Here is a 57,671-nt window from a genome sequence, read left to right on the forward strand (position 1 = left end):
GCCGTGGATTTTCTGGCCGCTGCTGGTGGGCGGCGGTGGGGTGCTGGCGGGTTATTTTCTGCGCTACGCTGTCGCAATCGAGCAGCAACAGACGGTTAAAACCGACTACCTTGAGGTGATAAATGCCCGTCTCGATGCCGTTCCGACCAAAACCTCGCTTTTTCGCGCTTTATCTTCCATTGCCAGTATCGGCAGCGGCGCGTCGATAGGGAAAGAAGGGCCGATGGTGCAGCTATCGGCACTGTGCGGCAGCGCGATTGGCCGGCTGTTACCGGCGTCGCTTAACCTGAAAAACAGTGACGTGGTGGCTATGGCAGCGGCGGCAGGTCTGTCGTCGGTCTATCACGCGCCGCTGGCGTCAGCGATTTTTGTGGCGGAGATTGCCTTTGGTATTTCAGCGCTGCAGCGGCTGATACCGCTGATTATCGCCTCGGCCGTGGCGGTGATGACCATGTGGTCGCTGGGTTTTCGCAATGCGCTTTATCCGCTGGCAGAAGCCAGTTTCCAGATGGATCTCAGCAGCCTGTTGATGACGGTGGTGATCGGTCTGGTTGCCGGTCTGGCCGGCTGGCTGCTGATTAAGCTGATTGCCCGCAGCAAGCTGCTGTTCAGCCGGGTGGCGTCGCTGCCGCTGCGGCTCGGCGCGGGCGGCGTCGCGGTCGGTTTACTGGCGCTGATTTCTACCGACATTCTCGGTAACGGCTACGAGGTGATCGTTAAGGTGATGGCGGGCCACTATCTGCTGCCAGGCCTGCTGCTGTTGCTGGTGCTGAAGACGCTCGCCACCAGCCTGTCGGTCGGATCGAATGCAGTCGGCGGTCTGTTTACCCCGTCGTTGCTGATTGGCGCGCTGCTGGGGGTGATTATCGCTAGCGTCGGGGCGGCGCTGCATTTGCCGCTCGGCAATGCGCTGCTTTATGCCGCGATTGGCATGGCGGCGGTGCTGGCTGCCGTCAGTCAGGCACCGTTAATGGCGATGCTGATGGTGCTGGAGATGACGCTCAACAGCAGCCTGCTGTTCCCGCTGATGATCGCCTCGGTGCTGTCGTCGATGGTGGTCTACCGGCTGCAATCGACCAGCACCTACCCGGTAGTGAGTCATCACTTCAACCGGTCCGAAGCCAAATACGACTTCGATAATATGCGCATCGCTGAGCTGATCATTGCCGGTGCGGCGTTGCAGCCCCACGAGTCGGTCGGCCAGGCGCTGGCGGTCAGTTCGCTGAAGCGGGAACGCTACGTCTATGTGATCAATGACGTCGGGGCGTTTCTGGGCGTGGTATCGATCCATGAGATTTCACGGCGGGTACTGGCGCAGGAGATCACGCTCGACTCACCGGTGCAGTGCGTGATGGATGACGAGTTTCCGGTGGTTTATCAGAACCAGAGTATGCGTGAGGGCTGGGAAGCGTTTGCGGCGGTGACGCTGGAGCGGTTGCCGGTGCTGAACAATCCGCAGGAACGGCGCTTTCTCGGGGCGCTGACCAAAACCAGCCTGATCCAGAAAGCGCAGGAGTTTCTTTAAGCCGCGTTGCCGCGCATCGCCTGATCGGTCATCCACAGGCGGGCATCAAACTCAAGCTGGTGGTAATCCGGCTCCATATGGCAGCAGAGCTGGTAGAACGCTTTGTCGTGATCCTTCTCTTTCAGGTGCGCCAGCTCATGCACCACGATCATCCGCAGAAAGGGTTCCGGCGCGAGGCGGAAAAAGGTCGAAATACGGATTTCGGCCTTGGCCTTCAGGTTGCCGCCCTGCACCCGCGAAATGGCGGTATGCAAACCCAGCGCGTGCTTCATTACCTTAATCTTGTTATCCCAGATCACTTTACTGATCGGCGGCGCGTTGCGCATGTAGCGGTTTTTTAGCGCCAGCGTGTAGTCGTACAGCGCTTTATCGCTCATCACGTCGTGCGTGTCGGGATAACGTTGCTGCAGAAACGCGCCTAAACGCTGATGGGTGATCAACGTCTGAACCTGCTCAAGAATGGGGGCAGGATAACCCTGCAGGTAGATCAGTGAGGACATTAGGGATTCCCGGCGAAAGACAGTATACTGCGCCCCCTTTTTGGGGCGAAAATCAATCAAAGTGTACCACGCCGGAGAATTCATGAGCCAACTTGAACTGAACGATCGCACACTGATCCTGCATCGTTTCCCGCAGATGCGTGACGAAAGTCCATTACAAGCCTGGGATGCGGCTGATGAATATCTGTTGCAGCAGACGCTGCCCGATGGCCCGGTGCTGGTGGTTAACGACAGCTTTGGTGCGTTAACCTGCGCGCTCAATCCGCGTACCGTCTGGCACGTCAGCGACTCCTGGCTGAGCCAGCAGGCGACACGTCAGAACCTGGCGTTAAACGCGCTGGATGACGGCGAAGTCCATTTCCTCGATAGCCTGGCTGCGCTGCCAGCCGCTCCGGCCGCGGTGCTGATCAAGGTGCCGAAAACGCTGGCGCTGCTGGAACATCAGCTGCGCGCGATCCGTCAGGTGGCGACGCCAGAGACGGTAATCTTGGCCGCGGCGCGTGCCAAAGAGATCCATAATTCGACGCTGCAGCTGTTTGAACAGATTATCGGTGAAACCCGCACTTCGCTGGCGTGGAAAAAAGCGCGGCTGATTTACAGCCAGTTCACCCAGCCCGCGCTGCGTGACGCTGAGCCAACGCTGGTCTGGCCGCTGGATGGCACGCCTTATCAGATTCACAACTACGCCAATGTGTTCTCACGTGCGTCGCTGGATATCGGTGCGCGACTGTTTGTGCAGCATCTGCCGGAAAATATTGAGGGCGAGATTGTCGATCTCGGCTGTGGCAACGGCGTGGTAGGGCTGGTGGCGCTGGAGCAGAACCCGCTGGCCGAGGTGCATTTCCTTGATGAGTCCTACATGGCGGTCGCCTCCAGCCAGCGTAACGTTGAAGTTAACCGGCCTGAGGATGTGAGCCGCTGCCAGTTTCGCGTCAATAACGTGCTGAGTGGTTATCCTTCCGATCGTCTGCACGCGGTGCTGTGCAACCCGCCATTCCATCAGCAGCATGCGGTTACCGATCACCTGGCGTGGCAGATGTTCCGTGATGCAAAACGCTGCCTGCAATATGGCGGCGAGTTGCGCATTGTCGGCAACCGCCATCTCGATTATCACCACAAACTGAAAAAGCTGTTTGGCAACTGCACGCTGGTCGCCTCGAACCAGAAGTTCGTGGTGCTGCGTGCGGTGAAGATGCGCTAATCAGATGCTGAGCGCCAGCTGCGTCGCCTGCGCGATAGCGCGGCGCGCATCCAGTTCCTGCGCCACATCCGCACCGCCAATCAGCGTGACCGTTTGACCTCTTTCCCGCAGCGCAGCTTCCAGTTCGCGCTGCGGTTCCTGCCCGGCGCAGATAATCACGTTATCGACCGCTAGCAACAGCGTTTCGCCGTCGCGTCTCAGATGCAGCCCGGCATCATCAATCGCCAGATACTCTACGCCGCCCCACATCTGCACGCCGCGCGCCTGCAGGCTGGTGCGATGGATCCAGCCGGTGGTTTTAGCCAGCGACGCGCCCGGTTTACCGGCCCGGCGCTGCAACAGCCAGATCTGTCGGGCAGCGGCAGGCGGCTGCGGCGTTATCAGGCCGCCACGCTGGCTCAGGCTGCGATCGATGCCCCATTCGCGATAGAACGCGGCCAGCTCATCCTGATGCGGCGGCTGTGACAGATATTCCGCGGTGTCAAAACCAATTCCACCCGCGCCAATAATGGCGACGCGCGCGCCAACCGGGCGCTTATCGCGTAATACCTCGAGGTAGCTCAGCACGCAGGGATGGTCGATGCCGGGGATCGCCGGGGTGCGCGGCTGAATGCCGGTCGCCAGGATCACTTCATCGGCCGCGCTGAGCTGGTCAGCCCCGACCTGACAGCCGGTGATCACCTTTACGCCTGCCGCCGCCAGCTGATGGCGGAAATAGCGCAGCGTTTCGCTGAACTCCGCTTTACCGGGGATCTGCCGGGCAATATTAAACTGGCCGCCAATGTCGGGCGCGGCATCGTAAAGCGTCACCTGATGGCCGCGCTGCGCCGCCTGCAGTGCAAACGCCATTCCGGCGGGACCGGCTCCGACCACCGCCAGACGGCGTGGCGCGGTGGTGGCGACCACCGGCATCAGTGACTCATGGCAGGCGCGAGGATTGACCAGGCATGAGGTGATCTTGCCGGCAAAAACCTGGTCGAGGCAGGCCTGATTACAGGCAATACAGGTATTGATGCTGTTATCGTCGCCGCGCTGCGCTTTACTGACAAAGGCGGCATCGGCCAGAAAAGGGCGCGCCATCGACACCATATCGGCGCAGCCTGACTGCAACAGCTGCTCGGCAACGGCGGGGTGATTAATACGGTTGGTGGCGATCACCGGCACCTTCACCTGCTCACGCAGGCGCTGCGTCACCCAGGCAAACGCCGCACGCGGCACGCAGGTGGCGATGGTCGGAATACGCGCCTCATGCCAGCCAATGCCGGTGTTGAACAGCGTCACGCCACACTGCTCCAGCTCGGCCGCCAGCTGCAACGTCTCTTCCAGCGTGCTGCCGTCTTTGATCAGATCCAGCATCGACAGGCGGAAAATAATGATAAAGGCCTCGCCCGTGGCGGCACGGACCGCGCGGGTGATCGCCAGGGCGAACTGCATACGCTGGCGGAAGTCACCGCCCCAGCGATCGGTGCGCTGATTGGTATGCTTAACCAGAAACTGGTTAATCAGATAGCCTTCCGAACCCATGATCTCCACGCCATCGTATCCTGCCTGCTGCGCCAGTCGGGCGCAGCGGGCAAAATCCGCAATGGTCTGTTCGATATCGGCATCGCTCATCGCCTGAGGCGTAAACGGATTAATCGGGGCCTGGCGAGCCGAGGGCGCGACCAGATCCGGTTGATAGCTGTAACGACCAGTATGCAGGATCTGCAACGCGATTTTCCCCTGATGCTGGTGCACGGCGGCGGTAATAGGCCGGTGCCAGTCACACTGTGACGCGTCGGTGAGCATTGCGCCGTGTGCGGTTGTCACGCCTTGTGGATTCGGAGCGATGCCGCCGGTGACGATCAGCGCCACTCCCTCACGCGCCCGTTCGCCATAGAACGCGGCCAGCCGCGCAGCACCCTGCGGATGTTCCTCCAGTCCGGTGTGCATCGACCCCATCAGAAAACGGTTTTTAAGTTGGGTAAAGCCAAGGTCCAGCGGCGTAAACAGCGCGGGATAGTGTGGATTGAGCTGGGTCATAATCACTCACTGCGAAGTGGTCGGATGAGTCAACTCTAGCGGCTTCCGGGTTAAAAAAAAGTGAAACAGTGTCAGGGTGTGAGTGAAATCAAAAACATCTGACCCGGCGACGGGCCGGGCCGGGCAACTTCGCCCGTGCCAGCCGTGCGATTAACGACACCGGATCCACGAGTAGCGGGAATGATAGCCGTTGCCGAAGTGGGTATTGTGGCGATAGCTCGAGCCGCTCTCCGCCATGCAGTAGGTACAGACGTTGACGTTTTCGATCTGCTGCGGCGGCACGCCGCTCTGGATCAGCATCTGCGTCGCCAGCGCCGGCAGATCAAACCAGACGCCCTGCTGCCGGGCGTTCGCCTGCGGACGCTGTGCCAGTGGGTTGATCGGCTGGTTGTGCTGCCAGCGAAGCCAGCCAGCAAGGGACGGGCGCTGCTGCATCTCAGCCAGCTGCGGTTCGGCCAGTTCGTAACAGCAGGGACCCATTGCCGGACCGATGGCCACCGTCAGGTTTCGTGGATCGCTACCCTGTTGCTGTAGCTTTTCTACCGCACGGGTCAGGACGCCCGCCAGCGTGCCCTTCAGCCCGGCATGCACCGCCGCCACGGTTTTACACTGCGAATCGGCGAACAGCACCGGTAAGCAATCAGCGGTGTAGACCGCAACCGGGCGGCTGCCGGTGCTGATGATGCCATCTGACTCGCAGCTTTTTGGCGGCGTATTTTCAATATCGGTCACCACGGTGGCGCTATGACGCTGATGGCCATAAGCTGCATCGGCAGGCGGGGGATCGCCAGCCGCCTGAAAGGCGTAATCCAGCCAGTCGAGCGAGTCGAGCAAGGTTGAGCGCGGGGTCACGGCCATAAGAATCTCCTGTCATAACGGCGTGCGTTGAGCTCCCCACAGCTTACGTTAACTGCTACATTTTTGAAGCTTTCCCACCCCGACCTTTCTCACCTTAAGGATGACATGATGAAAACCTCAGCAAAACTCGCCGCGTCCGGACTGGTTGCGCTGCTGTTAACCGGCTGCGCAACGTCGTCGCACCCGACGGCACAACAGCAGCTCGGCCAGCAATCGGTGCTGGCGGTGAACTGGTTCCAGCAGTCAGGCGAATATCAGGCCCTGACCTGGCAAGCCTTTAACAGCGCGCGCCTCGCGTTTGACCAGGCACCGTCACTGACCGGCAAACCTAAAGCGGTGATTGTCGATCTGGATGAAACCATGCTGGATAACAGCGCATACAGCGCCTGGCAGGCGAAGAACGGCCAGCCGTTCAGCAGTAAAAGCTGGTCGGCCTGGACTCAGGCGCGGCAGGCCAAAGCGGTGCCGGGCGCGCTGGAGTTTGCGCGTTATGTCACTCAGCACGGTGGCACGCTGTTCTATGTGTCGAATCGCGATCAGCAGGACTACGCCGCAACGGTTGCCAATATGCAGCAGCTGGGCTTTCCCAACGTCAGCGACAAAACGGTCCGCCTGAACACCGACAGCTCGAACAAACAGGCGCGTTTCGATGCCATCAAAAATGAAGGCTACAACGTGGTGCTGTACGTCGGCGATAACCTTAACGACTTTGGCGGTGCGACCTGGCATCAGGGCAATCAGCAGCGTCGTGATTTTGTGAACCTGAACCATCAGCAGTTCGGCACGCAGTTTATCGTGCTGCCTAATCCTCTGTATGGCGACTGGGAGAGCGGAATGGCGGAAAATTACAATAAACTGACGCCGGAACAGCAACTGTCGGTGCGGGAATCACGGCTGCAAAGCTGGAACGGTAAATAATTCGTCAAGAAAAAGAGCCTGACCTGTTCAGGCTCTGTTAACAAACGGTCCTGATTTACTTTCATGTGTCACTATTTTGCTGCAAATTAAATAAATCATCTCTTGCTCCATTCTTATATTAAACCCGGCACGTTTCACTGCCTGTCAGGCTTAAAGGCGGTGAATTATGCTAATGGTTAATTTTCATAATTAAGAGTATTCCTGGTAAATAGCCAGCCGTCTGGTATGGCAGTATTTACCCCCGCTAAAAGTAATTGTATTTATTTGTCATGGGTAACTTTAGTTATTTAACGTTTTAATTTTAGTTAATTGATTTTAAGAGATTAAATATCTTAATCGCTATTTTATTCAGTCCCGTCGCGCTTAATTAAATTTACTGGTCATTGACCGTAACTGACATATTGTTGACAAAAAGTCACGCCTGATGGCACGCCAGAATATGGGTCGTGCATTAGTAATGATTAGCGTCTATAACCTTTTTCTGTGACTGGCTTCTTATTTCACTGACGGCTCGCGCTTTATTTGTGAGTCGATACACTTCGTGGTTGGCCGGGATGCGACCTCCCGGTAGTAGAGAGAAGATGATTGTGACGACACTTAAACCCTTATTAGCGAAAAATCGCAGTTGGGCATTACAGCGCCGCCAGCGTAACCCGAATTATTTTGAAAAATTCCTGCATCAACAAAAGCCTCACTCATTATGGATTGGCTGCTCGGACAGTCGCGTACCGGCAGAGGTGTTAACCGGCTCCCATCCTGGCGAACTTTTTGTGCATCGCAATATCGCCAATATGGTGGTTGAGGATGACGACAATTTGCTCAGCGTATTGCAATACGCGCTCTTCTTTCTCGGTGTGAAAAGGATTGTATTAAGCGGCCACTATGGCTGCGGTGGCGTAGAGGCCGCGCTGAATCTGCCCGGCAGCGTGCTGGAACATCAGGACTCGGCGCTGGCGCGCCGTATCAGCACACTGCGGCAGGCGATTGTGGCTGGCCTGGCGGAAACTCCCGCAGCCGAAGAGAGCCAGAGCGATCTGCTTGACCGCCTGGTTGAGGCCAACGTGAAGGCACAATTCGCCCGACTGGTGAAAACCGAACCGGTCCGGCAAATCTGGCAATCGGGCCAGCCACTGGAGGTGTTTGGTTGTGTTTATGACCTGCGCACCGGCCATCTCAAAGAGTTGATTCAGCAATCTGCAGAGGAACCTTCACCATGAATCTCGATACCCTACGCCGTGATATCCCAGCGGGTCTGGTGGTTTTCCTGGTCGCTTTGCCGCTCTGTCTTGGCATTGCGCAAGCCAGCGGATTACCGCCGTTTGCCGGCCTGCTGACCGGGGTGATTGGCGGTCTGGTCGTCACCTCCCTGAGTCCGTCACGGTTTGCCGTCAGCGGCCCGGCGGCCGGTCTGGTCACAATTGTGGTGGCCTCGATGGCCTCGCTCGGCAGCTTTTCCGCCTTTCTCACCGCGCTGATTATCGCCGGTGCCTTGCAATGCCTGTTTGGCCTGATGCGCGCCGGGCGGTTTATCTCGCTGGTGCCGGGTAGCGTGATTAAAGGCATGCTGGCAGCGATTGGCCTGTTACTGATCATGCAGCAGATTCCGGTCGCGCTGGGCGCGGCAGGCGATGCCGAACTGATTTCGCTGGTCACAGGCGAGATGACTTTCTCGCTGCCGGCGATGCTGGTGGCGGGCATCGGATTGGCTATCCTGTGTTTGTGGACCACCGCGCCGGTGAAACGCATCAAGGCGCTGGCGTGGATCCCGGGGCCGCTGATTGCCGTGCTGATTGGCTGTCTGGCGACGGTAGTGGGCGGGCGCCTCTATCCTGAGATGGCGGGTGGGCTGGCGCGCATCTCACTGCCGGCGTTTGACAGCGTCTCTGCGCTGGTGGCGGAACTGGAGACGCCAGACTGGATGGCGTGGCAAAACCCGCAGGTATGGGTGGTGGCGCTGACCTTAGCGCTGGTGGCCAGCCTGGAGACCTTGCTGAGTCAGGAAGCGCTGAAAAAGCTTCGTCCACAGACGCCGGCACCTTCGCCAAATAGAGAGATGTTTGCCCAGGGGATCGGTAACCTGGCCGCCGGCTTTCTGGGCGCAATGCCGATTACCGCGGTGATCGTCCGTAGTTCAGTGAACGTCAGCGCGGGCGCACAAACCAAACTGTCGATTTTCATTCACGGCGTACTGCTGCTGATTTGCGGGATGTGGTTTAGCGAGATGCTGAACGCCATTCCACTGGCCAGCCTGGCGGCAGTGCTGCTCTATACCGGCTACAAGCTGGCAACGCCGCGTCTGTTTGTGGAACAGTTCCGCATGGGCGCTCAGCAGTACGTGCCGTTCCTCGCCACCATCGTGGGTATTATTACCCTGGGAATGCTGGTCGGTATTGGTATCGGTATCGCCACGCAGATCCTCTATAGCATCTACAAAAGTCATCGCAACGCGCTGCAGCTCACCCGTTACGACGACCACTACGTGCTGCGCTTTCAGCAGAACCTGACCTTTATGCATAACCCGAAGCTGCAGGGGCTGCTGGATGAGATCCCCGAGAACAGCGTGGTGATCGTTGATAACGACAACGCCGAATATATCGATCCGGATGTCAAAGCGGTGCTGAAGGATTTTGGCGATAATGCAGATAAACGCGGAATTCGCCTCAGTCAGTGGCCGGTTGCGGTAAAATAGCCTTAAGCGCAACGGTTAACACGTCAGAGCAGCAAAAATCGGATATCTCGGATATCCGGTTTTTTTATTTACGGGGCATAATTGGCCCCATTCCCGCTGCCGCCTGACGTGTTTCACCTGTAAGGGGGCAATTTGCCCGCTGATTTCAAAGTTAGCCCATGAATAGTGGTTTTATCGCAGGATGACTTTGGTGGCGCCCAGGATTAAATCATTCTGACGCCACGCCCATTTCAGGTTGGCGTGGACAGCCCGTCTCTCTGCGACAAGGTCCGGATGTATGCACGTTAAGCTGTTTGAAGAACACAATGTTAAAAAAAATGCACTCTCGCTGTTTTTGATTACCTTGCTGTTCTGCTTTATCGGTGGGCATCTGCGCATTCCACAGGAGCTGTCGCTGTTCTGGCCGGTCAATGCGATCGTTGCCGGAGTGATTGTCCGCAACCCTTTCCTGCATCAGGCTCGCTATTATTTCACCTGCTTTAGCGCAATGGTGTTTAACGATGCGGTTTTTTCCGGCTGGACGCTGGCAGCCTTTACTCTCAACGTTGCCAACCTGCTGTTTATTCTGGTCGCCGTATCGTTGCTGGTGAAGCATCTCCAGCATGACTCCGGCAGCGAACGCATCACCAGCGTGTTACGCATTTTCCCGGCCTGCCTGCTGGCGGCGCTGGTCTGTGCGGCCTGGGGGGCACTGGCGCAGCAGGCCAATTTTGATGCGGCGCTGGCGACCGCCTGGGGCGACTGGTTCAGTGAACAGTTCTCAACCGGGCTGATGCTGTTGCCGTTCTTACTGACGCGCGACTGGCGAACCCTGTCGCCACGTCAGCTGTTGCAGGTCCGTAAGCTTTCACCGGTGATCGCGGTGGTCTTTTCGCTGGTGGTCGGTGCGATGATGGGCGGCGCGGGCAGCCTGACGTTCCCGGTACCGGCGCTGGTCTGGTGCGCTATCGTATTGCCGATGACCCTCACCAGCCTGGTGATTTTACTGACCGGCATCACCGAGATCATTCTGGTTTCTCACGGCGTGATGAACATTCAGGGCAATGATAATCTGCTGCCGATCAGCCATCTGACCTCGGCGCGGCTGGGCGTAGCGACAATTGCCATCAGCCCGCTGATTGTGGCCGCGAGCATGGATGCGATCCGTCAGCTCAATCAGCGACTCGCGCTGCGGGCCAATTACGATTTCCTGACCCAGCTGCTATCGCGATCCGGTCTGTATGAGAGTCTTCGAACCGAACCGTTCAGCCCGTCGCGTAAAGCCGGTGTGATCCTGCTGGATGTCGACTATTTCAAAACCATTAATGACAATTTTGGTCATGATGCTGGCGACAGCGTACTGGAAGAGATCGCCCGCCGTATGCAGCGGGTGGTGGGCAAAAAAGGGCGTATCTGCCGGTTTGGCGGGGAAGAGTTTGTGGTGGTGCTGTTTGATCAGGATCCGGAAGCGCTCTATTTTCTCGCCGAGTCGATTCGTCAGACAATCGCGAAAGAGAAATTCTGGCTGCAGGGCAGTACGGTCACGGTGACGGTCAGTTCAGGGCTGGCTCATGGCAGCGCTGGCGATGCGAGTGACTGGCCACGGATGATTAACCGGTTGATTTCGGCAGCCGATAAAAACCTCTATCTGTCGAAACGCAATGGCCGTAATCAGACCTCGCCGGTTAATCATCGCGCCATTACCAGCGACGTGGCCTGAAACCACGTCGCTGAGAGCGATTAGCTGACGCTGCTTTTCAGGCTGCTGGCTTGCTGGTGACGTTCCATTGCCAGCTCGATCAGGCGGGTAATCAGATCCTGATAGCTGAGTCCGGCTGCCTGCCACAGTTTGGGATACATGCTGATATTGGTGAAGCCGGGCAGGGTATTGACTTCGTTGACGATAATCTCGCCTTCATCGGTCAGGAACACATCGACCCGTGCCATACCGAAACACTCCAGCGCACTAAACGCCCTGATGGCAACCTCACGAATCGCCTCGCTGACCGCCGCAGGAATCGCCGCTGGTACCACCGTCTGCGCGCCAGTTTCAGAGATGTATTTGGTGTCATAAGAGTAGAACGCATCATGCACCACGATCTCGCCGCAGGGGCTGGCCTGCGGGGCATCATTTCCCAGCACGGCACACTCGATCTCGCGACCTTTTATCCCGGTTTCAATCAGCACTTTACGGTCAAAGGTAAAGGCCAGTTCCAGCGCCGCCTCAAAGGCGTCCGCACTGTCGACTTTGCTGACGCCAACCGAGGAGCCCTGATTGGCAGGTTTGATAAACAGCGGCAGGCCAAGGCGGGCGATCACCGCGTCGGCATCCAGTGTGGCGCGCTGAGACTGGGTGACGCTCAGCCACGGGGCGACTTTCAGGCCGGCATCGCGTAACAGGCGCTTGGTAAAGTCTTTATCCATGCTGACCGCAGAGCCCAGCACGTCAGAACCGACAAACGGCAGCGAGGCCATGCGCAGTAAACCCTGCAGAGAACCATCCTCGCCCAGCGTGCCGTGTACAATCGGGAAAATCACATCGATCTGCGACAGCGGATGCGCATCGCGACGGGTAATCAGCGGTTGCTGCTGGTTGCCGGGCACCAGCGCGACATCTTCAGCCGCGCGATTCAGGGCAATCAGAGCCGGATTTTCAGCATGCAGTAAGAAGTCCGAAGCATCATTAAGACGCCAGTGCCCCTGCTTATCGATACCCAGCAACACTACCTCAAACCTGGTTTTGTCGATCGCATCGAGAATATTTTTGGCCGACTGCAACGACACTTCATGCTCAGCCGATTTGCCGCCAAACACGATCCCTACCCGCAACTTTGTCATCAATTTCTGCCTGCTGAAAAATCAAAACCACAAGATAGCACGCAGTTCTCCGATGAAAACAGGGCAGCGCGGCAGAATGTTGGCTGGGAAGGGGCAGGAACAAAAAATAACAGGATGGATGGCGGACTAGCCAACCCGAAGAGGCGCTAAGGCGGGAATTTATGCGGCGCTGCTGCTTAAGACAGTGAAACCTCAGGCTGCTGAAGCCTGTCCGGCGTCAGACACAGAATGGGCGGTTTTCCGGCATGTCGGGTTTTATCTTAGTGGCGGAAACGGACTGACTGCCGATCCCAGCGATCGCCGTTGGTAAGAAATGCCTCATCATCCGCTTGAGATAAGGGGTTACCGTAACACTCTGCCTGGCCGCAAGATCTCACTGCTGACCATCAGGTAGGAAGAAGCTAACGTCTTATGAATTTTTCACTCTGATGGCCTGACTGTCATATTTTAACGGTGGTTGAGAAGCCATCTGATATAGCCAATCGGCCAGACGACAACATCATTAAATAACCCCAGCGGTAGAGCGATGTTGCAATTTTCAACCGTGTGAGCACCGTCAAATTCATATCATAAAAATTTAAATATACTAGAATGGTAGTGCGGTTTTTTGTGAACAGAAACCACCACCTTGCGAAAATACATCCCGGGCTTAGATAACCACTTTTACCTTGTCCGCGGCTTTGTTGAATAAATCGAACTTTTGCTGAGTTGAAGGATCAGATCACGCATCCTCCCGACAACACAGACCATTCCGTGGCAAAGCAAAAGTTCAGAATCACCAACTGGTCCACCTACAACAAAGCTCTCATCAACCGTGGCTCCCTCACTTTCTGGCTGGATGATGAGGCGATTCAGGCCTGGTATGAGTCGGCAACGCCTTCATCACGAGGAAGGCCCCAGCGCTATTCTGATCTCGCCATCACCACCGTTCTGGTGATTAAACGCGTATTCCGGCTGACCCTGCGGGCTGCGCAGGGTTTTATTGATTCCATTTTTGCCCTGATGAACGTTCCGTTGCGCTGCCCGGATTACACCAGTGTCAGTAAGCGGGCAAAGTCGGTTAATGTCAGTTTCAAAACGTCCACCCGGGGTGAAATCGCACACCTGGTGATTGATTCCACCGGGCTGAAGGTCTTTGGTGAAGGCGAATGGAAAGTCAGAAAGCACGGCAAAGAGCGCCGTCGTATCTGGCGAAAGTTGCATCTTGCTGTTGACAGCAACACACATGAAGTTGTCTGTGCAGACCTGTCGCTGAATAACGTCACGGACTCAGAAGCCTTCCCGGGCCTTATCCGGCAGACTCACAGAAAAATCAGGGCAGCCGCGGCAGACGGGGCTTACGATACCCGGCTCTGTCACGATGAACTGCGCCGCAAAAAAATCAGCGCGCTTATTCCTCCCCGAAAAGGAGCAGGTTACTGGCCCGGTGAGTACGCAGACCGCAACCGTGCCGTTGCTAATCAGCGGCTGAGCGGAAGCAATGCACGGTGGAAATGGACAACGGAATATAACCGTCGCTCGATAGCGGAAACGGCAATGTACAGAATGAAGCAGTTGTTGGGAGATTCACTGACGCTGCGTGACTACGATGGTCAGGTAGCGGAAGCTATGGCCATGGTGCGTGCGTTGAACAGGATGACAAAGGCTGGGATGCCAGAAAGCGTGCGTATTGCCTGAAAATCCAGCCAGCTACAGGGTCGTTCGCAAGAAATCTTATTTATTCAACAAAGCCCTTGTCCGCTTTACGCGATTGATGATGAGGAACAGTCACTATTCATAATTCAGACCTTAATTTCATTGGGTTATTGTTTGTGATGGTGATGATTACAGTGAGCGAGTAATTAAACGGACGGATAGAGGTTATCGCAAAGGTAATAGATAAATGAAGTAATTTTCAGCGATGTTCTGTTCAAAATTTCAGTTTAAAAATATTCTCATCCTGTCACTATCTTGAGGCTCTATATGCTACCTTTTTTATCACTTTTTTGGGTGCTGGCAGGAATTGTTATCCTGGTTGTGCTTAACCTGAAATATAAAGTCCATAATATATTTTCTTTACTGATTGCCGGAATATTTGTCGCCATTATGGTCGGCATTCCGTTAGAAAAAGTGGTTACGGTTATTCAGCAGGGGATTGGTAGCATTATGGGCCACCTCGCGCTGATTATTATATTCGGCGCGATCATTGGAAAATTCATGACGGAATCAGGGGCCAGCCAGCAAATTGCCGATACCGTTATACGCCATTGTGGCACCCGCTATCTCTCCATCGGCCTGATGTTTATAGGAGTGATATTCGGCATCGCAATGTTTTATGAAGTCGCATTCCTGATTGCCATGCCATTAGTGATGAACATCGCGGTAAAAGCCAACATTCCTTACATGAAACTGGTGATCCCGACGGTAGTGGGGGCCACGATGGGACACAGCCTGTTCCCCCCTCAGCCTGGCCCGATTGCCTTAATCAGTGCGTTCAATGCCGATATCGTCCAGGTTTATCTTTATGGCGTAGCGGTAATTTTGCCCGCCTTATACTGTGCCGGTATTTTATTACCGAAGTTTCTGCCAGGGATAAATCGCATCCCGCTAAACTCAGTTATTAAGCCGATTGAGGAAATCGATTCGCAGCAGCTTCCCTCGTTTAAAATCAGTATCCTGATCCCGTTGATTCCGGCCATCCTGATGATTCTGGCTTCGGTGGTCAGGCCGCTGGCGGGTGAAGCGTCGATCCTCACCCAGGTGTGCAAATTACTTGGCAGCGCAGAAATCAGCATGCTACTGGCGACTTTTACCGCGATTTGGTTTCTCGGTGTTAAACGCGGCATGACGGCAGATGGCATTACGCAGCATGTCTCAAAGTCGATTTCTCAGATTGCCAATGTGCTTTTTGTCATCAGCGCCGGCGGCATTCTGAAGCAGGTGATTATCGATTCTGATGTTGGCGACAGCATTGTTCAGCTGATGAGCCACGTTCCGTTCTCGCCCTTTATTATCGCCTGGTTAATCACTGCCGTTATCCGCATTCTTACCGGGCAAGGCGCAGTTGCCGCAATCACCTCCGCCGGCATTGTCGCGCCGATGATTGGCGCCTTCGATCTCAATCCCGCCTTAATGGTGCTTGCTGTCGCCTGTGGCAGTAACACAATTACCTTGATGTATGACGGCGGCTTTTTGCTGTTTAAAGAGACGTTTGGCATCTCTATGAAGGACACCTTTAAAACCTGGGGATTACTGGAGTTGATTAACTCGGTAGTCGGGCTGGGGATGGTGATGCTGATTAGTCAGTTTATCTGATGCTGGGTTGCAAATCCCAGCCGGATTGTTGTGAGTTAATATTCACTTCCCGGCCAGCAGGTGACTTCTCAACCAGCCGGCCGGGAAAGGTGTCGGCGGCCGCTGTGACGCCTGTTATGCATGACCAGAACAGTACGGAAAAGTCATCACATTGTGCATTTTGAACGCCGACACGAAAAACTTATCTGGAAATAATTTGCTGGAAGCACCCGGTTTAAACAGGCTGGGAGACCTTTTCTGGCGGCATAATATAAAAGACCTTTTTGCCTAACTTTTTGAAATGTCGGGTAATCTATGCTGACTTTTAACCTTCACTGAAGATAGATTGTTGCGTTCTATACAATTCTGTTGGCCGATATTAAACGGTTCGCATGAGATTTCATTATGCTTTTTATTCTGATAATTGTGAAATGTAATGTGAGGTTATGTCGCTTTAGGAAATCACCGATGTCATGATATTTTCTATTTTTTATATAATGACAAATTCGCTATGCAACTTCATAAAATCATCATACCCGCTTTCTTCAACAGGTTTCAGTGTGTAGGGCCAGAGTGCTTAATATTGTGCTGTAGGGGTTGGGCCGTAATTATTGATGAAAAAACGCATCAAAAATATATCTCATCTTCACATTCCAAAATTTCAAAGATAGCGAAGGAAAACCTTATTCTCAGGAATAAAGGGGAGAATGATTACTCAATTATTAAGATGAATGAAAAGGGGGAGTGTCCGTTCCTTAATGAAAATAAGCTGTGTATGGTACACCAGGATCTAGGCGAGAGTGCGCTATCGTATACCTGCAGTTCTTACCCACGGCTTAGAAAATGTTTTTATGAACAGACTCGCCATATTATGTCGCTCTCATGCCCGGAAGTCGTTCGGCTTGTACTTTTTGATCCGGATGCGATGGTGGTACAGCAGGAGGAAAGACAACTGACAGAGTATGAAACTCACCTTGTTGAACAATGCCCATCGGTCACGCAGGCCGAAAAGGTGGTCCATCTTTTTGCCTGGAATTTAATAAAGGCGCCTGCTGTTAAAATTGAAGAGAATTTAATGGCGCTGACACAATTTATTTTATATCTGCAAAGTATCAACTTCGATTTGCAGAATCATTTAACCGATGTTGAAAACGTCTATGAAGCATTGCTGGCAGAGTTACAAGGCGGTATATCTTTGCTGGGACCAGGCAATCTGACCCGTGCAAACGCAATACGGTATCTGGCGCTATCCGCAATGGGCAAGTTCTTCGCTAAAAAAACTGTACGAGACAGGTTCATTATTAATGAACATCAAGCCGTTATGGAATATTTGGGATACGCAAACCAAAATGATCCCAGTATACTTGATGCCAAATGCGAAAAAATCAACCAGCAGTGGCAAATGTTATGCAGGGAATCATGTCTGTCAGAGCCCTATGTATTACAAAACTACCTGCTGTATAAACTTTATAGCACTTATTTTCCCGCTAACAGTATGGCGACCATCATGCATCAGTTGTATCGCATTGTTCTGGATTTTTTCTATATGAAAACCGTACTTAGCGTAAAATCGATGCAGGAAGATATCGACCAGAAGGCCGTGATGAAAACCCTCGCGAGCCTTTCAGCTTATACGATGCACGATGAAAACATTAATGATCGCATGGACACTGCGATTGATATAATTAACAGCGATGACAAATTCTCTTGTCTGCTACTGATTGGATAAACCCGTCTGCAGAGAGTCAGTCATCGTTCGTTATTGCTGGCAGAGCATGTTTCAGGGGTGAGTTTCCGTCAGCAAGCCTTTTCCCTGCGGTCATTGCCCCGCCTGAAACAGTCAATGTCATTGACTGTATTGACGCCGGCAGACGGTTGAAATCAACACACTCAAGCTGGTTCATTTGATATTGCCAGATCTAATTTGAGGTGTGCAACTGAAAGGCCAGTGATTCGGTTTCTGGAGCAGAAAGCCTGCTCCTTGAGGCTGAAGCCGGGATTACGATCAGGCGTAATCCGACACGCGCAACCGGCTAAAGCTGGCGCCTGAAAAAACACAATTTAAGCGTCTGAAGGTTCACCATAAAGTTTGCTAGCAATCCTGAAGACATTAACTTCACCCGGTATTGCAATCTCTCCTGGTAGAGTTCTTACTGAGCGTCTTATTTCAGCAGCAAAATAAATAGCTGGGTGACATTCAGGATTTATTTTGCGAACCCAAATCCGACCTCAGACTGGCGCTTTGCTTGATACCAGCTTAAACAGCGCCGCCACTTTATCGCCACATCCACAGTCAGAAAGCAAAAAAGCCACCTCAAAGGTGGCTCTAATACGCTGATTTAACAACTAAAATTTGGTGGCCCCTGCTGGGTTTGAACCAGCGACCAAGCGATTATGAGTCGCCTGCTCTAACCACTGAGCTAAGGGGCCAGCGGAGCGGGGATTATAAAGTATCTCTTCTGAGCGATCCAGCACTCAGCCACCGGTTGCTGAAATAAGCAGCAAGCTTTTAATTGCTGATTTCTATAACAAATATCCTGATAAACCGTAACAGGGTCTCAAACTGGTACGGCAGGATGCCGCCGTACCCTCATCAAAAACGCCCTGACGGGTAGCGGAATCAGCTCTGGTGGTAGCGCGTAGCGGATTTATTACGCGACAGGTGAGGCACCATAGTGCCGCGTGCGCGATCGTAATCCTGCCACATCTGCAGATCTTCCAGCGGTGGAATCGTTACCGCTTCCTTGTTGTCGAGGCCCGCCAGCGCCGCATCGACCATTTCATCGACTTCCATCAGCATTTCGGCAGGGATGGTGTTGATCGGCTGGCCGGCACGGTCAAAAATCTCGGTACGGGTTGCGCCAGGCAGCACTGCCTGCACCTGCACACCGCTGTCAGCAAGCTCACGCTGCATCGCACGCGTTAGCGTCAGTACGTAAGATTTAGTGGCATTGTAGGCACCGTTGAACATCTCATGCACCAATGCCAGCACTGAGGCAATATTAATAATGATGCCGTTGCCACGCGCTTTGAAGACCCGGGCAGCGGCCTGCGCCAGCCGGGTGGGCGTCACGATATTTAACGTCAGCATGGTATTGATGCGGTTGATGTCCGCCTCAAGGAACTCTCCCTCCACGCTCATACCCGCGTTGTTCAGCAGCAGTGTAATGCTGGCATTAGTGACCAGTTCAGACTCTACCCGCTGCACATCCTGTTCACTGGTTAAATCAGCAGCCAACACCTTAACCTGAATAGCGTGCTGCTCACTCAGTAACGCCGCCAGCTGGTTCAGACGCGATTCGTCGCGTGCCACCAGAATCAGATCGTAACCGCGTGCAGCCAGTCGTTTTGCATAAGTTGCGCCGATGCCGCTGGACGCACCGGTTATTAACGCCGTACCTGATGTTGACATAATTTACTCCTCGTATGATGGTCGTCATAATTCACACTAATATGACGACCATCATATGCGCCGTCAAGCTGGAATATGATGAGCGTAATAATTACTATAATAGCCAGAAGCAACGCATCTGAAACCGCAGGAGAGGATATGGAGAAGCAGACCAGCAAAGCGCATACGCGGCAGCGTATCCTGAGTGAGGCTGCGCGAGTTATGCGTGAGACCGGCACCGAGGGCATTGGTGTGGCGGCTCTGATGAGGCGGGTTGGCCTGACGCACGGCGGCTTTTATGCGCATTTTGCCTCACGCGAGGAACTGGTGCAGGAGGTGCTTAAGCATATGTTTGCCGAGGCGGGCAGTTTTGCGCCAGCGGATCAGGTGACCCAGCCAGGCCAACGGTTAGCCGGATTTATTGATACCTACCTTTCCGAGGCGCATCGCAATACCCCAGCGGAAGGATGCCCAATCGCTGCGCTGGTGAGCGAAGTCGCGCATCTGCCTGAACAGACCCGCTCTATTTTTACGCAGGGTATCGATGCGCTGCATGACGGCCTGGCGCAGATACTGCGCGAGCTGGATCGTGAAGATGCGGATGCGCTGGCATCCAGTATGCAGGCCGAGATGGTCGGGGCGCTGGCGCTGGCGCGTGCCTGTCCGGACGCGAAGCATGCCGGCCAGCTGTTACAGCGCAGCCGTGACGCCCTGAAGCAGCGCGCCGGACTGGTGGCAGCATGATTGAGCACAGTATCCGCGACATCATCAGCGCCAATCTGAATGTCCTGTTCTGTGGCATTAATCCGGGTCAGTCAACTGCACATCAGGGCTATCACTTTGCCCATCCCGGCAATCGCTTCTGGAAAGTGATCCATCTGGCCGGTTTTACTCAACAGCTGCTTAAACCGGAAGAGGAGCAGCGGTTAACCGAGACGGGATGTGGCATCACCATGCTGGTTGAGCGTCCAACCGTGCAGGCGAATGAGTTAGCACCGGATGAATTACGCGATGGCGGCAAGCGCCTGATTGAAAAGGTGCTGCATTACCAGCCCGCGGCCCTGGCGATTCTGGGTAAAGATGCCTTCCGGCGCGCCTTTCAGCAGAGCAAAGTCGAATGGGGTAAACAGCCGATAGCGATCGGTAAAACGGCGGTGTGGGTACTGCCGAATCCCAGTGGACTGAATCGCGCTTCACTGGATGAGATGGTTGAAGCCTATCGACAGCTCCATAACGCATTGCAGGCGGGTTAAAACCGACGGTAACAGCAGGGCAGGGCGGTTATTGCTAAACGACAGGCATAAAAAACCCCGGCGTGCCGGGGTTTTTGTCTGACTTAATCGTCGAGGAAGCTGCGCAGCACTTCCGAACGGCTCGGATGGCGCAGTTTACGCAGTGCTTTGGCTTCAATCTGACGAATACGCTCACGCGTCACGTCGAACTGTTTGCCCACTTCTTCCAGCGTATGGTCAGTGTTCATGTCGATGCCGAAACGCATGCGCAGCACTTTCGCTTCACGTGCGGTCAGGCCAGCCAGCACGTCGTGGGTCGCAGAACGCAGACTTTCTGAGGTAGCAGAGTCCAGCGGCAGTTCCAGCGTGGTGTCTTCGATAAAATCGCCCAGATGCGAATCTTCATCATCACCAATCGGCGTCTCCATTGAGATCGGCTCTTTAGCGATTTTCAGCACTTTGCGAATCTTATCTTCTGGCATCAGCATACGCTCAGCCAGTTCTTCCGGCGTCGGTTCACGGCCCATTTCCTGCAGCATCTGGCGCGAAATACGGTTGAGCTTGTTGATGGTCTCAATCATATGCACCGGAATACGGATGGTACGTGCCTGGTCAGCGATAGAGCGGGTGATTGCCTGACGGATCCACCAGGTCGCATAGGTCGAGAATTTGTAACCACGGCGATATTCAAACTTATCAACCGCTTTCATCAGGCCGATATTACCTTCCTGAATCAGGTCGAGGAACTGCAGACCACGGTTGGTATATTTCTTCGCAATCGAAATAACCAGACGCAGGTTTGCTTCCACCATCTCTTTCTTCGCGCGACGCGCTTTCGCTTCACCGATCGACATGCGACGGTTGATATCTTTTACCTGCTCAATGGTCAGGCCGGTCTCTTCTTCGATCTGCGCCAGTTTCTGCAGGGAACGCATAACGTCATCCTGCACTTCCAGCAGCTTTTCAGACCACGGCTTGTTCATCGCCAGCGCCGCTTTGAACCAGCTTTCGTTGGTTTCGTTGCCGGTGAACAGGGTGATGAAGTTTTTCTTCGGCATTTTGCACAGTTCGATACACAGCTTCATGATCAAACGTTCCTGAGTACGGACACGTTCCATCATTTCGCGCATGTTGTTCACCAGGTAATCGAACTGCTTCGGTACCAGGCGGAACTGTTTGAAGACGTCAGAGAGGTTCTGGATTTCGGCAACGGCATCAGCGTGGCTGCGGCCTTTGCTCTTAATCACATTGCGGGTGGTTTCATACTGCTTACGCAGGTCAGAAAACTTCTCGCGCGCCAGTTCCGGGTCGATAGAGTTATCGTCGTCGGAGCTGTCATCGTCGCTCTCTTCATCTTCTTCTTCATCGTCAACACGATCGGCTTCAGAAAGCTCAGAGCCCACGTGCGTTGCCGTAGGGGCCAGATCTTCTTCCGCGTTAGGATCGACGAAACCGGTGATCAGATCGGACAGGCGTGATTCGCCTGCTTCAACTTTGTCGTACTGATCCAGCAGGTAAGTAATCGCCTCAGGGTATTCAGCAACGGAACATTGAACCTGATTGATACCGTCTTCAATACGCTTCGCGATGTCGATTTCGCCTTCGCGCGTCAGCAGTTCGACGGTACCCATTTCACGCATATACATGCGGACCGGGTCGGTAGTACGCCCAATTTCAGATTCAACGCTGGATAACACCTGAGCTGCAGCTTCCGCGGCATCTTCGTCAGTATCGGAGCTGTTTTCGTTCAGCATCAGATCGTCGGCATCCGGGGCTTCTTCAACCACCTGAATACCCATGTCGTTAATCATCTGGATGATGTCTTCGATCTGATCTGAGTCGACGATATCTTCCGGCAGATGGTCATTGACCTCAGCATAGGTCAGATAGCCTTGCTCCTTACCACGGGTGACAAGAAGCTTAAGCTGTGACTGCGGGTTTTGCTCCATAAGACGGTATCCACACTTCTGTTAATTAGATTGGTGTCGGTCGGCAGCGAGCCAACAATAGCAGTGAAGGCGTTTAGTTCTTGCCGCTGCCCTCGTCGCGGCGTGGGCTTTGCCCATCAGTATTCGGCACTTAAGCCGCTTGTATAAACTCGGTGCTAATGGCCTGGCTTACTCGCCATTCTGGTCCCCGGCAGTGCTCGCCTTCCTCACGTACTTCAGTACGCTGCGGAGGCTGTGCGCTGGCGATAACCAGACTGGCGTCGATGCCGACGGCCTTTAAAATTTGTGCTGCTGGCCTGGCTTACTCGCCATTCTGGTCCCCGGCAGTGCTCGCCTTCCTCACGTACTTCAGTACGCTGCGGAGGCTGTGCGCTGGCGATAACCAGACTGGCGCCGATGCCGACGGCCTTTAAAATTTGTGCTGCTGGCCTGGCTTACTCGCCATTCCGGCCATAAAACGCTTAATCTGTCCTTTCATACATCAGAACGGACAAATCATTAAAAAAGGTTATTTTCTGGCAAAAGCCTGGCTCAGTGTCCAGAGCTCGCGGCGCTCATCGGCGCTCAATCCCTGGGTGCGCTCGCGCGCAATCAAAAACTCCAGGCGCTCTTCAAGAGCAGAATCGTAGATGCTGGCCAGCGAGTCCTGAAACACCGCTTCGGCTTCCTCATCTACTATCATGTGGTTCCAGATCGCCAGAGTTTCAAGCGTCTGACTAAAATTTGTCCCGCGATATAACTCTAGTAGCTGTCCGGTGGTCAATCCAGGATTCTCATTACAACGGCCCACTAATTCGATAAATAGCGGTAATCCCGGCATTTTTGACTCAGACAACCCATCAAGCGACGGCACCAGGGTGGCCAGCTGCGGGTTCTGAATCAGCAGCGCGACCAGCACCCGCATGGTGGTTCGCTTAAGCGGTGGTGCAATTGGCGCCGTTCCGCTTGCGGCCAGCTTCGGCATCAGCTTTTCAAGCTGATTGTCATCCAGGATACCCAGCTTATTGCCCAGCTCCTGACGCATATAAATACGCAGGGTTTCGCCAGGAATCTGCGAAATCAACGGCAAAGCCAGCGTACTCAGGCGGGCTTTACCGTCGCGTGAACTCAGATCAACCTGCGGCAGCAAACTGTCGAATAAAAACGAAGAGAGCGGCATTGCCTGCTCCATCCTCGCTTCGAAAGCCGCTTTGCCCTCTTTGCGCACCAGCGTATCCGGGTCTTCGCCATCCGGTAAAAACATAAAGCGTAGCTGACGACCATCATTCATGTAAGGTAATGCGGTCTCAAGCGCACGCCAGGCGGCTTCACGGCCAGCGCGATCGCCGTCGTAACAGCAAATCACGTTGTCGGTACTGCGAAACAGTAGCTGAATATGCTCAGCCGTGGTTGAGGTGCCCAGCGAGGCGACGGCGTAATCAATGCCGTACTGCGCCAGTGCCACCACATCCATGTATCCCTCGACCACCAGTAAACGGGCGGGTTCCGGATGATTTTTTAGTGCTTCATACAGGCCGTAAAGCTGACGACCTTTATGAAAAATAGGTGTTTCCGGCGAGTTCAGATACTTAGGCGTATCGTTGCCTAATACCCGTCCGCCAAAACCAATGACGCGGCCACGCTTATCGCGAATCGGAAACATGACGCGGTCGCGAAACCGGTCATAGGTGCGACCCTTATCATTGCTGACCAGCATGCCAGCTTCCATCAACGACTCACGGTCTTCCGACTGCTTACCAAACCGTTTGAGAACGTTATCCCAGCCGGCAGGCGCGTAACCAATGGCGAAATGATTGATGATATCGGCGCTCAGACCACGACGATCAAGATAGTCGCGTGCTGGCTGCGCACTGGATTGCTGCAGGCCCTGCTGATAAAAACCGTTCAGGTTCTCCATCAGCTGATACAGGCTCTGGCGCTGATGGCGTTCCATCTGGCTGGGCCCGCTGCCTGCTTCATAAGGCACGTCTAAACCGTGGGAAGTGGCAAGCTCTTCGATACTTTCAACAAACTCGAGACGATCGTAGTTCATTAAAAAGTCGATAGCGTTGCCGTGTGCGCCACAGCCGAAACAGTGATAGAACTGTTTTTCGCCGTTTACGGTGAAAGAGGGCGTTTTTTCATTATGGAAAGGACAGCACGCGTGGAAATTCTTACCCTGCTTTTTCAGCTTAACGCGGGCATCGATCAGATCCACGATATCCGTGCGGGCAAGTAAATCATTAATAAATACGCGTGGAATTCGTCCAGCCATACGCCCCAGATTTTCAGCTCATAAACGGCAACAAGCCGCGCTTCCTTTCGGAAAGCACGGCCTTTTACTTGACTCTGTCTGCGTTTAACACGCGGTGGAGGCGGACCTCCAGAAGAAATTAGTACAGACGAGTGCGGCGTGCGTTTTCGCGAGCCAGTTTCTTGGCGTGACGCTTAACTGCAGACGCTTTAGCGCGCTTACGTTCGGTAGTAGGTTTTTCATAGAACTCACGACGACGAACTTCAGCCAGAACGCCTGCTTTTTCGCAGGAACGCTTGAAGCGACGCAATGCTACGTCAAATGGCTCGTTTTCACGTACTTTAATTACCGGCATGTAACTCTCACCTCGATAAAATTCGGTTTTTGCTGCTGACTGCGGCGCCAGCACATTTCAAAATGGTGCAGCATTTTACTCCAACTCGCGTTGGTTTGTAAAGCACCATGGATAATTTGAAACCAACAGGAGCGTTTGCCTGTGCGGCTGCCGGTTTTTCCAGGGGCGGGAGTATAGCGTACTCTTTAGCCGACAGAAAATGACTTTTTGCGGGGATTGCCCGCTCTGCCCGCACAATTGCTGTGCTAAACTGCGCGCCGCGAGAAAGAGGTGATGCAATGCGAATTCTGGGTATTGAAACGTCCTGCGATGAAACCGGCATCGCAATTTATGACGATGAGGCCGGGTTACTGGCGAATCAGCTGTACAGCCAGGTAAAACTGCACGCCGATTATGGCGGTGTGGTGCCGGAACTGGCATCACGCGACCACGTGCGTAAAACGGTGCCGTTAATTCAGGCGGCGCTGAAACAGGCTGGGTTAGCGCCGAATCAGATCGATGCGGTGGCGTATACGGCCGGTCCGGGCCTGGTCGGCGCGCTGCTGGTCGGTGCCACTATTGGCCGCGCGCTGGCCTTCGCCTGGAAAGTGCCCGCGGTGCCGGTTCATCATATGGAAGGCCACCTGCTGGCACCGATGCTGGAAGACAATCCGCCTGCATTTCCGTTTGTGGCGCTGCTGGTATCGGGCGGGCATACCCAGCTGATTAGCGTCACCGGTATCGGTGAATATGCATTGCTGGGCGAATCAATCGATGATGCGGCCGGTGAGGCGTTCGACAAAACTGCCAAGCTGCTCGGGCTGGATTATCCTGGCGGACCGATGCTGTCGAAGATGGCGCAGCAGGGAACGGCAGGACGCTTTACCTTCCCGCGTCCGATGACCGATCGTCCGGGGCTGGACTTTAGCTTCTCGGGCCTGAAAACCTTTGCCGCCAACACCATCCGCGCCAATGATGATGACGCGCAGACCCGCGCTGATATCGCCCGGGCCTTTGAAGATGCGGTGGTCGACACGCTGGCGATCAAATGCAAGCGCGCGCTGGATCAAACCGGTTTTAAACGTCTGGTGATTGCCGGCGGCGTCAGCGCCAACCGGACGCTGCGTGAGCAGATGGCGGTGATGATGCAGAAGCGTGGCGGAGAAGTATTTTACGCGCGCCCTGAGTTCTGTACCGATAACGGTGCGATGATCGCGTATGCGGGCATGGTGCGGTTGAAAGGCGGAACGCGCGGGGGATTAGGCGTCAGCGTACGACCACGCTGGCCGCTGGCGGAACTCCCCGCCATCTGAAGGTAAAAAAGCCGGCTTAGCCGGCTTTTTTTATTCCTGCGATTTCTTCTTACGCTTCCAGATCTTTCCTTCCTGACCGCGCCACAAACGCTGAATATTGTCGTGATGGCGTAACAGGATCAGGCAGGAGAGCATCGAAACCGGAAAGGTGAACTGGGGCTTAAACCACCAGACGTAGAACGGAGCAATCAGCGCGCTGACAATCGCGCCGAGCGATGAGTAGCCGCTGAGCAGCACGGTGAGCAGCCAGGTGCCGGTCACCAGTCCGGTTAAGTCCCAGCCAATCGGCGCAATCGCCCCGAAAGCCGTCGCGACACCTTTGCCACCGCGGAACTGGAAGAACACCGGATAGATATGACCGAGGCAGGCCGCGATCGCCGTCAGGCCCAGAAACAGTGGCGTCACATGCAGCAGATACGCCAGCCAGACCGGCACCATCCCTTTCAGCACATCAAACACCAGCACGCAGGCTGCTGCCGCTTTACCACCAAGGCGTAACACGTTGGTAGCGCCAGGGTTGCCTGAACCGTGGGTACGGGGATCGGGCAGGCCAGCGAGTTTGCAGACCAGAATCGCACTGGAAATCGAACCGCAGAGATACGCGAAAATAATCATACCAGGCGCGAAAGCACTCATAACACCGTACCGTTACCTTTTGGGTCGTTTTGATCTCATCAACCGTGGATAATACGCATAATCCGCCGGAAGTGGTATCCGGCTTAGCCAAAAACAGAGACCATCATCATGGATATCGTATTTATAGAACAACTCACGGTGTTCACCACCATTGGCGTTTACGACTGGGAACAGGGTATGCAGCAGAAGCTGGTGCTCGATGTCGAAATGGCGTGGGATAACCGTCTGGCGGCGCGCAGCGACAATGTGAACGATTGCCTCAGCTATGCCGACGTCTCTGAAGCGATTCTGACGCACCTGACCGGCAGTCGTTTTGCGCTGGTTGAGCGGGTTGCTGAAGAAATCGCGGATCTGTTGATGAACCGTTTCAATTCGCCTGGCGTACGCGTAAAGGTAAGCAAACCGGGCGCTATCGCCCAGGCAGCGCAGGTTGGCGTGCGAATTGAGCGCGGGACTATTCCTAAATAAATGCGATGTGATTGCCATCACAATGAAACCAAACCAAATTACTGTCTGTCATAGCGAGTGCCGTTTCGTTGGAGCAAGCGAAATGGCCTAAGACCTTAAGGTTTTACTCAGGCTGATGCAGGCATGATTTCAGGCGATAGCCTTTGCGCTAGCGCCTTTTTAATGGTTTTAAAACGGATAGAGGAAAAATTTGATGGCAGATATTCATCAGCTTTGGGTAGCTGCAATCCTGGGCGTTGTGGAAGGGCTGACCGAATTTTTACCGGTCTCATCCACAGGGCACATGATTATAGTGGGTCACCTGCTGGGCTTTGAGGGCGAGAAAGCAGAGACCTTTGAGGTGGTTATCCAGTTAGGCTCGATTCTGGCCGTTGTCGTGATGTTCTGGCGGCGTCTGTTTGGCCTGATCGGTATCCACTTCGGTGAAGTAAAACATGAAGGTGTCGGTAGCGGACGTTTATCACTGATCCACATTCTGCTGGGCATGGTGCCAGCGGTGGTCGTGGGGCTGGTACTGCACGATCAGATCAAAACGCTGTTTAATCCGATCAACGTGATGTATGCGCTGGTGGTGGGAGGCGTGCTGCTGCTGGCGGCAGAGTATCTCAAACCGAAGCAGCCGAAAGCGGTCGGCGTCGACGATATTACCTATCGTCAGGCGTTTATGATTGGCTGCTTTCAGTGCTTAGCGTTGTGGCCGGGCTTCTCTCGTTCAGGCGCGACCATTTCCGGCGGGATGCTGATGGGCGTGAGCCGCTATGCGGCCTCTGAGTTCTCCTTCATCCTGGCGGTGCCAATGATGATGGGCGCGACGGTGCTGGATATGTACAAGAGCATCGGCTTCCTGACCATGGCTGACTTTCCGATGTTCGCCGTGGGCTTCGTAACCGCCTTCGTGGTGGCGCTGATCGCGATTAAAGCCTTCCTGGAGCTGATTAAGCGTATCTCGTTCGTCTCATTCGCCATCTACCGCTTTATCGTGGCGGCAGCGGTTTACATGGTCTTCATGTAAACCGAGCGCAGCCTGCTAGTCAGGCTGCGGTATAGCCAGACCCTGCGCGACGGCGTCAATCCGTCGTCGCGTTAACTCCTCCCGCACCTCTGCACCTTTAAAGCCCGCCTCAATCACCGCTTTGGTCGGCACCGCCTGCGCCAGCGCAAACGCTCGTCGCAGATAGTCACCCTGCGGATACGCCATACTTTCCAGACCGGCACGCCCGCGCGCATCGGCTTCGCTGGTCAGCGCCATCTGCTCGACGCGTTGCGGTTTGCGCCAGGCATCGATCCGATCAAACAGCGCCACCAGCGAGGCGGCCGACTGGCGCTCAATGGTATGCACGATGTCGTGAAATTCGGTGACGATTAGCGCCAGATCGCGAATCGCATTAGGCACCCGCAGACGCTGGCAAATCGCCTCAACCAGCGGCACGCCCGCCAGGCCATGGCCATGATGGCTGGGCCATTTTTCAGGCGGCGTCAGCGCCTTGCCGACGTCGTGGAACAACGTGGCGAAGCGCACATCGACTGATTCAGAAAGCGCGGCCGCCATGGTCAGCGTCATCAGGGTATGCACGCCGGTGTCGATCTCCGGATGCCACTTCGCCGGCGCCGGAATGCCAAACAGATTATCGAGTTCCGGGAACAGCACCTGCAACGCGCCACAGTCGCGCAGCACCTGAAAATAGACCTGCGGATTGCGGCTGGTCAGCGCTTTTTCCGTCTCTTTCCATACCCGCTCAGCGGTCAGATGGGCCAGTTCGCCGCTGCTGACCATTTGCTGCATCAACTGCTGCGTCTCGGCGGCAATACGGAAGTTGAGATGGGCGAAACGCGCCGCGAAGCGCGCCACGCGTAACACCCGCAGCGGATCTTCATTGAAGGCGTCAGAAACATGCCGCAACTGGCGCTGGGCGATATCACGCTGGCCGTGGTAAGGGTCAATCAGCCGGCCGTTTTCATCCTGCGCAATCGCATTGATGGTCAGATCGCGGCGTTGTAAGTCCTGCTCCAGCGTCACATCGGGCGCGGACCAGGTCACGAATCCGGTATAGCCTTTCCCGTTTTTCCGCTCGGTACGCGCCAGCGCATACTCTTCGCGGCTGTCAGGATGCAGGAAAACGGGAAAGTCGCGACCGACCTGTTGATAGCCCTGCTCAAGCATGGCCTCGGGCGTGGCACCGACCACCACCCAATCTTTGTCTTTAACCGGCAGCTTCAGCAGTGCATCACGCACTGCGCCGCCCACAAGAAACGTCTTCACGCAAAACTCCAGAGAAAAAGAAATGACCTGCACGCCGGGCGCATCCCGCGCGACACTTCAGCAGTGCATGTTGCTCTATTGTTGCACAGATTCAGCAGATTGCAGGCATGCCAAAAGGGGGATCTGGCGATCCCCTGATGAAAAACGGCAGAGACGGGTCAGTTCATCCAGCGATCGTTTTTCTTGCGGCGCGGCAGCATGTGCGGCAACAGTAAACCTAACAGCAGACCGACACCCAGCACGCCGCCGCCATACATGAACCACTGCATGATGATAGTGCGCTGCTTGTCATCGAGCTGGACGTTTGCCGCACTGACTTTCTTCTGCGCAACGATCAGCTCGTTTTTCAGCTTCTGGTTTTCGCCCTTCAGCCCGTTGATCACGCCGTCGCTACTGGCGACTTTATTCTGCATTTCAGCGGTGCGCTGATTCCAGCTGTTGTCGATATTATCCAGCTTGGCGGTAAGATCTTTAACCTGTTGTTCCAGCTGCGGCACCCGGGTACGCAGGCTGGGACTGGCGCTCAGCTGCGACAGGGGGATCCAGGTGGTGCGGCCTTCCGAGTCACGGATCTGGCCATAATGGGTATCATTATTGGTCTGAAGCAGCTGCACCTCTTCCCCGGCATTCAGCTTACCGAGCAGGCGAAACTGATCGCCCGGTCCGCTGCGAACCCAGGTCGATAATTCATCAGACACGTAGCGTTTTTCGTCGGCGTGGGCAGGTGCAAGGGTGCTGAGGGCCAGCAAAGTGAGTCCAGCGAGTGTGATTTTTTTCATTCGATTTCGTTTTGCTTAGTCTGACTAAAAATTTACCGGCACAGTCTGGAGAGGCCTCACATAAATCACTATGAGAACTATCCTGGTCTCATGAGAGTGCGAAAAGGTCTGCGAAAGCACAAAGAAAGCAGAGACAGCGCGGCTTCTGTGCATTAATCTTCGCCTGATAACCCCTTGCCCTCCAGGCGACAGCATGAGTAACCTGCTGATTATCGCCTGAAATATGCAGGAAACATCCTCTTAAGTGCCAGCGGCGTAGTGAATAAAAAATTATGACCATCGAAATCGAACTAAAGTTCATTGCAACTCCTCAGGCGGCCGGGAAACTGGCTGACCTTGTCGCGGCGTGGCCGCATCAGCATCAGCCTGCGCGCGAGCTGACCAACATCTATTTTGAAACCGACGATAACCAGCTGCGACGCTGGGATATGGGATTGCGCATCCGTGGCGTCGATAAGCGTTATGAAATGACGCTGAAAGCGGCCGGTAAAACGCTTGGCGGGCTGCATCAGCGCCCGGAATATAATGTCGACCTGAGCGAGCCCACGCTGGATATTGCGCAGCTGCCCGCTGACATCTGGCCGCAGGGCACCGACATTGCGGCGTTGCAGTCACGGTTACAGCCGCTGTTTACCACGCATTTCCAGCGTGAAACCTGGCTGATCACCATCGGCGACAGCGAGATTGAGCTGGCGTTTGATCAGGGCGACGTCACGGCGGGCGACCTGAGCGAACCGCTGTGCGAAATCGAACTGGAATTAAAGCGCGGTGAACGAAAAGATATGCTGGCCATTGCCCGACAGCTGGTGGCGCAAGGCGGCCTGCGCATGGGCAGCCTGAGCAAAGCCGCACGCGGTTATCAGCTGGCGCAGGGCAATCCGCCGCGTCAGCTGCGTCCTTTCCCGCTGCTGAAAGCCGGTACCAAAGCCACGGTAGAAGAGGGCATGGTGGCAGCTATGTCGGCCGGTCTCAGTCACTGGCAGTATCACGAAGAAGTCTGGCTGCGCGGCAACGCAGCGGCACAGGATGCGGTGCGTGAAGCGCTGGATGTGCTGCGTCAGGCGTTTTCCCTGTTTGGTGCATTGGTGCCGCGCAAGGCCAGCAGCGCCTTGCGTCAGCAGCTGACCACGCTGGAAGAGACGCTGGTCAACGACGAGGTGGATGCAACCAGCTTCTGCCTCTCATCGCTGGCGGTGGAAACCCAGCTGGCGCTGACGCACTGGCTGGTGGAATCGCAATGGCAGCAGTGGGTGGATGTCAAAGGCCAGGCCAAATTACAAGGTTCGTTTAAACGCTTTGGCGACATCATGCTGAGCCGCATTAATGCCGATCTCAGAGAGACCTTCAGCACGGTTAAGCAGCCTAATGAGTATCGGGATAAAGCGACCCGCCTGTCGCGCCAGTTGCTGGCGGTGCATTTACTGGCCGGCGCTTATCCGCAGGAAGATGTGGCGGTCTGGCTGGCACCATGGCAACAGCTGCTGTCAGCGATTCATGAGCAACAGGAAGCCGGATTAGCCTGGCTGACGACGCAGGCGCTGAAACAGCCACCGTTCTGGCTCACCAGCGGGTCTGCCCGCTAACCTGACCTGTGCCACGCCATCATGGAGGGATTTATGTTGTCAGCACTTCCCGCGTTGTTACGCGAACAGGCGGCACGCGCCGCGCAGCAGCTTGAGGTTCCCCTTGCTTCGCTGAGCACGGAGCAGGCGGCCGGGTTGGCTTTCAGTGATTTTGTGCTGGAAAACCTGCAACAGCATCCCGACTGGTGGCAGGCGATCTGTCATGCGCCGCCGCAGGCTGACGAGTGGCAGCACTACGCTGACTGGCTGAATCAGGTGATGACGACGGTTGATAGCGAAGCCAGCCTGATGCGCGAACTGCGACTGTTTCGCCGCCGGATGCTGGTGCGTATCGCCTGGATGCAGTGCCTGCAACACGCCAGCACGGAACAGAGCCTGCAGCAGTTAAGCGTACTGGCGGAAGTGTTAATCAGCCGGGCGCGCGACTGGGTCTATCAGGATTGCTGTCGTGATTTTGGTACTCCCTGCAACGCCGATGGCGAAGCGCAACCGATGCTGATCCTCGGTATGGGTAAGCTGGGCGGCGGCGAGCTGAACTTCTCATCCGATATCGACCTGATTTTTGCCTGGCCGGAAAACGGCAGCACCCGCGGCGGACGGCGGGAACTGGATAATGCCCAGTTTTTTACCCGCATGGGACAGCGGCTGATTAAGGTGCTTGATCAGCCGACCATGGATGGTTTTGTCTACCGGGTTGATATGCGTCTGCGTCCGTTTGGCGACAGCGGCCCGCTGGTCATGAGCTTTGCCGCTCTGGAAGATTATTACCAGGAGCAGGGACGCGACTGGGAACGTTACGCGATGGTCAAAGCGCGACTGATGGGAGACGAGCACGATCGCTGGAGCCAGGAGTTACAACAGATGCTGCGGCCGTTCGTCTACCGGCGTTATATCGACTTCAGCGTGATTCAGTCGCTGCGTAACATGAAAGGTATGATCAGCCGGGAAGTGCGGCGGCGCGGCCTGAAAAACAACATCAAACTGGGCGCAGGCGGCATTCGCGAAACCGAATTTATCGTCCAGGTGTTTCAGCTGATTCGCGGCGGACGTGAGCGCTCACTTCAACTGCGCGCCTTACTGCCGACGCTGGAAGCGATAAAAGCGCTGGCGTTATTACCCACAGAGCAGGTCGATGCGCTGCGTGGAGCCTATCTGTTCCTGCGGCGGCTGGAGAATCTGCTGCAAAGCCTGGGTGATGAGCAGACCCAGACTTTACCTGAAGATGAGCTGCATCGCGCCCGCCTGGCATGGGCGATGGGCAGCGCGGACTGGCCCGCCCTGATGGCGGCACTCGAAAGCCAGATGGCGGCGGTTCGCGCTATTTTTGATGAGCTGATTGGCGAAGATACGCCAGAGATTGGCGATCAGCGCGAGCTGGCGGAATACCAGATGCTGTGGCAGGACCCGCTGGAAGAGAGCGAACTGGCACCGCTGGTGCCACAACTCAGCGATGAACAGTGCCGCACGCTGCACCAGACGCTGGAGGCGTTTCGCCAGGATATCAGCCGGCGCACCATCGGCCCGCGCGGTCGTCAGGCGCTGGACCAGCTGATGCCGCGTCTGTTAAGCGAAGTCTGTCCGCGCGACGATGCTGCCGTCACGCTCAGCCGCCTGACGCCGTTACTGCTTGGCGTGTTGACCCGCAGCACCTACCTCGAATTATTAACCGAATATCACGGTGCGCTGCGGCATTTGATCCGTCTGTGCGCCGCTTCGCCGATGGTGGCCAGCCAGCTGGCCCGGCACCCGCTGTTGCTGGACGAACTGCTCGATCCGGCCACGCTCTACCAGCCCACCGCCACTGATGCCTACCGTGATGAGTTGCGTCAGTATCTGATGCGAATTCCCACCGATGATGAGGAGCAGCAGCTTGAGGCGGTGCGTCAGTTTAAGCAGGCGCAGCATCTGCGTATTGCCGCTGCCGACATCGCCGGCACGCTACCGGTGATGAAAGTGAGCGATCACCTCACCTGGCTGGCCGAGGCGATTATCGAATCGGTGGTACGCCAGGCCTGGCATATGATGGTGCAGCGCTACGGCCGGCCATCGCACCTGAGTAATGAGCACGAACGCGGCTTTGCGGTGCTGGGCTACGGCAAACTGGGCGGCTGGGAGCTGGGATACAGTTCCGATCTCGATTTAGTCTTTCTGCACGATTGCCCGGCAGATGCGGTGACCGAAGGAGAGCGCAGCATTGATGGCCGCCAGTTCTATCTGCGCCTCGCCCAGCGCATTATGCACTTGTTCAGTACCCGCACCTCATCCGGCATTCTGTATGAAGTAGACGCGCGGCTACGTCCTTCCGGCGCGGCGGGCATGCTGGTCAGCACCTTTGAAGCGTATGACGAGTATCAGCGCAATGAGGCCTGGACCTGGGAGCATCAGGCGCTGGTGCGGGCGCGCGTGGTGTTTGGCGAACCTGCGCTGGGCGAACGTTTTAATGCCATCCGCCAGGCGATCCTCTGTCTGCCGCGTCCCGCTGAGGCGTTACAGACTGAAGTGCGAGAAATGCGAGAAAAGATGCGCGCTCACCTCAGTAACAAGCATAAAGGACGCTGGGAGATTAAAACCGATCAGGGTGGAATCACCGACATTGAATTCATCGCCCAATATCTTGTCTTACGCTACGCCGCTGAACAACCTGAGTTGACGCGCTGGTCCGACAATGTGCGTATTTTTGAACTGATGGCGAAATACCATAAAATGCCCGCCGATGAAGCGCAGGCGCTGACGCAGGCGTACGTTACGCTGCGCGATGCGTTGCACCATCGGGCATTGCAGGAGCTGCCCGGCCATGTGGAGCCGGATGCTTTCGCCGCCGAACGGCAAACGGTTGTTGCCAGCTGGCAGCGCTGGCTTAACTCGCCCGCGTCTCTCCCGGCGTGATGCTGATAGCACAAATCGCAACTGTGCTATCATCCGCGCACTATTTTTAATGCAGTCTGGAGTGTCTGGAATGAAAGTTACTCTGCCCGCGTTCGGCCAAGCCTCAGTGCTGGTCGTTGGCGATGTGATGTTGGATCGTTACTGGTATGGCCCTACCAGCCGTATCTCGCCTGAAGCACCGGTTCCGGTGGTGAAAGTGGACACCGTTGAGGAGCGTCCTGGCGGCGCAGCAAACGTGGCGATGAACATTGCAGCACTCGGTGCCGCCTCACGGCTGATTGGCCTGACCGGTGAAGATGATGCGGCGCGCGTGTTGAGTAACACGCTGAAAGACGTCAATGTACATTGCGATTTCGTGGCGGTGAAAAGCCATCCGACCATCACCAAACTGCGCGTGCTGTCACGTAACCAGCAGCTGATCCGCCTCGACTTTGAAGAGGGTTTTGATCAGGTCGATCCCGAACCGATCCACCAAAAAATGCGTGCTTCGCTGGCGGCTGCGGGCGCACTGGTGCTGTCTGACTACGCCAAAGGCGCGCTCTGCAGCGTGCAGACCATGATCGCCCTGGCGCGCGAAGCAAACGTCCCGGTGCTGATCGATCCGAAAGGCACCGACTTTGCCCGCTACCGTGGCGCAACGTTGCTGACACCTAATCTGTCTGAATTCGAAGCGGTGGTCGGTAAGTGTAAAAACGAAGAGGAGATCGTGGCGCGCGGTATGCAGCTGATCGCTGATTTCGATCTCTCCGCGCTGCTGGTGACCCGTTCAGAAAATGGCATGACGCTGCTACAACCCGGCAAAGCGCCGTTGCATCTGCCGACTCAGGCCCAGGAAGTTTATGACGTGACGGGTGCGGGCGACACGGTTATCGGCGTGCTGGCTGCGGCGTTAGCGGCTGGTGACTCGCTGGAAGAGGCCTGTTTCCTCGCCAATGCCGCCGCTGGCGTAGTGGTGGGTAAACTCGGGACCTCCACCGTCAGCACCGTTGAGCTGGAAAATGCGATTCATGCCCGTCCGGAGCAGGGCTTCGGCATCATGACCGAAGCGGAGCTGAAAGCGGCAGTCGAAATGGCGCGTCGGCGTGGCGAAAAAGTGGTGATGACCAACGGTGTTTTCGACATCCTGCATGCCGGTCACGTCTCTTATCTGGCCAATGCGCGTAAGCTGGGCGATCGCCTGATCGTGGCGGTGAATAGCGATGCGTCAACCAAACGGCTGAAAGGCGCGAGCCGCCCGGTTAACCCGCAGGAAAACCGCATGATCGTACTCGGTGCGCTGGAAGCGGTAGATTGGGTGGTGGTATTTGAAGAGGATACGCCGCAGCGGCTGATCGCCAGTATCCTGCCGGATCTGCTGGTGAAAGGCGGTGATTACAAACCGGAAGATATCGCCGGCAGTAAAGAGGTGTGGGCCAACGGCGGAGACGTGCAGGTGCTGAATTTTGAAGATGGCATCTCAACCACCAATATCATTAAAACCATTCGCGGCGACAGCTAACACCCGCAGTCAGCGGGAGACCTGCTCCCGCTAAACCGGTGATTAGTTGTTGCTGTCAGTATCAGGTTTGACTACATCTGGAGTAGTGATCACTGACGGTGCGGGTGACGCGGCAGGAGAGGTCGCTGCGCCCGCCGCTGCGGTGTTTGCCGTAGCAACGGGTGCGCTGGTGGCTGGTGCTGTCGGCGTTGCGCCGCTCTGGCTTTCCAGCTGTGCCAGACGCTGTTCCAGCGCCGCCAGTTTTTCACGCGTACGCAGCAACACCTGCGTCTGCACATCAAACTCTTCACGGTTGACCAGATCCATACGCGTCAGCTGCGCCTGAAGAACCTGACGAATTTTCTTTTCGACATCATCACCAAACTCACGTACCCCTTTCGGCATCGCTTCGTGAACCTGACGTGCAAGTTGTTCAATTTTTTTCGTGTCGATCATGATGATTTCCTGGTTTCGGGGAGCTGTGTCAGCATTTTACTAACCTGATAACGGTTAAGTGTAATGCCAGAAATGAAAAGGATAAACCTCAAATCGGCAACGCAGGAAATGCAAAAGCAATTGCACTATTGATGATTGCCGCTCCAGATAATCGGCGCTATAGTAAAAACGCTTATTCTCAGGGCGGGGCGCAATTCCCCACCGGCGGTAAATCAGCTTAGGCTGAAAGCCCGCGAGCGCTTCATGATGATGAAAATTCGCCATGAAGGTCAGCAGATCCGGTGTAATTCCGGGGCCGACGGTTACAGTCCGGATGGGAGAGGGTAACGACATCTGTCGGACAATTGTGTCTGCTTCACGTTATTGCCACGTCTTTTTGACGTCACTCCTAAGCACGCCCTGATTCTGGTAACCCATACATTTAAAGGTTTTTATTACCATGAATCAGACGCTACTTTCTGAATTTGGCACGCCTGAACAGCGTGTAGAACGTGCTATCGCCGCCCTTCGTGAGGGACGCGGTGTGATGGTGCTCGACGATGAAAATCGTGAAAACGAAGGCGATATGATCTTCGCCGCGGAAACCATGACCGTTGAACAGATGGCGCTGACCATTCGCCACGGCAGCGGCATCGTCTGCCTTTGCCTGACTGAAGAGCGTCGCCAGCAGTTAGATCTGCCGATGATGGTGGAGAACAACACCAGCTCCTACGGCACCGGTTTTACCGTGACGATTGAAGCGGCCGAAGGTGTGACCACCGGGGTTTCTGCCCAGGATCGTATCACCACCATTCGTGCCGCGATTGCCGATAACGCTAAACCCAGCGATCTCAATCGCCCTGGTCATGTCTTCCCGCTGCGCGCGCGCGAAGGCGGTGTGCTGACCCGTGGCGGTCACACCGAAGCAACCATCGACCTGGTTACTCTGGCGGGCTTCAAGCCGGCAGGCGTACTGTGCGAACTGACCAACGATGACGGCACCATGGCGCATGCGCCGGAAGCCATTACCTTTGCCAGACAACACAATATGCCAGTGGTAACGATTGAGGATTTAGTGGCCTGGCGTCGTAGCCACGAAACGCGTCACGCCAGCTAATCAGCGTGATGACGCGGTAAAACAGGCCAGCCCGGCCTGTTTTACCGGCGCTTAATCCGCACGTCCGCTTTTGTGGCGGCAATCTGAGCCGTCAGCCAGCCTTCGTCTGCTGTTATCCCCGATCGGTCATCTCCTTTATCATCAATCTTATTCAGATTTTCTGAGCATCATCATCAGGCTTATCCGCGTGATATAGCGGGTAAAGCGCGTATCGTAGTGGCTATCAAACATTCAATTCTGAGAACCCGTTATGAGCCAGTCACGTATGCCAGCGCTGTTTTTGGGCCATGGCAGCCCGATGAACGCCCTGGAAGAGAACCGCTATACCACCGCGTGGCGTCACGCGGGCGATACCCTGCCGCGACCCCGCGCCATTATTGCGGTCTCGGCCCACTGGTATACGCGTGGCACCGCAGTAACGGCGATGGCACATCCTCGCACCCTGCATGATTTTGGCGGTTTTCCGCAGGCGTTGTTTGATACCCGCTATCCGGCGCCGGGATCGCCGGAACTGGCTGAACAACTTGTCAGTCTGTTAGCGCCAATTCCGGTACAGCTGGATCACAGCTGGGGATTCGATCATGGCTCGTGGGGGGTGCTGATCAAGATGTACCCGCAGGCGGATATTCCGGTGGTGCAGTTAAGTATCGACAGTACCCAATCGCCGGCCTGGCATTTTGAACTGGGCCAGAAGCTGGCGGCGCTGCGTGACGAGGGCGTGATGATTGTTGCCAGTGGTAACGTGGTGCATAACCTGAGAAAGGTGCGCTGGGACGGTGGCGATGAGGTCTATCCGTGGGCCAGCAGTTTTGAGCAGTTTGTGCGTGACAACCTGACGTCAGAGAGTGACGCGGCTTCGCATCCGCTGGTCAACTTTATGCAGCATCCTGGTGCTGCGCTCTCAAACCCGACGCCAGAACACTATCTGCCACTGTTATATGTGCTGGGCGCACGCCAGAAAGGGGAAGCGATCAGCATTCCGGTGGATGGAATGGAGATGGGCGCGATCAGTATGTTGTCGGTGCAGGTCGGCTGAATGCAAACAGACCCAGGGCGGGTCTGTTTGTCAGGGTATTACTCGATGAAGGCGTGCGGATAGAAACGGGAAAGATCCTGAGTGATCAGATCGCGATCTTCACGCAGGCCAATACCGGCCGGCTGATCGTCAATCAGCCAGCTACCGATCAGCGTGTAGCTGTCGCCAAATTTCGGCAGCGGATGGAACTGCTGGACGATCATACCTTCTTCGCCATACGGACCGTCGACGCGGGCAATCTCCTGACCGTTTTCAACAATGCGGATATTGGCGCCTTCGCGAGAGAACAGCGGCTTCACCACATATTTGTCCATCGGCGGCACCTCATCTTCGGCAAAGAAGGCGGGCAGCAGGTTAGGGTGATTCGGGAACATCTGCCACAGCATTGGCAGCAGCGCTTTGTTCGACAGAATGCTTTTCCAGGCCGGCTCCAGCCAGCGTACGCCGGCGTCGCCCAGCTTGGTGGAGAACATCTCGCGGAGCATGAATTCCCACGGATAGAGCTTAAACAGGTTGCTGATGACCTGGTCGTGGACGTCGGTAAACTCACCTTTTTCACCCAGACCAATTTCATCTATGTAGAGAAATTCGCTCGGCAGGCCCGCTTCGGTGGCGCAATCCTGCAGATACTGCACCGTGCCGCGATCTTCGTCAGTGTCGCGGCAGCAGGCGAAATGCAGCCAGTTAAAACCGTGCTGCTGATGCAATGCGGCAAAGCGTGCGATCAGCTTTTCCTGCAGGCTGTTGAACTGGTCACTGCCTGTCGGCAACTGCCCGGCGCTGAGCTGGTCTTCCAGCCACAGCCACTGGAAAAATGCCGCTTCATACAGTGAGGTCGGCGTATCGGCGTTGTTCTCAAGTAATTTGGCGTCGCCTTTGCCATCCCAGGCGAGATCAAGACGGGAATAGAGCGAAGGCTGACGCTGATGCCAGGAATCACGCACAAAATCCCAGGTATGTTTGGGGATGCGGAATTTGGTCAGCAACGCTTCATCGTTAACGACTTTGTCGACCACCTGCAGGCACATCTGATGCAGCTCAGCGGTGACGTCCTCAAGCTGTTCAATTTGTGCCAGCGTAAACTGGTAGTAAGCATCTTCACACCAGTACGGCTCGCCGTGCATGGTATGAAAACGAAAACCGAACTCGGTGGCTTTTTCCCGCCAGCCTGGGCGTTCTGAAATGGCAATGCGTTGCATCGGGGCGTTAGCCTCCCATCGTCCGGCTGGAGGTGCCGGTAGCGCTGCTGCGCTGCATGCTGTTCTGTTTGGCTACCGTCTCGCCAAAGCCACCACGGGTGATGGTCGAGGTGGTGGCAGGCTTCGGTGCCAGCGCCGTCTTCGGCACATTCATGGTTTTGCCTGAGGTGGCAGCACCATAGTTACGACCGGACGCATCAACAAACTGACCGTTTGCCGGGCTGTTAGGGGTTTTGGGTGAAAACAGCGGTTGCTGAGCGAAGCCTGCGCCGCCGCCCATCATCCGGCCCATCATGTAACCGGCCATCAGTGGCATCCAGAAGCTGCCGCCGCTCTGTTGCGCTTCCGCATTGTTGGTGCTGCCGACGCCAGCCTGAGCCGGAGCCTGCTGACACTGATTCTCGCCGAATTCGGCGACGCAATCTTCACGGGTCGCATATTTAGGCGCGGTGCGTTCTGCCTCTTTTTTGGCTTCATTGAAGGCGGTGGTGCACTGCGCGCTCTGGCCTGGATTGGCTTTCGAACAGTCATCCGCATTCTGATACATCGAGACGGATTCATCGTTTTGTTCACAACCTGCCAGCATAAATACCGCCGAAACGGCGATCGCGACGGGCGTTAAATGGCGTGCCTGCCAGCTCTTTCGAAAAGCGGCATAGCGAATAGATTTTGTGCGTTTCATTATGATTATCCTGTGCCCAAAGGTAGCGCATAGAATAGGGGATGAGGGGTCAAAATTGAAGCTGAGGGCCTGATACTGTAGGGATCTTTACTTAGCTATACGTTCGATAGAGAGACGGGCCGCAAAGCGACCCGTCATCGTCATCAGTTACCGAAAGGATTGCTGCTGCTGTTACGAGCTGCAGGGCGTGCTGCGGCGGCAGAGCCGTTGGCAGACGGGCCATTATCCACGCGCGCGGTCTGCTGCGCGTTTTCCGGTGCCACCGTTTCTGGTGACGTTGGGATCTCTTTACCCAGCTGGCTGTTCAGCGCCTGCAGGTTCTGCTCGTTGAGCGTTCCCAGTGCATAGCTGATGTTGAGCTGGTTGATCAGGTAGCTGTAGCGCGCATCAGAAAGCTGCTGCTTAGCGTTATACAGCGCGGTGGTCGCATCCAGCACATCGACGATGGTACGCGTACCGACCTGATAACCGGCTTCAGACGCATCCAGTGAGCTTTGCGCTGAGACCACAGCCTGTTTGTAGGCGTTGATGGTGCTGATCGATGCATTCACGTTGTTAAACGATGAGCGCACGGTCTGCACCGCTGAGCGGTGCGCACTTTCCAGCTGCTCGCTGGCACTGACAAAATTATACTGCGCCTGTTTCACCTGCGAGGTCACGCTGCCGCCGCTGTAGAGTGGCAGAGAGAAGCTCAGGCCAACCTGGTTAGAACCGGTAATCGAATCGGTCGTACCGGCGCTCTGGTTAGCGCGGCTGCCGCCATATTTGCTGTTGGACATGCCGGTTGAGGCAGTCAGATCCAGCGTTGGCATGTGGCCGGTTTCTGCTGAACGAATCTGCTCACGTGCCAGATCCTGATTCAGACGGGCAGACAGCAACGTCAGGTTACGACTTTCAGCCTGCTTGAGCAGCGCGCTGACCGCATCTGGCTTATCGGTTTTGAAGCGGTCGATATTGAGCGACGCCAGAGCCTGATAATCCATGCCGGTAATCTGGCGCAGTGATTCAACCGCGTTATCCAGATTGTTGCGCGCGGTGACTTCGTTAGCTAATACGCTGTCATACTGCGCACGGGCGTTCTGCACGTCAGTGATCGCCACCAGGCCGACGTTAAAACGTTGGGTGGTTTGATCGAGTTCGCGATAGATCGACTGCTTCTGCGCTTCGGTGTAAGAAAGGGTATCAATCGCTTTCAGTACGTTGAAGTAAGCGGTCGCGGTGTTCAGAATCAAATCCTGCTGCGCAACCTGATAGGTAACGTCCTGGATGCCGGCGGCTTTTTCCTGCAGGGTCAGGGCGCGCCATTTCGACATGTCGAAAATTGTCTGGGTTAATTGCAGCGTGCCGCTGGTCGTGTTGGAATGAAGACCGCTGCTGTCACGGTAGCCGTTGTTATAGGTGTAATCCGCACCCAGACCGAGCTGCGGTAATAATGGGCTACGCGCTTCGTTGATTTTCTCAAAGGCAGAATCGCGATCGGCAGCGGCGCTGCGCAGATCCGGGTTGCTCAGACGTGCTTGTTGATAAACCTGAAGCAGGTCTTCGGCCTGGCTGGCGAAGCTGAAACCGCCCAGGCTCAGCCCAATAAAAAATGGGAGCAGTTTTTTCATTTGCATTCCTTTTGTTGCAGCAAATTGCAGTGGTAGCGCTGCCGGGTAAGCCAAAAAATTATCGCCGATTCTAGCAGAGGGCAACTGTGAGATAAGTTGGCTGAACGTGCCTTCTTCCCCTAATTTACGTAAATAATTCAGAAAGAACCACTCAGACGGAGCACTGTGCCAGGCTTTTTTCGCTCCACCCCAATCTGCATAAGGAACCAGATGATGTCGGAAGAAAAAAAATCCCCTGTGACTTTTACAAAAAACGATGTAGAAATTATTGCACGCGAAACCGTCTACGATGGTTTTTTTTCAGTGGTACGCTATCGCTTCCGTCACCGCCGTTTTAATGGCGAAATGAGCGCCGAAGTGCAGCGCGAAGTTTTTGAGCGCGGACATGCCGCCGTGCTGCTACCTTATGATCCCTTACGCGACGAAGTGGTGCTGATCGAACAGATCCGCATTCCGGCCTATGACAGCAGTGCATCGCCCTGGCTGCTGGAGATGGTGGCCGGCATTATCGATCCCGGTGAAACCGTTGAACAGGTGGTGCGTCGCGAAGCGGTCGAAGAAGCAGGATTACAGGTCGGACGGATTAAGCCAATGCTTAATTACCTGGCCAGCCCCGGAGGCACCAGTGAACGTTTATCGGTGCTGATTGGGGAAGTGGATGCCAGCCAGGCAACAGGATGCCATGGTCTGGAGGAAGAGAATGAGGATATTCTTGTCCATGTGGTGAGTCGCGAACAGGCTTATCGCTGGGTGGAAGAGGGGATTATTGACAATGCGGCGTCTGTCATCGCCTTGCAATGGCTGGCGTTGCACCATGAGAAACTACGAGAAGAGTGGATACCACAATGAAACAGCGCTATACCCCTGACTTTCCCGAAATGATGCGGCTGTGCGAAACCAATTTCGCCCAGTTACGCCGCCTGCTGCCACGTGATGATGACGCGGGCGCATCGGTGATCTATCAGGTGAGTGGCGCCCGTTATCAGTTGACGATTCAGGAGTCGACGCGCTACACCACGCTGGTGGAGATCCGCCAGGTGGCGCCTGCCGTGAGCTACTGGAGCCTGCCTTCGATGTCGGTGCGGCTCTACCACGATGCGATGGTCGCCGAAGTGTGTTCAACTCAACAGATCTATCGTTTCAAAGCGCGCTATGATTATCCTAATAAAAAACTGCATCAGCGTGATGAAAAACATCAGATAAACCAGTTCCTCGCTGACTGGTTGCGCTACTGCCTGGCGCACGGCGCGATGGCAGTTCCGGTCTGCTGATGCGTATAATGCGTTAAATGGCGTGGAGACGAAGGAAACGCTTTGGATAGCCTGCTAACTCTTCCTGCAGCGAACGGTTCCGCAATCAGGATTCTGCAAATCACGGACACCCACCTGTTCGCAGGAAAACATGAATCGCTACTTGGGGTGAATACCTGGTCGAGCTATGAGGCGGTCCTGGATGCGATAATTGCACAGCATCGGGACTATGACCTGATCATCGCCACGGGCGATCTGGCCCAGGACCACTCTGTTGAAGCCTATCAGCATTTTGCTGAGGGCATTTCACGTTTGCCCAGGCCCTGCGTCTGGCTGCCCGGCAACCACGATTTCCAGCCCGCAATGGTCGATACCTTAGCTGACGCCCACATCAATCCGCACAAACAGGTGCTGATCGGCGAGCAGTGGCAGATTGTCCTGCTCGACAGCCAGGTGTTCGGCGTGCCGCACGGTATGCTGAGTGACTATCAGCTGGAGTGGCTGGAAAACGCGCTGGCCCGCTATCCGCAACGGCACACTCTGGTGTTGCTGCATCACCATCCACTGGCGTCCGGCTGCACCTGGCTTGACCAGCACAGCCTGCGTAATTCGCATCAGCTGGATGCAGTGTTGCAACAGTTTCCGCTGGCGAAGACCCTGGTCTGTGGCCATATCCATCAGGAGCTGGATGTCGAGTGGCACGGCCGCCGGGTCCTGGCGACGCCCTCCACCTGCGTACAGTTCAAACCGCACTGCACCAGCTTCGCGATTGATACCGTGGCACCGGGCTGGCGCTGGTTTACCCTGCACCCGGACGGCCAGCTTGAAACCGAGGTTAACCGTCTTGATACCGACATCTTCCGCCCCGATTTAGACTCTGAAGGATACTGACCGATGGCGGCGCTGCTTTATCTGCACGGTTTCAACAGCTCACCCCAGTCGGCCAAGGCGACGCAGTTCCGTCAGTGGCTACAGGTAACGCATCCGGCGATCGAGATGATCGTGCCGCAGCTGCCGACCTTTCCGGCGGATGCCGCCGCGATGCTGGAAGAGTTAGTGCTGAGCCGCAGCGGCGAAACTCTGGGTCTGGTTGGCTCTTCTCTCGGCGGGTATTACGCCACCTGGCTATCGCAATGTTTTATGCTGCCGGCCGTGGTGGTCAATCCTGCGGTACGGCCTTTTGAGTTGCTGGCGGATTACCTCGGCGACAATCAGAATCCCTACACCGGCCAGCAATATGTGTTAGAGTCACGCCACATTTACGATCTGAAAGTAATGCAGATTGAACCGCTGGAAGCGCCCGATTTACTCTGGCTGCTGCAACAAACCGGCGATGAAGTTCTCGATTACCGTCAGGCGCTCGACTATTACAGCGCGTGCCGCCATACGGTTGAAGAGGGCGGAAACCATACATTTACTGGATTCGAGCGCCATTTCCCGCAGATTCTGGACTTTCTCGGTCTGAATCATCCCTGAGTAATGCGGAAATCGCACCCAATTTCACCCTTCTAATCAGACATTTACGATGAGTCAATCAAACTATAACGCGGATGCCATTGAGGTCCTGACTGGCCTTGAGCCTGTTCGCCGTCGCCCGGGAATGTACACCGACACGACGCGGCCCAACCATTTGGGTCAGGAAGTGATTGATAACAGCGTCGATGAGGCGCTGGGCGGCCACGCGAAGCGGGTTGAAGTGATTCTGCACGCCGATCAATCACTGGAAGTTATTGATGATGGTCGCGGCATGCCGGTGGATATTCACCCGGAAGAGGGCGTGCCCGCGGTGGAGCTGATCCTCTGTCGCCTGCACGCCGGCGGCAAGTTCTCCAATAAAAACTATCAGTTCTCGGGCGGCCTGCACGGCGTCGGCATTTCGGTGGTGAACGCCCTGTCAAAACGGGTGGAAGTCACGGTACGCCGTAATGGCGAAGTGTATGACATCGCCTTTGAAAATGGCGAAAAAGTGCAGGAACTGACGGTCACCGGCACGGTGGCGAAGCGCAACACCGGTACCCGCGTACACTTCTGGCCTGATGAAAGCTTCTTCGACAGCCCGCGCTTCTCGGTATCGCGTCTGTCGCACCTGCTGAAAGCCAAAGCGGTGCTCTGTCCGGGCGTCGAAATCGTCTTTAAAGACAAGCTGAATAACACCGAGCAGCGCTGGTGCTACGAAGATGGCCTGACCGACTACCTGTGCGAAGCGGTTAACGGGCTGCCAACGCTGCCGGAAAAACCGTTCGTCGGCAGTTTTGCCGGTGACGTTGAAGCGGTCGACTGGGCGCTGTTATGGCTGCCGGAAGGCGGCGAACTGCTCACCGAAAGCTACGTTAACCTGATCCCGACCATGCAGGGCGGTACCCATGTTAACGGTCTGCGTCAGGGCCTGCTGGATGCGATGCGTGAATTCTGTGAATACCGCAACATCCTGCCGCGCGGCGTAAAACTCTCTGCGGAAGATATCTGGGATCGCTGCGCCTACGTGCTGTCAGTGAAGATGCAGGATCCGCAGTTTGCCGGACAAACCAAAGAGCGCCTCTCTTCACGTCAGTGCGCGGCCTTTGTGTCGGGCGTGGTAAAAGATGCCTTCAGCCTGTGGCTCAACCAGAACGTACAGGCGGCTGAGCAACTGGCCGAACTGGCAATCTCCAGCGCCCAGCGTCGCCTGCGTGCGGCGAAGAAAGTGGTGCGTAAAAAGCTCACCAGCGGCCCGGCGTTGCCTGGCAAACTGGCGGACTGTACCGCGCAGGATCTGAATAAGACCGAACTGTTCCTGGTCGAAGGGGATTCAGCAGGTGGATCGGCTAAGCAGGCGCGCGATCGTGAATATCAGGCGATCATGCCGTTGAAAGGCAAGATCCTTAACACCTGGGAAGTCTCTTCGGATGAGGTGCTGGCCTCGCAGGAAGTGCACGATATTTCCGTGGCGATCGGTATCGATCCCGACAGCGAAGATCTTTCGCAGCTGCGCTACGGCAAAGTCTGCATTCTGGCGGATGCGGACTCCGATGGTCTGCATATCGCGACCTTACTCTGCGCGCTGTTTGTGAAGCATTTCCGTTCGCTGGTTAAAGGCGGCCACGTCTATGTGGCGATGCCACCGCTCTACCGCATCGATCTGGGCAAAGAGGTTTACTACGCGCTGGATGAAGATGAGAAAGAGGGCGTGCTGGAGCAGCTGAAGCGTAAAAAGGGCAAACCTAACGTTCAGCGCTTTAAAGGGCTGGGTGAGATGAACCCGCTGCAGCTGCGCGAAACCACCCTTGATCCTAATACCCGTCGGCTGGTGCAGCTGACCATCAGTGATGAAGACGTGGACCAGACGTTACGCATGATGGACATGCTGCTGGCGAAAAAACGTTCCGAAGACCGGCGAAACTGGTTGCAGGAAAAAGGCGACATGGCCGACATCGAAGTATAAAAAACAGGACGCGCCAGCGTCCTGTTTTACAGGTTGCGCACGTCAAAAATGACCGCCGGGCCATAAGTCGCCCGGGCTGGTCCACACAGCAGAGACAGCAGCGATTGTGAAAATTACACTGGAAGAGTTACGCGCCTGGGTTGCCGTGGTGGATAGCGGATCGATTACCGCCGCGGCCGACCAGCTGGCGCAGACCAGTTCAGGCATCAGTCGCGCCTTAAGCCGGCTGGAGAGCAAACTGCAGACTACCCTGCTGCATCGCACCACCCGCCGGCTGGCACTGACAGAGGAAGGGCAGGTGTTTCTGGAGCATGCGCGTCAGATTCTGGCGTCGGTAGAGCAGGCGGAAGAGCAGATTGCCCAGCGACGTGAAATGCCTTCAGGGCGATTACGGGTCAATGCCGCCACCCCGTTTATGCTGCACGTGATTGTGCCGCTGGTGGATGCGTTCCGCGCGCAATATCCGCTGATTCAGCTGGAACTCAATACCGACGATATCCTGATCGATCTGCTGGAGCAGCAAACCGACGTCGCCATTCGCATTGGTGAACTGCGCGATTCTACGCTGCGGGCGCGGATGCTGGGCAGCAGTGCCATTCGTCTGATGGCCAGCCCGGCCTATCTGGCGAAAGCCGGCACGCCGCAAACCGTCGCCGATCTTGAACAGCATCAGATCATCGGTTTCAGCCATCTTGATAATCACAACGTCTGGCCGGTCTGGCAGCCCGACGGCGAGTTTATGCGGATCAAGCCGACGCTCTCCGCCTCCAGTGGTGAAACCATCCGGCAACTGGCGCTGGCCGGGCAGGGCATTGCGCGCCTCTCCGACTTTGTCAGCCGGGAAGATTGCGCCGCTGGACGGCTGGTACCGGTATTGCCCGATGAAACCCGCGAACTGCGGCTGCCGGTTCACGCGGTCTACTATCGCAACACCACGCTCTCCTCACGTATTGGCTGCTTTCTCGATTTTCTTCGCACCGAGATCGACCGTCGCCAGCTGCTGTGAGCTTTGATGACATAATAAAAAACCCCTGCCACGGGGCAGAGGTTGGAGGATGCTGACAATATCTGGCTGGATTGGCTGTGGGAGGGTGCATGCGCAGGGAACAGGGTCAGATCGGAAAGGCGCAACAACTGCCATCTATGGCACGTTCGTCCCGCGCCGTCTCCGGCGCGGGACGCTTCCTCTTCTGACCTTATTTCCTGCGCGTTGAGCTAATTTATCGCTGCGAGAGGCACCCTGCTTCAGGCTTATCACCAGACTCTGCCCCGGTTACAGAACAGAGGGCAGGGCTTCAGCAATCATCAGGCGCTGGGTTCCAGCACCAGAATTTTCACATCCAGCACATCATCTTTAATGATGGCGCGATGCGCATCCATGTGCGGCATCTGCTGATGCTGCTCCAGATGACGCAGCGTTTCCCACTGTTCCAGCATAAAAATGGAGTCCGGCGAGTTCTGTTTCCACGGCACCTGTGCCTGATGGTCCAGCAGCGCATCATACTGGTGGCATCCCTCTTCCTGCAGCACGGTCGGGATCAGCGCTTTTACGGCCTCAAGCACCGCCTGACGGCGGCCGGGTTTTACACAAATTTCAGCAACGACTGTTAACATTCGCGGATTCCTCTTTCGCGGGGGAGTGAAGCTTAACGGCAGCCTGGCTTAGCCAAAAACGCGCGTCAGGTGGGCACGATAGGCCGCAATGTCACGCGGCACGTCAGGCTGCTTGATCACGTCATTACAGATAAAGGTCGGCAGGGCTTCCATACCCAGGAACTGGTTGGCTTTATGGAAGTGCAGGTAAAGCCCATCCACGCCGACGCCTTCAAAGAACTGCTCCGGATCGGTAAAGGCCTGCAGCGGCGCGTTCCAGGTCAGTGACAGCATATATTTTTTGCCCTGCAGCAGACCGCCGGAACCATATTTTTTGGCGGCGTCAGAGCGGGTGCGACCATCACTGGCGTACAGCGAACCGTGACCCTCGGTAAAGACTTCATCAATGTAGCGCTTAACGGTCCAGGGTTCACCCATCCACCAGCCTGGCATCTGATAAATGACCACATCGCTGTCGACATATTTTTGTACTTCGTCAGCCACCACGTAGTCGCTGTCCGCCACGGTGACAGAGACTTCGTGGCCCATATCGCGCAGCTGGCTGGCGGCGACGTCGGTCAGGGTGTGGTTCAGTTCGCCTTTCGAGTGGGCAAACGTTTTGCCGCCGTCGATAATTAAGATCTTACTCATTCGAATATGTGCTCCGTTTTCTGTGTATGACGCTCAGCTTACGCGCGAAGCGGCGACAGAGAAATGGGAGGCTGATCACAACACTTTTGCTGTAGCGGCAACAATACGCCGATTTATGGCACCATTCAGTACGCAAACCAACCTGCCAAAGAAAACACAATAATGAAAAAAACCGTCATCCTTGCTTTGTTGCTGGCCACCGGTGCCGCTCAGGCACAGTCGCGTCTGGATAGTGTTCTCAGCAGTAAAGTGCTGAAAGTCTGTACCACCGGTGACTACAAGCCTTACAGCTTTCTGCGTCCCGACGGCCAGTATGAAGGGCTGGATATCAGCATGGCGAAGGCGCTGGCCGCCTCACTGGGCGCGAAAGTAGAATGGGTTGCCACCAGCTGGAAAACCCTGATGCCCGATTTTCTGGCGAAGCAGTGTGATATCGCGCTGGGTGGCGTATCCGTTACCCTGAAGCGGCAGCAGACCGCCTGGTTCGCTCAGCCGCTGGGCGTAGACGGCAAAATCCCGCTGGTGCGCTGTGCCGATAAAGACCGCTATCAGACGCTGGAGCAGCTCAATCGCCCGCAGGTCCGTCTGGTGGAGCCGGCGGGCGGTACCAACGAAGCCTTCGTTCACAGCCATCTGCCGCAGGCCTCGCTAACCCTGTTCCACGATAACGTCACCATCTTCCAGCAACTGGTCGATAACCACGCCGATGTGATGATTACCGATGCCTCTGAGGCGCGCTATCAGCAGCAGCGCTTCCCGACGCTGTGTGCGATCAATGCCGATCGGCCGCTACAATATGGTGAAAAGGCCTACATGATCCCGCGCGATGACATCAGCTGGAAACTCTATGTCGATCAGTGGTTACACCTCAGCACCGCCACCGGTGAGTACCGTGAGATCGCCCGGCAGTGGATAGGTGCACAGCCGTAATGCAATCCGCCTGATTTTCGTGCTGCTGACGGCGTAATCAGCGCCAGCTGACCGCCCGTCACCGCGCGCTTCCCCTGTGACTAACACCGGCGAATAAGGTACTATCCTCGCCAAACCACCGCCGGGTGTCCCGCCGTTGTGGGCCACGATGTGAGGATGAGAAATTAATGAGTGAACTGACGCAGGATGGTGCAGAGCGTCTTGCCCTGCACACATTTACTGAGAATGCGTACTTAAACTATTCGATGTACGTCATCATGGACCGCGCGTTGCCCTACATTGGTGACGGGTTAAAGCCGGTACAGCGACGCATTATCTACGCAATGTCCGAACTGGGCCTCACCGCCAGCGCCAAATTTAAAAAATCGGCGCGTACCGTGGGTGACGTGCTGGGTAAATACCATCCGCACGGCGACAGCGCCTGCTATGAAGCGATGGTATTAATGGCGCAGCCGTTCTCTTATCGCTATCCGCTGGTGGATGGACAGGGTAACTGGGGTGCACCGGACGATCCTAAGTCCTTTGCCGCGATGCGTTACACCGAATCACGCCTGTCAAAATATGCTGAACTGCTGCTGGGTGAGTTGGGTCAGGGAACGGTCGATTACCAGCCGAACTTTGATGGCACCCTGCAGGAGCCGAAGATGCTGCCGGCGCGGTTGCCGAACATTCTGCTGAACGGCACCACCGGTATCGCGGTCGGTATGGCGACCGATATTCCACCGCATAACCTGCGTGAAGTGGCGCAGGCGGCGATCACCCTGATCGACCATCCCAAAACCACGCTGGATGCGCTGCTGGATATCGTGCAGGGCCCGGATTATCCGACCGAGGCGGAGATCATTACGCCACGCGACGAGATCCGCAAAATCTATCAGAACGGGCGTGGCTCTATTCGCCAGCGCGCGGTATGGAAGAAGGAAGAGGGCGAAGTGGTGATCACCGCGCTGCCGCATCAGGTGTCAGGTGCGCGGGTTCTGGAACAGATCGCCAACCAGATGCGCAACAAAAAATTGCCGATGGTCGAGGATCTGCGTGACGAATCGGATCATGAGAATCCGACCCGTCTGGTGATCGTGCCACGCTCTAACCGGGTCGATCTGGATCAGGTGATGAACCACCTGTTTGCCACCACCGATCTGGAAAAAAGCTACCGGGTTAACCTCAACATGATTGGCCTGGACAACCGTCCGGCGGTTAAAAACCTGCACGAAATCCTGTCGGAATGGCTGGTGTTCCGCCGTGATACGGTAAAACGTCGCCTTAATCACCGGCTCGACCGCGTGCTGCGTCGTCTGCATATCCTCGACGGTTTGCTGGTGGCCTTCCTCAATATTGATGAAGTGATCCACATCATCCGTACCGAAGATGAGCCGAAGCCGGTACTGATGTCACGTTTTGAGCTGAGTGAAACCCAGGCCGAATCGATCCTCGAACTGAAGTTACGCCACCTGGCGAAGCTGGAAGAGGTGAAGATCCGCGCTGAGCAGGCCGAGCTGGAGAAAGAACGCGATCAGCTGCAGGCAACGCTGGCTTCTGAACGCAAGATGAACACCCTGCTGAAGAAAGAGTTACAGGCCGACAGCGCCAGCTATGGCGACGAGCGTCGTTCTCCGCTGCGCGAACGTGAAGAAGCGAAGGCGCTGAGCGAAACCGAGCTGATCCCGTCTGAGCCGGTAACCATTGTGCTGTCGCAGATGGGCTGGGTACGCAGCGCCAAAGGGCATGATATCGATCCTGCCGGGCTGAGCTATAAAGCGGGCGACAGTTATCTGGCGGCCGCACGCGGTAAGAGCAACCAGCCGGTGGCCTTTATCGATTCCACCGGCCGCAGCTACACGCTGGATCCGACCTCGCTGCCGTCGGCACGCGGGCAGGGCGAGCCGCTGACCGGTAAGCTGACGCCGCCGCCGGGTGCGGTGGTTGAGCAGGTGCTGATGGAGCCGGATGAACAGCGATTACTGATGGCCTCTGATGCGGGCTATGGCTTTATCTGCACCTTTGCCGATCTGGTCTCCCGTAACCGCGCCGGTAAAGCGCTGCTGACGCTGCCGGAAAACGCCCATGTGATGACGCCGATGGCGGTGCATCATGAAGATGACATGCTGCTGGCGATTACGCAGGCGGGACGGATGCTGATGTTCCCGGTAGGCGAACTGCCGCAAATGTCGAAAGGCAAAGGCAACAAGATTATCTCGATCCCCGCCGCTGAAGCTGCCGCCGGTCAGGATAAACTGGCGTGGCTGATGATTCTGCCGCCAGGCAGCGCCATCACCCTGCATGTTGGCAAGCGTAAGATGCTGCTGCGCAGTGAAGAGCTGCAGAAATTCCGCGCCGACCGTGGACGCCGTGGCACACTGCTGCCGCGCGGCCTGCAAAAAATTGATCGTGTTGAACTGGATGCCCCTGCGCGTCCGGCCAGCCCGGACAGCGACGCGTAAACTACCCGGCTGACGCTGTGTCAGCCGTGGCTCAATGAGGGAACTATGTTACTGATACTGCGTACCATTATCGTGGTAATTTATTCGATATTAGTCTCTGTGTTTGGCTGTATCTGGTGTCTTTTTTCACCGCGCAATCCGCGCCACGTCGCCACTTTTGGTCGTCTGTTCGGTAAATTGTCGACGGTATTAGGCCTTAAAGTAGAACTGCGCCGTCCGGAAGGCGCTGACAACTACGGCAATGCGATCTATATCGCTAACCACCAGAACAACTATGACATGGTGACCGCCGCCAAAATCGTGCAGCCAACCACGGTGACGGTCGGCAAAAAGAGCCTGTTGTGGGTACCGTTTTTTGGTCTGCTCTACTGGCTGACCGGCAATCTGCTGATCGACCGGGATAACCGGGCTAAAGCGCACGGCACGATTGGCCAGCTGGTCGATCAGTTTAACCGTAAGCGCATCTCGTTCTGGATGTTTCCGGAAGGCACCCGCAGTCGCGGCCGCGGTTTACTGCCGTTTAAAACCGGTGCGTTCCATGCTGCGGTTGCGGCTGGCGTTCCGATCATCCCGATTGTGGTGTCCAATACCCACGGTAAGATCAAACTGAACCGCTGGAACAATGGGCTGGTCATCGTTGAGATGCTGCCACCGGTTGACGTTAAACAATTCGAGTCCTCCTCGGTGCGTAAGCTGGCAACCCATTGCCGTGAAATGATGGCGGCGAAGCTGGAAGAGCTCAACGCCGAAGTCGAAGAACGCGAAAAAAACGGTAAAATCTGACCGGCGATCGCTTCGCCGAATTCGCCTGCAGGGATGCCGTCCGGCGAGCGGTGATTAACCGCTCGCCGTGAACGCAGCACAGCACATAACAGCAATAAAAACAGGGTTGGCGCGTCAGCGCCACGCGTAAAAGGTCAGAAGTTTTATGTCTTTCAGCAGACGTCAGTTTATCCAGCTTTCTGCTGGAGTGGCGCTTAGCGCCGGTGTTATGCCTCATACGGCCCGTGCCGCGTCCGCCGCCAATGGTGATACGCCACTTCCGATTCCGCCCTTGCTGGAATCCCGTCGCGGTCAGCCGCTGTTTTTGACCATGCAGCGCAGCCACTGGTCATTCAATGGCGACAACAACAAAGTGCCGGTGTGGGGCATCAATGGCCTCTATCTCGGCCCGACGGTGCGCGTCTACAGCGGCGACGATGTGAAGCTGATCTACAGCAATCGCCTCAATGAGCCGGTTTCAATGACCGTCAGCGGCCTGCAGTTACCGGGCGCGCTGATGGGCGGCGCACCGCGCATGATGTCAGCCGGCGTCGACTGGGCGCCGGTCCTGCCTATTCGTCAGGCCGCCTCGACCTGCTGGTATCACGCCAATACGCCAAACCGCATGGCGCCGCATATCTACAACGGGCTGGCGGGCATGTGGCTGATTGAAGATGAGGTCAGCAAGCAGTTGCCGCTGCCAAAACATTACGGCGTCGATGACTTCCCGATCATCATTCAGGACAAGCGGCTCGATAACTTCGCTACCCCGGTTTACGATCCACCGCAGGATGGCGGCTTTCTCGGTGATACGCTGCTGGTCAATGGCGTGCGTAACCCGTTTGTTGAGGTCTCGCGTGGCTGGGTGCGTCTGCGTCTGCTGAACGCCTCAAATGCGCGACGTTATGAGATGGTGCTGAGCGATAACCGGCCGTTTATGGTGATAGCCAGCGATCAGGGCTATCTGCCTGCGCCGGTTGCGGTGCAGCGTCTGTCACTGGCGCCGGGCGAACGACGCGAAGTGCTGATCGATATGTCGCAGGGCGATGAAGTGTCGATTACTGCGGGTACCGCGGCGGGCATTATGGATCGGCTGCGCGGCTTCTTTGAGCCATCCTCCATCCTGACCTCCACCCTGATCCTGACCTTACGACCCACCGGCCTGCTGCCGCTGGTCACCGATAATCTGCCGATGCGGCTGCTGGCCGATCAGATTCTGGATGGGGTGGCGGTACGCACACGTGAATTCCGCATCGGCGACAGTATGCCGGGCATCAACGGGGCGATCTGGGATATGAACCGTATTGATACCACCGCGCAGCAGGGCACCTTTGAGCGCTGGATCGTGCATGCCGATCGGCCCCAGGCGCTGCATATTCAGGGCGTGATGTTCCTGATTAAGAGCGTCAATGGCGCGCAGCCGATGGGCGAGGATCGTGGCTGGAAAGATACGGTGTGGGTCGACGGTGATGTGGAACTGATGGTCAGCTTCCCGCAGAGTTCGTCAGACCATTTCCCGTTTGTCTATTACAGCCAGACGCTGGAACTGGCCGACCGCGGAACTGCCGGTCAACTGGTGGTGCAGCCGACGCAGTAAGCCGTACGGCGTAACGAAAAAGGGCAACGTGACGTTGCCCTTTTTTTTAGTGCGACAACAGCAATGAACCGCGTCACGCCGCGCCGTAAACGGTATTACCGCTTAGCCGTTAAAGGTTTCCGGATCCGGCCCCAGACGGTTGCCGCTATCCAGCTTAGTGATGTCGCTGACTTCATGCTTATCCAGCCGGAAATCAAACACCTTAAAGTTCTCTTCGATACGCGCCGGCGTCACTGACTTCGGAATCACCACCAGGCCGCTATCCAGATGCCAGCGAATGACGATCTGCGCCGGGGTTTTGCCATATTTCTTGGCCAGCGATTTAATCACCTCCTGATCAAACACGCCTTTACCGCCCTGTGCCAGCGGGCTCCAGGATTCGGTCTGAATCTGGTGCATCGCATTCCAGGCATGCAGCGTGCGCTGCTGCAGCATCGGATGCAGCTCAATCTGGTTAACCACCGGCGTCACGCCGGTTTCATCCAGCAGCCGCTTAAGGTGGGATTCATGGAAGTTACAGACGCCAATACTTTTGGTCAGCCCCTGCTGCTGCAGCTCAATCATCTTCTTCCAGGCGTCAACGTAGTGATCCTTTTCCGGGCATGGCCAGTGCATCAGATAGAGGTCAACCTGCTCCAGCTGCAGTTTCTGCAGGCTGGTTTCCATCGCCTGCTGAACGTTCTGCTGATCGTCATTCCACAGCTTGGTGGTGACGAAAATCTCGTCGCGCGGCACGTCGGTTTCCTGCAGCGCCTGACCAATCGCTTCCTCATTCTTATAAGCGGCGGCGGTATCAATCGAGCGATAGCCGACCTGTAAGGCTTTCAGTACCGCCTGACGCGCTTCTTCAATACTGGCCTGCCACACGCCCAGTCCCAGTTGCGGCATCATGTTGCCATCGTGCAGTTTGATAATGGGTTGGTCTGCCATAGTTGCTCCTTTCCGTTGCAGTTAACCAGTGAGATTTCACTGTGCTTAAGTCTAGCCAACAATTCACACCCTGCCTGTCGGGCTGAACGAGGGCGACGGCATGGCCATGCCCGATCCGGCAAACTTCTTGCCTGATTCTCCAATTTGCTGGCGGTTCAGGCAGTGTCACGGCACACTGAATTTTTGTCCTGATAAGGAGTCTGGATGGCACATGATGCTCTGTGTCACCGCCTGGCGCAGCAGGTTGTGACCTTAATGACCCACGGCCGCGATCGCCTCTATCCGGTCAGTAATGTTTCGCTGATTTATGCCAATCAGTATCGTCCGCGCACGCCGATGATGTATCAGCCCGGCATTGTGATCCTGTTTCAGGGCAGCAAAACCGGCTATCTCGGCAGTACGGTATTCCAGTACGACGCCAGCAAGTACCTGATGCTCACGGTGCCGCTGCCGGTTGAGTGTGAAACCTGGGCCTCGCCGGAGGTGCCGATCGCCGGTTTGTGTCTGAATGTCGATACCGCCAGCCTGCAGGATCTGCTGATTGAGATTGGTGACGATGAACAGTTTCAGCCACAGCCGCTGACTTCCGGCATCCACTCGGCGTGGCTGACCGAACCGATGCTGTGTGCGGCGGAACGCCTGCTGGATGTGATGACGCAGCCGCGCGATGCCCGGGTACTGGGGCCGCATATTGTGCGTGAGATAATCTATTACGTGCTGACCGGCCCGATTGGTGGCGCGCTGCTGTCGCTGGTGAGTCGCCAGACCCAGTTCAGTCAGATTGCCCGTGCGCTGCGGCGTATTGAAAACCACTTCGCCGATAATCTCAGCGTCGACGCGCTGGCGGCGGAGGTGAACATGAGCGTCTCCGCGTTTCACCACAACTTTAAGGCAGTGACCCAGACTTCCCCGCTGCAATATCTCAAACGCTACCGCCTGCATCAGGCGCGGCTGCTGATGCTGCATGATGGATTGAAAGCGAGTGCGGCGGCGGTGCGGGTTGGCTATGAAAGCCCGTCGCAGTTTTCGCGCGAGTTTAAGCGCTATTTTGGCGTCACGCCGGGCGAGGAAGTGAGTCGGGTACGTCAGACGGTGGCGGACCCTTCCGCCTGACAGGCGGCGGGTCCTCACCAGAGAGGGAACGTCAGGCCTGTTTCTGGCGACGTTTCTTCCAGATCACGATAATGCTGCCGAACAGGCCGAGAAACAGTAATACCATCGGCAGCACCATCAGAATCGCCATCACCTGATCTTCATGACGCTTGATGAACGGTACCTGGCTGATGCCATAGCCAAACGCCACCACGATGCCGACCCATAAGACGCCGCTCAGCCAGTTAAACAGCTGGAAGCGGCCATTCTGTAAGCCCGCAATGCCAGCCATGGTCGGCAGAATAGTGCGGATGAAGGCGAGAAAACGACCCACCAGCAGCGCCATCAGGCCATGGCGGTTAAACATATTCCAGGCGCGCTGATGGTATTGCGCGGGCAGGTGCATCAGCCAGCTTTTGACCAGCCGGGTATTGCCCAGCCAGCGCCCCTGCAGATAACTCAGCCAGCAGCCGAGACTGGCGGCGGTGGTAAGGATCACCATCGTCGGAATGAAATCCATCACCCCTTTGGCGACCATGGCACCCGCCAGCAGCAGCAGGCTGTCGCCCGGCAGAAAAGAG

At 55.9% G+C, this 57,671-nt stretch carries 49 protein-coding genes, 1 tRNA gene and 1 riboswitch (2 of these 51 running past the window's edge); of the genes, 30 read left to right on the forward strand and 20 right to left on the reverse strand.

Annotated features, from left to right (window positions below; genetic code table 11):
- Window positions 1-1,525 carry the 3' portion of a chloride channel protein gene (locus ACLIBF_RS03080; protein ID WP_279810040.1) on the forward strand. The gene continues 164 nt to the left of window position 1, outside the view, so only the last 1,525 of its 1,689 coding nucleotides appear in the window; its start codon lies beyond the left edge, outside the window; it ends in the stop codon at window positions 1,523-1,525.
- On the opposite strand, the gene ACLIBF_RS03085 is transcribed toward ACLIBF_RS03080, so the two are convergent.
- Window positions 1,522-2,025, reverse strand: coding sequence for a M48 metallopeptidase family protein (locus ACLIBF_RS03085; protein ID WP_046289263.1), 504 nt, complete (start codon window positions 2,023-2,025; stop codon window positions 1,522-1,524). The two genes, ACLIBF_RS03080 and ACLIBF_RS03085, sit on opposite strands and share 4 nt — an antisense overlap.
- Window positions 2,026-2,107: 82 nt before the next feature.
- On the opposite strand from ACLIBF_RS03085, the gene rlmG reads away from it, so the two are divergent.
- Entirely contained in the window at window positions 2,108-3,226 is a 1,119-nt protein-coding gene (gene rlmG / locus ACLIBF_RS03090; protein WP_069729058.1) for a 23S rRNA (guanine(1835)-N(2))-methyltransferase RlmG, read from the forward strand.
- Here rlmG and ACLIBF_RS03095 read toward each other — a convergent pair whose 3' ends face one another.
- Both ACLIBF_RS03095 and ACLIBF_RS03100 read right to left on the reverse strand, forming a co-directional pair.
- Window positions 3,227-5,248 (reverse strand): NADPH-dependent 2,4-dienoyl-CoA reductase, encoded by a 2,022-nt coding sequence (locus tag ACLIBF_RS03095; RefSeq protein ID WP_279810041.1) that lies wholly within the window; start codon window positions 5,246-5,248, stop codon window positions 3,227-3,229.
- Between the two features lie 150 nt (window positions 5,249-5,398).
- A complete protein-coding gene (locus ACLIBF_RS03100) occupies window positions 5,399-6,106 on the reverse strand; it encodes a polyphenol oxidase family protein (protein ID WP_279810042.1) in 708 nt (235 codons plus the stop codon).
- A gap of 108 nt (window positions 6,107-6,214) precedes the next feature.
- Here ACLIBF_RS03100 and ACLIBF_RS03105 point away from each other — a divergent pair, with 108 nt between their 5' ends.
- The 4 genes from ACLIBF_RS03105 to ACLIBF_RS03120 all read left to right on the forward strand — a co-directional run bounded on the left by ACLIBF_RS03105 (window position 6,215) and on the right by ACLIBF_RS03120 (window position 11,412).
- Window positions 6,215-7,024 (forward strand): 5'-nucleotidase, lipoprotein e(P4) family, encoded by an 810-nt coding sequence (locus tag ACLIBF_RS03105; RefSeq protein ID WP_031376577.1) that lies wholly within the window; start codon window positions 6,215-6,217, stop codon window positions 7,022-7,024.
- Between the two features lie 581 nt (window positions 7,025-7,605).
- The gene (locus ACLIBF_RS03110; protein WP_159222764.1) at window positions 7,606-8,241 is read left to right on the forward strand and encodes a carbonic anhydrase; all 636 of its coding nucleotides are present in this window, start codon (window positions 7,606-7,608) and stop codon (window positions 8,239-8,241) included.
- Window positions 8,238-9,713 (forward strand): SulP family inorganic anion transporter, encoded by a 1,476-nt coding sequence (locus ACLIBF_RS03115; protein ID WP_089561928.1) that lies wholly within the window; start codon window positions 8,238-8,240, stop codon window positions 9,711-9,713. Before ACLIBF_RS03110 ends, ACLIBF_RS03115 begins: the two co-directional genes overlap by 4 nt.
- A 277-nt stretch (window positions 9,714-9,990) precedes the next feature.
- Window positions 9,991-11,412 (forward strand): GGDEF domain-containing protein, encoded by a 1,422-nt coding sequence (locus ACLIBF_RS03120; protein WP_069729063.1) that lies wholly within the window; start codon window positions 9,991-9,993, stop codon window positions 11,410-11,412.
- A gap of 20 nt (window positions 11,413-11,432) precedes the next feature.
- On the opposite strand, the gene ddlA is transcribed toward ACLIBF_RS03120, so the two are convergent.
- On the reverse strand, window positions 11,433-12,530 hold the full coding sequence (gene ddlA / locus ACLIBF_RS03125; protein ID WP_279810043.1) for a D-alanine--D-alanine ligase: 1,098 nt from the start codon (window positions 12,528-12,530) through the stop codon (window positions 11,433-11,435).
- Window positions 12,531-13,283: 753 nt separating this feature from the next.
- Between ddlA and ACLIBF_RS03130 the strand changes: the two genes are divergently transcribed.
- The 3 genes from ACLIBF_RS03130 to fliB all read left to right on the forward strand — a co-directional run bounded on the left by ACLIBF_RS03130 (window position 13,284) and on the right by fliB (window position 17,532).
- Entirely contained in the window at window positions 13,284-14,207 is a 924-nt protein-coding gene (locus tag ACLIBF_RS03130) for an IS5 family transposase (RefSeq protein WP_001118645.1), read from the forward strand.
- Between the two features lie 285 nt (window positions 14,208-14,492).
- Window positions 14,493-15,824, forward strand: a complete 1,332-nt coding sequence (locus tag ACLIBF_RS03135; RefSeq protein WP_448309329.1) for a gluconate:H+ symporter — start codon at window positions 14,493-14,495, stop codon at window positions 15,822-15,824.
- A gap of 490 nt (window positions 15,825-16,314) precedes the next feature.
- Entirely contained in the window at window positions 16,315-17,532 is a 1,218-nt protein-coding gene (gene fliB / locus ACLIBF_RS03140; protein ID WP_448309330.1) for a flagellin lysine-N-methylase, read from the forward strand.
- A gap of 625 nt (window positions 17,533-18,157) precedes the next feature.
- Here the strand turns inward: fliB and ACLIBF_RS03145 are convergent.
- Both ACLIBF_RS03145 and ACLIBF_RS03150 read right to left on the reverse strand, forming a co-directional pair.
- Window positions 18,158-18,233 (reverse strand) — tRNA-Ile (locus tag ACLIBF_RS03145).
- Window positions 18,234-18,423: 190 nt separating this feature from the next.
- Entirely contained in the window at window positions 18,424-19,215 is a 792-nt protein-coding gene (locus ACLIBF_RS03150) for an SDR family NAD(P)-dependent oxidoreductase (protein WP_089561962.1), read from the reverse strand.
- A gap of 138 nt (window positions 19,216-19,353) precedes the next feature.
- Here ACLIBF_RS03150 and ACLIBF_RS03155 point away from each other — a divergent pair, with 138 nt between their 5' ends.
- Together ACLIBF_RS03155 and mug are read left to right on the forward strand one after the other, a co-directional pair.
- Window positions 19,354-19,938, forward strand: coding sequence for a TetR/AcrR family transcriptional regulator (locus tag ACLIBF_RS03155; RefSeq protein ID WP_279810202.1), 585 nt, complete (start codon window positions 19,354-19,356; stop codon window positions 19,936-19,938).
- Window positions 19,935-20,447: a G/U mismatch-specific DNA glycosylase gene (mug, locus tag ACLIBF_RS03160; RefSeq protein WP_031376491.1), complete on the forward strand. Its 513-nt coding sequence runs from the start codon at window positions 19,935-19,937 to the stop codon at window positions 20,445-20,447. Before ACLIBF_RS03155 ends, mug begins: the two co-directional genes overlap by 4 nt.
- Before the next feature lie 83 nt (window positions 20,448-20,530).
- Here mug and rpoD read toward each other — a convergent pair whose 3' ends face one another.
- The 3 genes from rpoD to rpsU all read right to left on the reverse strand — a co-directional run bounded on the left by rpoD (window position 20,531) and on the right by rpsU (window position 24,963).
- Window positions 20,531-22,375 carry an RNA polymerase sigma factor RpoD gene (rpoD, locus tag ACLIBF_RS03165; RefSeq protein ID WP_031376492.1) on the reverse strand — a complete coding sequence of 615 codons (1,845 nt, stop codon included), beginning with the start codon at window positions 22,373-22,375 and terminating at the stop codon, window positions 20,531-20,533.
- A 508-nt stretch (window positions 22,376-22,883) separates the two neighbouring features.
- Entirely contained in the window at window positions 22,884-24,629 is a 1,746-nt protein-coding gene (gene dnaG / locus ACLIBF_RS03170) for a DNA primase (protein WP_279810203.1), read from the reverse strand.
- Between the two features lie 118 nt (window positions 24,630-24,747).
- Window positions 24,748-24,963 carry a 30S ribosomal protein S21 gene (gene rpsU, locus ACLIBF_RS03175; RefSeq protein ID WP_001144069.1) on the reverse strand — a complete coding sequence of 72 codons (216 nt, stop codon included), beginning with the start codon at window positions 24,961-24,963 and terminating at the stop codon, window positions 24,748-24,750.
- Between the two features lie 278 nt (window positions 24,964-25,241).
- On the opposite strand from rpsU, the gene tsaD reads away from it, so the two are divergent.
- A complete protein-coding gene (gene tsaD, locus ACLIBF_RS03180; protein WP_069729241.1) occupies window positions 25,242-26,255 on the forward strand; it encodes a tRNA (adenosine(37)-N6)-threonylcarbamoyltransferase complex transferase subunit TsaD in 1,014 nt (337 codons plus the stop codon).
- A gap of 30 nt (window positions 26,256-26,285) precedes the next feature.
- Here the strand turns inward: tsaD and plsY are convergent, their stop codons facing one another.
- Window positions 26,286-26,891, reverse strand: a complete 606-nt coding sequence (gene plsY, locus ACLIBF_RS03185; RefSeq protein ID WP_046289254.1) for a glycerol-3-phosphate 1-O-acyltransferase PlsY — start codon at window positions 26,889-26,891, stop codon at window positions 26,286-26,288.
- Window positions 26,892-26,999: 108 nt separating this feature from the next.
- Between plsY and folB the strand changes: the two genes are divergently transcribed.
- A complete protein-coding gene (gene folB / locus ACLIBF_RS03190; RefSeq protein ID WP_031376495.1) occupies window positions 27,000-27,359 on the forward strand; it encodes a bifunctional dihydroneopterin aldolase/7,8-dihydroneopterin epimerase in 360 nt (119 codons plus the stop codon).
- Between the two features lie 193 nt (window positions 27,360-27,552).
- Complete coding sequence (gene bacA, locus ACLIBF_RS03195; RefSeq protein WP_031376496.1) at window positions 27,553-28,371, forward strand: undecaprenyl-diphosphate phosphatase; 819 nt, start codon at window positions 27,553-27,555, stop codon at window positions 28,369-28,371.
- 15 nt (window positions 28,372-28,386) lie between these two features.
- On the opposite strand, the gene ACLIBF_RS03200 is transcribed toward bacA, so the two are convergent.
- The gene (locus ACLIBF_RS03200) at window positions 28,387-29,619 is read right to left on the reverse strand and encodes a multifunctional CCA addition/repair protein (RefSeq protein WP_031376497.1); all 1,233 of its coding nucleotides are present in this window, start codon (window positions 29,617-29,619) and stop codon (window positions 28,387-28,389) included.
- 158 nt (window positions 29,620-29,777) lie between these two features.
- Complete coding sequence (locus ACLIBF_RS03205) at window positions 29,778-30,398, reverse strand: TIGR04211 family SH3 domain-containing protein (protein WP_069729240.1); 621 nt, start codon at window positions 30,396-30,398, stop codon at window positions 29,778-29,780.
- A 272-nt stretch (window positions 30,399-30,670) separates the two neighbouring features.
- Here ACLIBF_RS03205 and ACLIBF_RS03210 point away from each other — a divergent pair, with 272 nt between their 5' ends.
- From ACLIBF_RS03210 to hldE, 3 genes are all read left to right on the forward strand, one after another.
- Window positions 30,671-31,981: a CYTH domain-containing protein gene (locus tag ACLIBF_RS03210; protein ID WP_031376498.1), complete on the forward strand. Its 1,311-nt coding sequence runs from the start codon at window positions 30,671-30,673 to the stop codon at window positions 31,979-31,981.
- Window positions 31,982-32,014: 33 nt separating this feature from the next.
- Window positions 32,015-34,867, forward strand: coding sequence for a bifunctional [glutamate--ammonia ligase]-adenylyl-L-tyrosine phosphorylase/[glutamate--ammonia-ligase] adenylyltransferase (glnE, locus tag ACLIBF_RS03215; protein ID WP_279810204.1), 2,853 nt, complete (start codon window positions 32,015-32,017; stop codon window positions 34,865-34,867).
- Window positions 34,868-34,937: 70 nt separating this feature from the next.
- The gene (hldE, locus tag ACLIBF_RS03220; protein ID WP_031376500.1) at window positions 34,938-36,365 is read left to right on the forward strand and encodes a bifunctional D-glycero-beta-D-manno-heptose-7-phosphate kinase/D-glycero-beta-D-manno-heptose 1-phosphate adenylyltransferase HldE; all 1,428 of its coding nucleotides are present in this window, start codon (window positions 34,938-34,940) and stop codon (window positions 36,363-36,365) included.
- Window positions 36,366-36,407: 42 nt separating this feature from the next.
- Here the strand turns inward: hldE and ubiK are convergent, their stop codons facing one another.
- Window positions 36,408-36,800 (reverse strand): ubiquinone biosynthesis accessory factor UbiK, encoded by a 393-nt coding sequence (gene ubiK / locus ACLIBF_RS03225; protein WP_031376501.1) that lies wholly within the window; start codon window positions 36,798-36,800, stop codon window positions 36,408-36,410.
- A 170-nt stretch (window positions 36,801-36,970) separates the two neighbouring features.
- Window positions 36,971-37,129, forward strand: a riboswitch (FMN riboswitch).
- Window positions 37,130-37,239: 110 nt separating this feature from the next.
- Here ubiK and ribB point away from each other — a divergent pair.
- Together ribB and ygiD are read left to right on the forward strand one after the other, a co-directional pair.
- Complete coding sequence (gene ribB, locus ACLIBF_RS03230; protein ID WP_046289251.1) at window positions 37,240-37,896, forward strand: 3,4-dihydroxy-2-butanone-4-phosphate synthase; 657 nt, start codon at window positions 37,240-37,242, stop codon at window positions 37,894-37,896.
- Window positions 37,897-38,146: 250 nt separating this feature from the next.
- Window positions 38,147-38,932, forward strand: a complete 786-nt coding sequence (gene ygiD, locus ACLIBF_RS03235) for a 4,5-DOPA-extradiol-dioxygenase (RefSeq protein ID WP_279810205.1) — start codon at window positions 38,147-38,149, stop codon at window positions 38,930-38,932.
- Window positions 38,933-38,970: 38 nt separating this feature from the next.
- Here ygiD and ACLIBF_RS03240 read toward each other — a convergent pair whose 3' ends face one another.
- From ACLIBF_RS03240 to tolC, 3 genes are all read right to left on the reverse strand, one after another.
- Window positions 38,971-40,131: a glutathionylspermidine synthase family protein gene (locus ACLIBF_RS03240; protein WP_031376504.1), complete on the reverse strand. Its 1,161-nt coding sequence runs from the start codon at window positions 40,129-40,131 to the stop codon at window positions 38,971-38,973.
- Between the two features lie 7 nt (window positions 40,132-40,138).
- Window positions 40,139-40,813, reverse strand: a complete 675-nt coding sequence (locus tag ACLIBF_RS03245; RefSeq protein WP_031376505.1) for a DUF1190 family protein — start codon at window positions 40,811-40,813, stop codon at window positions 40,139-40,141.
- 143 nt (window positions 40,814-40,956) lie between these two features.
- On the reverse strand, window positions 40,957-42,423 hold the full coding sequence (gene tolC / locus ACLIBF_RS03250) for an outer membrane channel protein TolC (protein ID WP_031376506.1): 1,467 nt from the start codon (window positions 42,421-42,423) through the stop codon (window positions 40,957-40,959).
- Between the two features lie 213 nt (window positions 42,424-42,636).
- On the opposite strand from tolC, the gene nudF reads away from it, so the two are divergent.
- From nudF to ACLIBF_RS03280, 6 genes are all read left to right on the forward strand, one after another.
- Window positions 42,637-43,272 (forward strand): ADP-ribose diphosphatase, encoded by a 636-nt coding sequence (gene nudF / locus ACLIBF_RS03255; protein ID WP_031376507.1) that lies wholly within the window; start codon window positions 42,637-42,639, stop codon window positions 43,270-43,272.
- The gene (locus ACLIBF_RS03260) at window positions 43,269-43,694 is read left to right on the forward strand and encodes a DUF1249 family protein (protein WP_031376508.1); all 426 of its coding nucleotides are present in this window, start codon (window positions 43,269-43,271) and stop codon (window positions 43,692-43,694) included. Before nudF ends, ACLIBF_RS03260 begins: the two co-directional genes overlap by 4 nt.
- Before the next feature lie 42 nt (window positions 43,695-43,736).
- Window positions 43,737-44,564: a 3',5'-cyclic-AMP phosphodiesterase gene (gene cpdA / locus ACLIBF_RS03265; protein WP_031376509.1), complete on the forward strand. Its 828-nt coding sequence runs from the start codon at window positions 43,737-43,739 to the stop codon at window positions 44,562-44,564.
- A 3-nt stretch (window positions 44,565-44,567) separates the two neighbouring features.
- A complete protein-coding gene (gene yqiA, locus ACLIBF_RS03270; RefSeq protein ID WP_031376510.1) occupies window positions 44,568-45,149 on the forward strand; it encodes an esterase YqiA in 582 nt (193 codons plus the stop codon).
- A 49-nt stretch (window positions 45,150-45,198) separates the two neighbouring features.
- The gene (parE, locus tag ACLIBF_RS03275) at window positions 45,199-47,094 is read left to right on the forward strand and encodes a DNA topoisomerase IV subunit B (RefSeq protein ID WP_031376511.1); all 1,896 of its coding nucleotides are present in this window, start codon (window positions 45,199-45,201) and stop codon (window positions 47,092-47,094) included.
- A gap of 106 nt (window positions 47,095-47,200) precedes the next feature.
- A complete protein-coding gene (locus ACLIBF_RS03280; protein ID WP_069729232.1) occupies window positions 47,201-48,100 on the forward strand; it encodes a LysR substrate-binding domain-containing protein in 900 nt (299 codons plus the stop codon).
- Window positions 48,101-48,399: 299 nt separating this feature from the next.
- On the opposite strand, the gene ACLIBF_RS03285 is transcribed toward ACLIBF_RS03280, so the two are convergent.
- Both ACLIBF_RS03285 and ACLIBF_RS03290 read right to left on the reverse strand, forming a co-directional pair.
- Window positions 48,400-48,708 (reverse strand): putative quinol monooxygenase, encoded by a 309-nt coding sequence (locus tag ACLIBF_RS03285; protein ID WP_031376513.1) that lies wholly within the window; start codon window positions 48,706-48,708, stop codon window positions 48,400-48,402.
- A 48-nt stretch (window positions 48,709-48,756) separates the two neighbouring features.
- Entirely contained in the window at window positions 48,757-49,338 is a 582-nt protein-coding gene (locus ACLIBF_RS03290) for an NAD(P)H-dependent oxidoreductase (RefSeq protein ID WP_031376514.1), read from the reverse strand.
- Window positions 49,339-49,500: 162 nt separating this feature from the next.
- Here ACLIBF_RS03290 and ACLIBF_RS03295 point away from each other — a divergent pair, with 162 nt between their 5' ends.
- The 4 genes from ACLIBF_RS03295 (at window position 49,501) to ftsP (ending at window position 55,068) form a co-directional block, all read left to right on the forward strand.
- On the forward strand, window positions 49,501-50,268 hold the full coding sequence (locus ACLIBF_RS03295) for a transporter substrate-binding domain-containing protein (protein ID WP_031376515.1): 768 nt from the start codon (window positions 49,501-49,503) through the stop codon (window positions 50,266-50,268).
- A gap of 167 nt (window positions 50,269-50,435) precedes the next feature.
- A complete protein-coding gene (gene parC, locus ACLIBF_RS03300; RefSeq protein WP_031376516.1) occupies window positions 50,436-52,709 on the forward strand; it encodes a DNA topoisomerase IV subunit A in 2,274 nt (757 codons plus the stop codon).
- A gap of 45 nt (window positions 52,710-52,754) precedes the next feature.
- A complete protein-coding gene (locus ACLIBF_RS03305) occupies window positions 52,755-53,492 on the forward strand; it encodes a 1-acylglycerol-3-phosphate O-acyltransferase (RefSeq protein ID WP_031376517.1) in 738 nt (245 codons plus the stop codon).
- Window positions 53,493-53,637: 145 nt separating this feature from the next.
- Window positions 53,638-55,068, forward strand: a complete 1,431-nt coding sequence (gene ftsP / locus ACLIBF_RS03310; RefSeq protein WP_031376518.1) for a cell division protein FtsP — start codon at window positions 53,638-53,640, stop codon at window positions 55,066-55,068.
- A 102-nt stretch (window positions 55,069-55,170) separates the two neighbouring features.
- On the opposite strand, the gene dkgA is transcribed toward ftsP, so the two are convergent.
- On the reverse strand, window positions 55,171-55,998 hold the full coding sequence (dkgA, locus tag ACLIBF_RS03315; RefSeq protein ID WP_031376519.1) for a 2,5-didehydrogluconate reductase DkgA: 828 nt from the start codon (window positions 55,996-55,998) through the stop codon (window positions 55,171-55,173).
- Window positions 55,999-56,202: 204 nt separating this feature from the next.
- On the opposite strand from dkgA, the gene ACLIBF_RS03320 reads away from it, so the two are divergent.
- A complete protein-coding gene (locus ACLIBF_RS03320) occupies window positions 56,203-57,111 on the forward strand; it encodes an AraC family transcriptional regulator (protein WP_031376520.1) in 909 nt (302 codons plus the stop codon).
- 31 nt (window positions 57,112-57,142) lie between these two features.
- Here the strand turns inward: ACLIBF_RS03320 and ACLIBF_RS03325 are convergent, their stop codons facing one another.
- Window positions 57,143-57,671, reverse strand: the 3' portion of a protein-coding gene (locus tag ACLIBF_RS03325) for a DedA family protein (RefSeq protein ID WP_031376521.1). It continues 134 nt past the right edge of the window; 529 of the gene's 663 nt are visible here — the last part of the coding sequence; its start codon lies off the right edge, out of view; it ends in the stop codon at window positions 57,143-57,145.

It is taken from the genome of Pantoea sp. PGP6, assembly GCF_053474785.1.

Bases quoted from the DNA above. Each gene is read 5' to 3' on its own strand.
- ribB (WP_046289251.1), top strand. From the start codon at position 37,240: ATGAATCAGACGCTACTTTCTGAATTTGGCACGCCTGAACAGCGTGTA.
- ACLIBF_RS03155 (WP_279810202.1), top strand. From the start codon at position 19,354: ATGGAGAAGCAGACCAGCAAAGCGCATACGCGGCAGCGTATCCTGAGT.
- plsY (WP_046289254.1), bottom strand. From the start codon at position 26,891: ATGAGTGCTTTCGCGCCTGGTATGATTATTTTCGCGTATCTCTGCGGT.
- nudF (WP_031376507.1), top strand. From the start codon at position 42,637: ATGTCGGAAGAAAAAAAATCCCCTGTGACTTTTACAAAAAACGATGTA.
- ACLIBF_RS03095 (WP_279810041.1), bottom strand. From the start codon at position 5,248: ATGACCCAGCTCAATCCACACTATCCCGCGCTGTTTACGCCGCTGGAC.
- ACLIBF_RS03305 (WP_031376517.1), top strand. From the start codon at position 52,755: ATGTTACTGATACTGCGTACCATTATCGTGGTAATTTATTCGATATTA.
- ACLIBF_RS03100 (WP_279810042.1), bottom strand. From the start codon at position 6,106: ATGGCCGTGACCCCGCGCTCAACCTTGCTCGACTCGCTCGACTGGCTG.
- tolC (WP_031376506.1), bottom strand. From the start codon at position 42,423: ATGAAAAAACTGCTCCCATTTTTTATTGGGCTGAGCCTGGGCGGTTTC.
- ACLIBF_RS03115 (WP_089561928.1), top strand. From the start codon at position 8,238: ATGAATCTCGATACCCTACGCCGTGATATCCCAGCGGGTCTGGTGGTT.
- ACLIBF_RS03210 (WP_031376498.1), top strand. From the start codon at position 30,671: ATGACCATCGAAATCGAACTAAAGTTCATTGCAACTCCTCAGGCGGCC.
- dnaG (WP_279810203.1), bottom strand. From the start codon at position 24,629: ATGGCTGGACGAATTCCACGCGTATTTATTAATGATTTACTTGCCCGC.
- rlmG (WP_069729058.1), top strand. From the start codon at position 2,108: ATGAGCCAACTTGAACTGAACGATCGCACACTGATCCTGCATCGTTTC.
- ACLIBF_RS03110 (WP_159222764.1), top strand. From the start codon at position 7,606: ATGATTGTGACGACACTTAAACCCTTATTAGCGAAAAATCGCAGTTGG.
- ubiK (WP_031376501.1), bottom strand. From the start codon at position 36,800: ATGATCGACACGAAAAAAATTGAACAACTTGCACGTCAGGTTCACGAA.
- yqiA (WP_031376510.1), top strand. From the start codon at position 44,568: ATGGCGGCGCTGCTTTATCTGCACGGTTTCAACAGCTCACCCCAGTCG.
- ddlA (WP_279810043.1), bottom strand. From the start codon at position 12,530: ATGACAAAGTTGCGGGTAGGGATCGTGTTTGGCGGCAAATCGGCTGAG.
- ACLIBF_RS03085 (WP_046289263.1), bottom strand. From the start codon at position 2,025: ATGTCCTCACTGATCTACCTGCAGGGTTATCCTGCCCCCATTCTTGAG.
- ACLIBF_RS03135 (WP_448309329.1), top strand. From the start codon at position 14,493: ATGCTACCTTTTTTATCACTTTTTTGGGTGCTGGCAGGAATTGTTATC.
- ACLIBF_RS03105 (WP_031376577.1), top strand. From the start codon at position 6,215: ATGAAAACCTCAGCAAAACTCGCCGCGTCCGGACTGGTTGCGCTGCTG.
- glnE (WP_279810204.1), top strand. From the start codon at position 32,015: ATGTTGTCAGCACTTCCCGCGTTGTTACGCGAACAGGCGGCACGCGCC.
- ACLIBF_RS03260 (WP_031376508.1), top strand. From the start codon at position 43,269: ATGAAACAGCGCTATACCCCTGACTTTCCCGAAATGATGCGGCTGTGC.
- ygiD (WP_279810205.1), top strand. From the start codon at position 38,147: ATGAGCCAGTCACGTATGCCAGCGCTGTTTTTGGGCCATGGCAGCCCG.
- ACLIBF_RS03320 (WP_031376520.1), top strand. From the start codon at position 56,203: ATGGCACATGATGCTCTGTGTCACCGCCTGGCGCAGCAGGTTGTGACC.
- rpsU (WP_001144069.1), bottom strand. From the start codon at position 24,963: ATGCCGGTAATTAAAGTACGTGAAAACGAGCCATTTGACGTAGCATTG.
- ACLIBF_RS03150 (WP_089561962.1), bottom strand. From the start codon at position 19,215: ATGTCAACATCAGGTACGGCGTTAATAACCGGTGCGTCCAGCGGCATC.
- fliB (WP_448309330.1), top strand. From the start codon at position 16,315: ATGCAACTTCATAAAATCATCATACCCGCTTTCTTCAACAGGTTTCAG.
- parE (WP_031376511.1), top strand. From the start codon at position 45,199: ATGAGTCAATCAAACTATAACGCGGATGCCATTGAGGTCCTGACTGGC.
- bacA (WP_031376496.1), top strand. From the start codon at position 27,553: ATGGCAGATATTCATCAGCTTTGGGTAGCTGCAATCCTGGGCGTTGTG.
- rpoD (WP_031376492.1), bottom strand. From the start codon at position 22,375: ATGGAGCAAAACCCGCAGTCACAGCTTAAGCTTCTTGTCACCCGTGGT.
- ACLIBF_RS03285 (WP_031376513.1), bottom strand. From the start codon at position 48,708: ATGTTAACAGTCGTTGCTGAAATTTGTGTAAAACCCGGCCGCCGTCAG.
- dkgA (WP_031376519.1), bottom strand. From the start codon at position 55,998: ATGGCAGACCAACCCATTATCAAACTGCACGATGGCAACATGATGCCG.
- ACLIBF_RS03240 (WP_031376504.1), bottom strand. From the start codon at position 40,131: ATGCAACGCATTGCCATTTCAGAACGCCCAGGCTGGCGGGAAAAAGCC.
- parC (WP_031376516.1), top strand. From the start codon at position 50,436: ATGAGTGAACTGACGCAGGATGGTGCAGAGCGTCTTGCCCTGCACACA.
- tsaD (WP_069729241.1), top strand. From the start codon at position 25,242: ATGCGAATTCTGGGTATTGAAACGTCCTGCGATGAAACCGGCATCGCA.
- hldE (WP_031376500.1), top strand. From the start codon at position 34,938: ATGAAAGTTACTCTGCCCGCGTTCGGCCAAGCCTCAGTGCTGGTCGTT.
- mug (WP_031376491.1), top strand. From the start codon at position 19,935: ATGATTGAGCACAGTATCCGCGACATCATCAGCGCCAATCTGAATGTC.
- ACLIBF_RS03245 (WP_031376505.1), bottom strand. From the start codon at position 40,813: ATGAAACGCACAAAATCTATTCGCTATGCCGCTTTTCGAAAGAGCTGG.
- folB (WP_031376495.1), top strand. From the start codon at position 27,000: ATGGATATCGTATTTATAGAACAACTCACGGTGTTCACCACCATTGGC.
- ftsP (WP_031376518.1), top strand. From the start codon at position 53,638: ATGTCTTTCAGCAGACGTCAGTTTATCCAGCTTTCTGCTGGAGTGGCG.
- ACLIBF_RS03295 (WP_031376515.1), top strand. From the start codon at position 49,501: ATGAAAAAAACCGTCATCCTTGCTTTGTTGCTGGCCACCGGTGCCGCT.
- ACLIBF_RS03205 (WP_069729240.1), bottom strand. From the start codon at position 30,398: ATGAAAAAAATCACACTCGCTGGACTCACTTTGCTGGCCCTCAGCACC.
- ACLIBF_RS03290 (WP_031376514.1), bottom strand. From the start codon at position 49,338: ATGAGTAAGATCTTAATTATCGACGGCGGCAAAACGTTTGCCCACTCG.
- ACLIBF_RS03120 (WP_069729063.1), top strand. From the start codon at position 9,991: ATGCACGTTAAGCTGTTTGAAGAACACAATGTTAAAAAAAATGCACTC.